Raw genomic sequence first — 57,114 nt, forward strand, 5'->3', positions numbered from 1 at the left:
CCGCCCTCCAGCGGCGGCCCGCCCGACCCGTGCTGGTCCGGCGCCGACTGCTCCTTCGCCCGCGCACCCCCGCCCTCCCGCGGCCGCGCGCTCTCGTAGTGCCAGCTCGCCGGATCGTAGGAACCCGTCTCCGGGTCGTACCCGCTGAACAACCCGTCCAGGTCCTCGGTGTCGGCGAAGTCCTCCCGCACCAGGAACGACGCGTTCGTGTACGCCCGCACGTACTCCCGGAACTCCAGCCCGTGGGACAGGATGTGGTTGATCACCCCGCCCAGGAACGCGATGTCCGACCCCGCCCGCAACGGCACGTGCCGGTCCGCCAGCGCGCTCGTCCGCGTGAACCGCGGGTCGATGTGGAACACCTTCGCGCCACGCGCCTTGGCCTCCACCACCCACTGGAACCCGACCGGATGGGCCTCGGCCATGTTCGAGCCCATGATGATCACGCAGTCGGAGTTGACGAGATCCTGCTGGTAGTCCGTCGCGCCACCGCGACCGAAGGAGGCTCCCAGACCGGGAACCGTGGCGGAGTGTCAAATACGGGCCTGGTTCTCGATCTGGATCGCGCCCAGCGCCGTGAACAGCTTCTTGATCAGGAAGTTCTCTTCGTTGTCCAGCGTCGCGCCGCCCAGGCTCGCCAGCCCCATCGTGCGGCGCAGCGGACGGCCGTGCTCGTCGTGGTCCTGCCAGCCCCGCCGCCGCGGGATCAGCACCCGCTCGGCCACCATGTCCATCGCCGCCGGCAGATCCAGCTCCCGCCACTCCGTGGCGTACGGCGCGCGGTAGAGCACCTTGTCCAGCCGCTGCGGGCCGGTCACCAGCTGCTTGCTGGCCGACCCCTTCGGGCACAACCGGCCGCGCGAGATCGGCGAGCCGGGATCGCCCTCGATCTGCACGACCCGCTCATCCTTGACGTACACCTTCTGCGCGCACCCCACCGCGCAGTACGGGCACACCGAGTTGACCACCCGGTCCGCCTCGGCGGTGCGGGGCATCAGGGAGCGCGACCGGGCGGACTGCGCCGCGCTGCCCCGGCCCAGCCGGTCGGCGCCGGTCAGCTGCCGGTAGACGGGCCACGACCGCAACCAGTCACCCACGCCCATCGCTCACCTCCGGCCCGTTCTCCAGCCCCGCGTTCCCGGCGCACGCGGCGGGCAAACCCCGCGCGATCAATCTTCGTGCGTCGCCCGCCCCGCGTCCAACCGGGAGTGGTACCGCTCGTGCGCCTCCCGCACCAGCTCGTCCGAGATCCACGCGATCGGCTCGACGTCCACCAGCAACGGCTCGTTGTCCGGCCCGAAGTCGACCTCCTTGCCGGTCAGCACCCACGGCCGCGCACCCTCCGCCTGCTGGTGCGCGTACTGCACGATCCGCCGCGCCAGCCAGTCCTCCACCGGCAACGACCACCAGCCCGGCGCGTTCAGCGGGTTCACCGACACCCCGGGCATCTCCAGCCCGCTCTCGTGATCGGTGCTCGGGTGCTCCGCGTCGGCCTCCGGCCCCGGCGAGTACCGCACGTACACCACGGCGCCGGGGATCAGCAGCTCCGCCAGGTCCGCCAGCCGGCGCAGGGTGGGCAACGAGTCTTCAACCGCCATACCGCACACATGCCCCGCCACGGCTCCGGTTAACCGTCCCCGGCGTAGCGGGTCATCACCGCCTGCCGTTACGCCCCTTGTCGACGGTGGGTTTTGACTGGTGTTCGCCGAGGTGACATGCGAGTCTGGCTGGTATGCCCGGGACCGACGATTTCGACGAGGCCCAACCCGTCGCCGGGTTACGCGAAACGCTGTCCCAGCTGCGATTGCGCGAACTGCTCCGGGAAGTGCAGGACCGCATCGAGCAACTGCTGCAGTCCCGCGACCAGATGGACGGGCTGCTCGAGGCGATGCTCGCGGTCGCCGGCGGTCTCGAGCTCGACGCGACCCTGCGGCGGATCGTGCACGCCGCCATCAACCTCGTCGATTGCCGTTACGGCGCACTGGGTGTGCTCAACCAGGACCGCGAGGGACTCGCCGAGTTCGTCTACGAAGGCATCGACGAGGCCACCCGCCGCGAGATCGGCGAACTGCCCACCGGGCACGGCCTGCTCGGCCTGCTCATCCAGCAACCGAAACCGATTCGCCTCGACGATCTGTCCCAGCACCTCGCCTCCTACGGTTTCCCGCCGCACCACCCACCCATGCGCACCTTCCTCGGCGTTCCGGTGCGGGTGCGCAACGACGTCTTCGGAAACCTCTACCTCACCGAAAAGAACAACGGCCAGCCGTTCACCGAGGACGACGAAGTCGTCGTGCAGGCACTGGCCGCCGCGGCCGGCATCGCCGTGGAAAACGCCCGCCTCTACGAGGAAGCCCAGCTGCGGCAGCGCTGGCAGGAAGCCACCAGCGAGATCCGCGCCGAACTGCTCGCCGCCGCCGACCCCACCGACGTGCTCTCCCTGATCGCCAACCGCGCGCTCGCCCTCGCCGGCGCCGACTACGCGTTCATCGCCCAGCCCGACGACCCCGACGTGCCACCCGCCGACGTCACCCACCTGACGGTCACCGTGTCGGCGGGTCTCGACTCCGACCCGCTGATCGGCCGCGAGATCCCCCTCCGGGGCTCCAGCTGCGGCGCGGCCTACACCGACGCCCAGCCCCGCCGCGTGGAGAACCTCACCTTCGACCTGAGCCACGAGTTCGGGCCCGCCCTGGTCCTGCCGCTGCGCGCGTCCCGCGACTACGTCTCCGGCGTGCTCGTCACCCTGCGCAAGGCCGGGCAGGACCCGTTCGACAGCACCCAGCTGCCGCTGGCCGCCGCGTTCGCCGACCAGGCCGCGCTCGCCCTGCAACTGGCCGAGGACCAGCGTTCCCTCAACGAGCTCAAGGTCGTCTCCGACCGCGACCGCATCGCCCGCGACCTGCACGACCACGTCATCCAGCGGCTGTTCGCCCACGGGCTGGCGCTGCAGAGCACCCACATGCGCACCCGCAACCCGGAGATCCAGCGGCGGCTGGCCGACATGATCGACGACGTGCAGAACATCGTCGCCGAGATCCGCACCGCGATCTTCGACCTGCACGGCGGCCTGCAGGGCACCACCCAGCTGCGCAAGCGGCTCAACGAGATCATCGCCGAGGTCACCGGCGACACCGGCCTGCGCACCACGGTCCGCATGTCCGGCCCGATCGGCGTCGTCGGCAGCGATCTGGCCGAACACGCCGAGGCCGTGCTGCGGGAGGCCCTGTCCAACGCGGTGCGCCACGCCCGCGCGAGCACCCTGGCGATCACCGTCTCGGTCGACGACGACCTGGTCATCGACGTCGTCGACAACGGCACCGGCATCCCCGGGAAGGTGGCCCGCAGCGGGCTGCGCAACCTCACCGAACGCGCCACCCAGGCCGGCGGGCGGTGCACGGTGACCGCCCTGGACAGCGGCGGCACCCGGCTGACCTGGTCCGCCCCGGTCACCTAGACGAGTAATGCGTAAGTCCGGGTGGTGGCCGGGGATGGGTGAAGGGTGTCCAAGATCAGTTTGTGACGACCGACCTGAACACCCTTCTCACCGCACTCTACGTCAAGATTGACGACCACCTCGCAGGCCGGCGCCGGACGGGCAGACCACCGAAGCTGACCGACGCCGAGCTGGTCACCCTGGCCATGGCTCAGGCGCTGCTGGGATTTACCTCCGAAGCCCGCTGGCTACGGTTCCTGCCCGTCCGGATGCCGGGCGCGTTCCAGTACCTGCCCGGCCAATCCGGCTACAACCGTCGCCTGCGCGCCGCATTGCCTCTGATCAAGCACGTGATGCGTTGGCTCGCAGCCGATACCGATCTGTGGACCGACACCACCTGGATCGTCGACTCCACCCCGGTCGAATGCGGCCGGTCCCGGCCGACGGTCCAGCGCTCGCAGCTGGCCGGCTGGGCCAAAATACGGCTACTGCCGCTCACACTCGCGCTGGTTCTGGGGCCTGCGCCTGCATCTGGCCTGCACCCCGGCCGGACTCCCGGTCGCCTGGGCCCTGGCCGACCCCAAGATCGACGAACGTCAGGTGCTCATGGCGATCTGCGACCACGAACCCCACCTGCTCATCGACCGCCCGGGCCTGCTCATCATCGCCGACAAAGGCTACGTCTCCCGCGAACTCGACCGCTACCTCACCGAACGGGGGGTCCGGCTTATCCGGCCCTCCTACCGCAACCGCCAGCCCCACCCCGGCGAACCGCTGCTCAAGTCCATCCGCCAGCTCATCGAGTCAGTCAACGACACCCTCAAAGGCCAACTGAACCTGGAACAACACGGCGGACGCACCATCGAAGGCGTCGGCGTCCGCATCGCCCAAAGACTACTCGCCCTCACCGCCGCCATCTGGCACAACCGCGCCACAAGCCAACCCATCACCCGATCCCTGACCGCCTACGACCACTGACCGAGTTACGCACTACTCGTCTAGGCGGCGCCCAGGGTCCTTCGGCCCTTACCGGCCGTCTCGGGGCCGGTAAGGCTGGGATCATGCACGCCTGGCGAGTGGTCCGCCCCGGGCCTCCCGGCACCCGCGAGTTCGAACTCCGCAACGAGGCGGTCCCCGACGTCGGCGACGGCGAGCTGCTGCTGCGCGTGCTCGCGTGCGGGGTGTGCCGCACCGATCTGCACGTCGTCGAGGGGGATCTGCCGGTGCACCGTGCCGGGGTGGTGCCCGGGCACGAGGTCGTCGGCGAGGTCGCGGCCCTCGGCACGCACGTCACCGGCTTCGCGGCCGGCGACCGGGTCGGCGCCGCCTGGCTCCGCGGCACCTGCGGCGCGTGCGCCTACTGCCGCCGCGGCGCCGAGAACCTCTGCCCGGACTCCCGCTACACCGGCTGGGACGCCGACGGCGGCTACGCCCGCTTCACCACCGTCCCCGCCGCCTACGCCCACCGGCTCCCCGGCGGCTACTCGGCCACCGAGCTCGCCCCGCTGCTGTGCGCCGGCATCGTCGGATACCGTGCCCTGCGCCGCGCCGATCTGCCCCGCGGCGGCCGCCTCGGCGTCTACGGCTTCGGCGCCAGCGCCCACCTGGCCACCCAGGTCGCGCTCGCCGAAGGGGCCACCGTGCACGTCATGACCCACAGCGCCCAGGCCCGGCAACTGGCCCTCGACCTCGGCGCGACCTCCGCCGGCGCCACCGAGGACCCGCCGCCGGAACCCCTCGACGCGGCCATCCTGTTCGCTCCCACCGGCGACCTCGTGCCGGCCGCGCTGGCGGCGCTGGACCGCGGCGGCACCCTCGCCGTCGCCGGCATCCACCTGACCGGCATCCCGCCGCTGACCTACCAGGACCACCTCTTCCAGGAACGCACCCTGCGCAGCGTCACCGCCAACACGCGCCGCGACGCGCGGGAGTTCCTCGGCTTCGCCGGCGAGCACCACCTGCGGATCGTCACCACCGCCTACGCCCTCGACCAGGCCGACCAGGCGCTGGCCGACCTGGGGGTCGCCCGCGTCACCGGCGCCGCGGTGCTGGTCCCCTGATGCCCCGTCCTTGCCAGAAAATCGGAGGAAGGACAGTAGGGTGACCTCCGGCGCGGATTTTTACAGAACCCGCGCCGTATAGGTCGTTATACAGTCTTCTGGTGCTGCCGTCGTTCCTGCTCGACGCGCTCCTGGAAGGCTTTCTCGGCGAAGTAGCGCCGCATCGCCGCCTCCGCCATCTCCTCGGTCGTGTGCCGGCCCGTGCGGGACGCCGCGGTCACCCGCGCCTCCCGGGCGGCGCGCCGGCTCTCCAGGTCGTTCATCGTCCACTCCTTCCCTGGCCGAGCGATTCCCATTCGCGCTCCCACGCGGCCGCGCGGACCCGGTCGAGCGCGACGTGCACCGCGAGCACGACGAGCGTCAGCACCAGCACCACGCCGAGCCACGCGAGCAGGCCGATGCTGAGCGCGATGCTCATCGCGTTGAACGTCGACAGCGGCGGCGGCACCGGCTCCCCCGCGCCGTCCACCCAGATCGGCACCCGGGCTCCCTGGTCGGTGCCGGCCGGGACGGTGACCGGTCCCGTGCGGTCGGTGCCGTCCGGCAGCCGCCACCGGGCCGGGACCTCCGCCACCTGCACGGCGGGCCCGCCGGCCACGAACGTGCCGGCGTCGGCCAGCACCAGCGCGGTCACCTGGGTCCGGTCGGCCTGCTGCGCCCGGGCCAGATCGGCGTGGCGGGCGTAGACGTCGGAGACGAGCACCCCGGCCACCGGCACGGCGACCACCGCCAGCAGGATCGCCAGCACGGTGAGGCGGGCCTCCCAGCGGTCCCACGGGCGCACCAGCGGGCCGCCCGGGTGGAGCAGCCGCCAGAGCCGGACGGGCCACGATTCGGCAGCGGTCATCATCGGCCCGCCTCCCGGCCCGCACGCACCGCCCCGGCTCCGCCGCACATCTCCCGAGTCCTTCCACCACCCAGCTCAAGGGTGACCCCCGAACGGCCGCAGGTAAAGGGGCGTTGTTCCCCTGGTACGAAGCCGGATACCCGGGGCGCGTGCGGGAGCGGGAGCGAGCGGCGCCAGGAGCCGCTGGTGTCCCGAGCCCGGACGCTCCACGGACCAACCGCCCCGCACCGAGCAAGTGGCCCCCGGCCACGCCCTCCCGCACACTGGGGTGGATGCGCGAGATCGGCACCGCCCCCAGACTGTCCGGCCGGGCCGCCGTTCTCGGCGCCATCGCGGTCCTGGCCGCGGCCACCACGCTCGCGAACCGCGTGCTGCCCGGCTGGGCCTATCCGCTCTGCGGGGTGGTGACGGCCGCTGTCCTCATCGGACTCGCGCGGCTGACCGGCCGCCGCTTCGCCGAGATGGGCCTGCGGCACTGGCGCCGCCCGGCGATCGCCGGTGGGCTCGGCTGCCTGGTCGTCGCGGCCGGGTTCGGCGTCGCGCTCACCGTGCCCGCGCTGCGGCCGCTGTTCCAGGACGGCCGGGTCGGGCAGCACCCACCCGCCGAGCTGGTGTGGCTGGCGCTGGTGCGCATCCCGCTGGGCACCGTGCTCCTCGAAGAGGTCGCCTTCCGCGGCGTGCTGCCCGCGCTCCTGGGCGGCGGCGAACGCTGGCGCTGGCGGCCCGTCCTGGGCGCGTCCGCGTTGTTCGGGCTGTGGCACCTGCTGCCGTCGCTGGCCCTGCGGCGCAACGCCGGCGTCGACGCGGCCGTGGGCGCGCTGCCCCTGCCGGTGCTGTCGGCGCTGGCGATGCTCGGCGCCGCGGTCGCCGGGGTCGTCCTCTGCGCGCTCCGCTACACCGGCCGCGGCGTGCTCGCCCCCGCGCTGGTGCACCTGGCGCTCAACTCCGGCGGGCTCGTCCTGGCCTGGTTCGCCGGGCGCGCCGGCTAGCCGGGAACGTTCGCCTCCAGCTCGTCGAGCCACGCCCGCGCGCTCGCGTCGCTCGGGGCGCGCCAGTCGCCGCGCGGGGACAGCGAACCGCCGGACCCGACCTTCGGCGCGTTGGGCATCGCGGAGCGCTTGAACTGGCTGGTCTGGATGAACCGCCACAGGAACTCGCGCAACCACTTCTTGATCGTCGGCAGGTCGTAGCTGTTGCGCTCGGACTCCGGCACCAGGTCCGGCCACCGCCCGGCGTGCACGTCGCCCCACGCGTGCTGCGCCAGGTAGGCGATGCGGCTGGGCCGGTAGCCGAACCGCAGCAGGTAGTACAGGTGGAAGTCCTGCAGCTCGTACGGCCCGACCTTCGCCTCCGAGCTCTGCGCCGGGCCGGAGTCCGGGCCCTCCCCCGGCACCAGCTCCGGCGAGATCTCCGTGGCCAGGATCGACCGCAGCACCTCGTCGGCGCCCTCGCCCAGCTGCTCGGTCGCCACCTCCCACGCGATCAGGTACCGGATCAGCGTCTTGGGCACCGAGGCGTTGACGTTGTAGTGCGACATCTGGTCGCCCACCCCGTAGGTCGCCCAGCCCAGCGCCTGCTCGCTCAGGTCACCGGTGCCGACCACGAGCGCGTTGTGGTGGTTGGCCAGCCGGAACAGGTGCGAGGTCCGCTCCCCCGCCTGCACGTTCTCGAACGTCACGTCGTACACCGGCGAACCGTCGGCGGCCGGGTGCCCGATGTCGGCCAGCATCTGCTTCGCCGAGGGCCGGATGTCGATCTCGTGCGCGGACGTGCCCAGCGCCTTCATCAGCTTGTGCGCGTTGGTCAGCGTGTGGGTGCTGGTCGCGAACCCGGGCATCGTGTAGGCCAGCACGTTCTCCCGCGGCAGCCCGAGCTTGTCCATGCTCTGCGCGGCGATGATCAGCGCCTGGGTCGAGTCGAGGCCACCGGACACGCCGATGACGACCTTCTCGATGCCGGTCGCCGCGAGCCGCTGCGTCAGCCCCTGCACCTGGATGTGGTGGACCTCGCGGCAGCGCTCGTTGCGGTCCGCGGTGTTCGCCGGCACGTAGGGGAACCGCTGGATCTCCCGCCGCAACCGCACCGGCCCCGGCGGCAGCTCCAGCTCGAAGTCCACGCGCCGGAAGGACTTGAGCCGCTCCCGGTGGTCGTGCGCGTTGTCGTTGAAGCTGGTCATGCGCAGCCGGTCGGCGGCCAGCCGCTCCAGGTCGACGTCGGCGGTCACCAGCTGGTTCGACTCGAACCGCTCGCCCTCGGCCAGCAGCGACCCGTTCTCCGCGATCACCGCCTGCCCGTCCCACGCCAGGTCCGTGGTGGACTCGCCCGGCCCGGCCGCGGAGTACAGGTAGGCGGCGATGTAGCGGGCCGAATGGTTGGTGCACAGCTCGCGCCGGTAGCCGGCCTTGCCGATGACGATGTTGCTCGCCGACAGGTTCAGCAGCACCGTCGCCCCGGCCAGCGCGCCGAACCCGCTCGGCGTCACCGGCACCCAGCCGTCCTCGCAGACCTCGACGTGGAACACCAGGCCCGGCACGTTCGGCGCGGCGAACAGCAGATCGCTGCCGATCGGCGCGTCCTGCCCGGCCACCCGCACCCGCTCCGACACCGCGTCCCGGGCCGCCACGAACTGCCGCTTCTCGTAGAACTCGCGGTAGCCCGGCAGGTAGCTCTTGGGCACCACGCCCAGCACCCGGCCGCGGTGCACCACGATGCCGCAGTTGAACAGCCGCCCCTCGAACCGCTGCGGCGCGCCGATCGCGAACACGCCCGGCAGGTCCGCCGACTCCTGCACGAACCGCGCCACGGCGTCGTCCACCGCGCCCTGCAGCGCGTTCTGGTGGAACAGGTCGTCCGCCGTGTAGGCGGAGAAGCCCAGCTCGGGGAACAAAGTGATGGCGACGCCGTCCCCGGCCGCGCGGCGGGCCAGCGCCAGATGGGCGTCGCAGTTGAACTCCGGATCCGCGACCCGGACCTCCGGGACCGCGGAGGCCACCCGCACGAACCCGTGCCGGTAGAGCGAGGTGAAGTCGTGGGCCTGCGCTGATGTCACACTGTCCCCGTTTCCGCGTGCGTGCCGTGCACCTTCGAGCCTAGATCTAGACTCCGACGATGCCCGACCCCACCACCGCCGTACGTGATCTCGCGGACTCCCACGTGGCGCGGCTGTGCGCCGCCGACCCCCAGCTGGGCACCATGCTGGGCGTCGCGCCCGGGGAGGACCGGCTCACCGACCTCTCCCCCGACGGCCAGCGGGAGCGGGACGAGCTGGCGGCCGCGACGCTGACCCGGCTGCACGGCCTGGAGCCGTCGGGCGACGACGAGCGCCGCTGCGCGCGGCTGCTGCGGGAGCGGCTGGAGACCGGGCTGGCGCTCAGCGCCGCCGGTGAGCACCTGCGGATGGTCCGCAACATCCTCGGCCCGTTGCAGAGCCTGCGGAACACGTTCCTGATGATGCCCACGGCCACCGCCGAGGACTGGGCGGTGATCGCCCGCCGGATGATGCGGGTGCCCGGTGCCCTGGCCGGGTACGTCTCGTCGCTGCGCGAGGGTGTGCGGCGCGGCCTGCTCGCCGCGCCCCGGCAGGCCGCAACGGCGATCGCCCAGCTCGACGCGTGGGAGGGCTGGTTCACCGGCTTCACCGCGGCGGCCGACGTGCCGCCCGCGCTGCGCGCCGATCTGGACCGGGCCGGCGCCGCCGCGCAGGACGCGCTGACCGGGCTGCGTGACTTCCTGGCCGGCGAGTACCTGCCGCACGCCGCCGGGACGCCGGACGGCGTCGGTGAGGACCGGTACCTGCTGCACGCCCGCCAGTGGACCGGCGCGCACCTCGACCTGGCCGAGATCACCGAGTGGGCGTGGGCGGAGTACCGCGCCCTGGCCGCGCAGGTGCGCGAGGAGGCCGGCCGCGTGCTGCCCGGCGCCCCGGTGCTGGAGGCCATGGCGTACCTGGACCGCGAGGGCCCGGCCGTGGAGGGTGCGGAGGAGGTCCGCGGCTGGCTGGCGGAGCTGACCGAGCGGGCGATGGACGACCTCGACGGCACGCACTTCGACCTGGCGCCGCCGGTGCGGGTGCTGGAGACGCGCCTGGCCCCGCCCGGCAGCGCGGCGGCGCCGTACTACACGCGTCCCGCACGGGACTTCTCCCGGCCCGGCCGCACCTGGCTGCCGACGCTGGGCCAGACGCGGTTTCCACTGTGGACGTTGATCAGCACCTGGTACCACGAGTCCGTACCGGGACACCACCTGCAGTTCGGCCACTGGACCACGCTGTCCGGCCGGTTGTCGCTGTTCCAGACCAGCGCCGGTGCGGTGAGCGCGACCACCGAGGGCTGGGCGCTCTACGCGGAGCGGCTGATGGACGAGCTGGGCTACCTCGACGACCCGGCCGCCCGCCTGGGGTATCTCGATTCGCAGATGATGCGGGTGATCCGGGTGATCGTGGACATCGGCATGCACCTGGGGCTGCCGGTGCCGGAGGAGGCCGGGCTCGGGGCGGGCCTGCGCTGGACCGCGGAGACCAGCCGGGCGTTCTTCGGCGCCCACACCACGCGCGAATCGGCGTTCCTGGACAGCGAGATCGTGCGCTACCTGGGCGTCCCGGGCCAGGCGATCAGCTACAAGCTGGGCGAGCGCGCGTGGCTGGCCGGCCGCGCGGCGGCCCGGGCACGCAACCCGGCGTTCGAGCTGAAGGCGTGGCACATGGCGGCGCTGTCGGTGGGGACGCTCGGGCTGGATGACTTGGAACCGGAACTGGCCGCGCTCTGACCGGCCCGGCGGCGGTGGGCGGCCAGTTCCGGGCTGCGCCCGGCCGGGTCGCGGGGCGGGACGGCCCGCCACGCCGCCAGCACCGCTCCAGCGCCGGGCGCCCGGCGTCCGCGCGGCCTACGGCGCCGGACGGGTCGCGTTCGAAGGCCTCGGCCTGGCGGCTCCCTCAGCCGAGGGGTTCGACGGGCTGGCGCAGGACCGTGCGGAGCTTGTCCGGAGCGGCCCGGCGCGGGTCGCCGAGGTAGATCTCGTGGTGCAGGCCGGAATGCCGCAACCCCTGCGCGGCCAGGTAGTCGCCCAACCGCGCCAGCACCGGGCCTTCCGCGTCGTACGGACCGACGTGCAGCACCTGGGCGCAGCGTCCCTCGTGCAGCGTGTGGAAGCGGACCCCGGCGATCGCGGGCAGCTTCTTCTTCGCCAGCGCGGCCTGCCGCGCCTCGCCGGCCAGCTGCTCGTCCACCCACGGCGGCTGGCTGATCAGCATCGTCCAGTGCCAGGAGTCCTTCTCCCGCCGCGTGAAGACGCCGTAGTCCTCGGCCCACCACAGCCCCTCCAGCGGGCCCACGACGAAGTCCTCGCCCCCGGCGCGGCGGACGGCGAACTTGATCGTGTAGGCCACCGCGTAGAGCGCCTCGACGGCCCGCGCGTACTCCGTGGACGTGTTGGGGTCGCCGCTGCCGTCGATGGCGACGAACCGCTGCGCGGGCACGTCGACGAGAGCCCAGTCGGTGTTCTTCGGCGCGTAGAGCGTTTTCAGCGCCCGTTTCGGGTCGTAGGCGGGCATGGTCAGCGGTCCCCTTCCAGGGTGGCGCGGTAGCCGCTCAGCCACCGCTGCTCGGCGGCGAGCTGGTGCAGCGAAAAGTCGAAGATCGCCCGTACGAACGCGGGCGCGTCCGGCTGGGCGTCGGCGGGGCGGCGGACGGCCTCCACGCGTTCGTCCAGCGCGGCGGCGCGGGCGGCCAGTGCCTCGCGCAGCCGGTCCGGCGGGATGAGCGGCTGGCTGGCCAGGCCGACCAGGACCGGCGGGAACACCGGCCGCGGCCGCGCGATGGCCGCTTCCGCCTCCGCCGCGCACACCTCCCGCCCCCGGTCGGTCGCCCCGAACACCTTGCGCGCCCTGGCCCGTCCGGTGCCGCCGGTCGCGACCTCGGTGATCAGCCCGCGGTCGCGGAGCCGGCCCAGGAGGTAGTAGATCGAGCTGAACCCGATCTCGGTCCACTCCCGCATGCCGCGCGCGGTGATGACCTCGTCCAGCTCGTAGCCGTGCCGGGGTTTCTCCACGAGGAGGCCGAGCAGGGTCAGCTCGGCCGGGGTCAGTGCAGGCGCCACGCAGTTACTCTAGCACTAGAACAACTACTCCACCACGACGCTCTTCGCGAGGTTGCGTGGCCTGTCGATGTCGCGGCCGAGCTTGCGCGCGGTGTGGTAGGCCAGCAGCTGCAGCGGGATCGTCAGCAGAACGGGGTCGAGCTCCGGTCCGGCGGAGGGAACCCGGACCACCTCCTCGGCGCCCGGCACCGCCAGTCCGGTGGTGGTGACCGCGACGACCGGGCCACCGCGCGCCCGGATCTGCTCGATCGTGCCGAGGTTCTTCGCGGCCAGCTCGTCGTCCGGGATCAGCACGACGCTCGGCAGGGCGGGATCGACCAGCGCGAGCGGACCGTGCTCGAGCTCCGAGGACTGGCAGGCCTCGGCGTGCACGTAGGAGATCTCCTTGAGCTTCTGGGCGCCCTCCCGCGCGACCGGCCAGCCACGCACCCGGCCGAGGAAGAACACGTGCTCGGCGTCGGCGACCCGGCCGTCCAGCGACGCGATCCGGTCCTCCTCCGCGAGCACCTGCCCGATCCGCTCCGGCAGCTCCGCCAGGGCGCGCGCGATCCGCCTGCCCTCGGCCGGCGACAGGTCCCGGACCCGGCCCAGCGTCAGCGCCAGCAACGCGAACGTCAGCGTCATGTTCGTGAACGCCTTCGTCGAGGCCACCGAGATCTCCGGCCCGGCGTGCAGGAACACCCCGCTGTCGCACTCCCGCGCGATCGCCGACCCGACCACGTTGACCGCACCGGCCACGTGCCCGCCCTTGCGCCGCAACTCCTCCACCGTGGCGAGGGTGTCGGCGGTCTCGCCGGACTGGCTGACCGCGATGTAGAGGCAGTCCGGGTCGACGACCGGGTGGCGGTAGCGGAACTCGGCGGCCGGTTCGGCGTCGGCGGGCACGCGGGCCAGCTCCTCGACGAGGCCGGCGCCGATCTGCCCGGCGTAGTAGGCCGATCCGCAGCCGAGGAACTTCACCCGGCGGATGCCGCGCAGCTCCCGCGCGGTGAGCCGCAGCCCGTCCAGCCGCGCGGTGCCCAGCCGCTCGTCGAGCCGCCCGCGCAGCACCCGCTGGGCGGCCTCGGGCTGCTCGGCGATCTCCTTGGCCATGAAGTCGGGGTACCCGCCCAGCTCGTAGTCGCCGGGCGCGTCCTCCACCACCGTGGGTGGCCGGTCGGCGCCGCTGGAGGTCACGTAGCCGTCGGCGCGGATCGTGGCCAGCTCGCCGTCCTCGAGGTAGATGACCTGCTGGGTGTGCCGGACGAGCGCGGCCAGGTCGGAGGCCACGAACATCTCGCGGTCGCCCAGGCCGAGCACGAGCGGGCTGCCGTGCCGGGCGGCGACCAGGACGTCCGGCCGCTCGGCGTCGAGCACCAGCAGGCCGTAGGTGCCCTCGACGTCGGCCAGCGCGGCGCGCACCGCCTCGGTGAGCGTGCCGCCGCGCGCGGCCGCGGCGGCGATCAGGTGGGCGAGGACCTCGCTGTCGGTGTCGGACACCAGCCGCACCCCGGACGCGCTCAACGTCGCGCGCAGCTCGGTGGCGTTCTCGATGATCCCGTTGTGCACCACCGCGATCCGCCGTCCCGTGTCGGTGTGCGGGTGGGCGTTGGTGGCCGTCGCGGGGCCGTGGGTGGCCCAGCGGGTGTGGGCGATGCCGGTGGTGCTGCCGGCCAGGTTCGCGGTGAGCCGGGTCAGTTCCGCGATGCGCACCGCGGCCTTGCGCACCAGCAGCCTGCCGTCGCGGGCGAGCGCGACGCCGGCGGAGTCGTAGCCGCGGTACTCCAGCCGCCGCAGGCCCTCCAGCAGGATCGGCAACGCGGGCCGCCGGCCCAGGTACCCCACGATTCCGCACATGGCGCGCCTTCCCTTCCGCGGGGGCGATGCTGTCGGAGTCGCCGGTGCGGCGACCACCGTTACCGGGGTTCCCGGCGCGGGCGCGTCGTGCCCGGGTCCGTTTTCCGCTGCGGCAGGATGGCGGGATGAGCGACGGGGAGGTCTTCGGCGCGGTCGGGCCGCGGCTGCGGGCGCTGCGCAGGCAGCGCCGGGTCACGCTGGCCCAGCTGGCGGAGGCGACCGGGATCTCGGTGAGCACGCTGTCCCGGCTGGAGTCCGGCGGTCGGCGGCCGACGCTGGAGCTGCTGCTGCCGCTGGCGCGGGTCCACCAGGTGACTCTCGACGAGCTGGTCGGCGCGCCGGACACCGGGGATCCGCGGGTGCACGCCAAGCCGGTGGTGCGGTCCGGGGTGACGATCCTGCCGCTGACCCGGCGGCCGGGCGGGCTGCAGGCGTTCAAGATGATCTACCCGCCCGGCAAGCCGTCGCGCGAACCGGACCAGAAGGTGCACGAGGGTTACGAATGGCTGTACGTGCTCTCCGGCCGGCTGCGGCTGGTGCTCGGCACGCACGACGTGCTCCTCACCCCCGGGGAGGCGGCGGAGTTCGACACGCGGACCCCGCACTGGTTCGGCAACCCCGGCCCGGAGCCGGCCGAGATCCTCAGCCTGTTCGGCCCGCAGGGCGAGCGGGTGCACGTCCGGGCCCGCCCGAAAGGCGAGGCCTAGGCAGTGTCCGGCGAGGATCGCGGGTGGGTTGGGGGATTCTGCTGGTCCTGTCAGACGACGCAGCTTCAACCAGGTCAAACAGTGGCGCTGCACCGCCACCCGATTCGACCGCTTTGAGGACACGCCCTAGCGGGCCGCGGGGTTCCCTTCCGCCCGGCGCGGCGTGGAGCAACGCAGGATCGTTCAACGCCGCGCCGTATAGGTCGTTATACGCCCGGGGTCAGCCCCGCACGGCGGCCGGGTCCATCCACATGATCTCCCAGTTGTGCCCGTCCGGGTCCTCGAAGACGCGCTGGTACATCTGCCCGTAGTCCATCGGGTCGCGGGTCTCCCGGCCCCCGGCCGCGACCGCCTTGTCCACCAGCGCGTCGACCGCCTCCCGGCTCTCCGCCGACAGGGCGAGCAGCACCTCGGTGGATTTGGCGGTGTCGATGATCTGCTTGTCGGTGAAGGTGCCGAAGAACTCGTTTCTCAGCAGCATCGCGTAGATCGTGTCGCTGAACACCAGGCAGGCCGCGTTCTCGTCGGTGAACTGCGGGTTGAACTCGTAGCCCAGGTCGGTCCAGAACTCCTTGACCCGGTCCAGGTCGGACACGGGCAGGTTCACGAAGATCATCTGTTTCGTCATGGCTTCTCCTATCTTGCGCTCATCCCCGATCCGGCTCCAGCGGGATCAGCGGCGCCGGGCCGGCCGGCTCCCCCGCCGGGGCCGGGTGGCAGGCGAAGTTCTTCGCCCGGGCGCCGCCGTCGACCACGAGGTCGCAGCCGGTGATCAGGCGCGCGTAGTCCGAGCACAGCCACGTCCGCGCCGACGGCCTCGACCACCCCGGCGCCCTCGTGGCCGCCGACCACGGGAAGCGCATCTGCGCGTCGCCCTTCTGGATGCGGTCGTCGGAGTGGCACAGGCCGGCCGCGTGGTGATGGTCATGACGGTCCCCGTTCGCTGACGTGGGGTGGCGGGACCCACCTTCACTTCGGGCCCCGGACCGCACCAGCGCCCTTCCCACGTCACACAAACCTTGCGCCCCGGCTCAGGCCGCGCCGGGGATTCGCTCCACAACGCCGGAACCGGGCATTCCGGGGTGCCGGTCAGCGGCCCCGCAGCGACGGGTCGGCCGGCGCGGGGCGGGTGTCGGCCTTCTCGGCCGGGGCGAGGCCGAGCACCTGCAGCGCGCGGCACACCGCGCCCGACGGCGCGCCTCACGCCTCGGAGCGGCGGGCTCGCCCCGCGAACGGGGATTCGCCCGCCGGACGGTGGCACCCGCCTCGCCGAACGTGGCACTCACGCGCCCGAACGTGGAACTCGCCCATCCCAGCGTGGAACTCGCGCGCCGTAGCGTGGGACTCGCGAGGCTGAGCGTGGGATCGCGCAACCGGTCAGGCGCGCGCGGGCGCCGGGACCTCCAGCCCCTGCAACGCGGTCACCAGCGGCGCCAGCTCCGGCAGCTCCTCCGCCGCCGCCAGGGCCTCCGTCAGCGCGCGGTCGTGCGTCGGGCGCGCGGCGTCCAGCAGCTCGCGCCCCGCGGCCGTCACCTCGGTGTAGATCCCCCGCCGGTCGGTCGGGCACAGGTACCGCTGCAGCAGCCCCCGGTCCTCCAGCCGGCTCACCAGGCGCGTCGTCGCGGACTGGCTCAGCACCACCGCGCTGGAGAGCTGGTTCATGCGCAGGTGGAAGCCGTCCTGGCGGGACAGCACCTCCAGCACCGTGTACTCGCTCACGGACAGCTCGTGCTCCCGCTGCAGCGCGCGCTCCAGCCGGTCCTCGATCCGCGCGTGCAGCGCCGCCAGGGTCCGCCAGCCGTGTGCGCGGGCTTCGACCGCGTCGTCGGGCAGTGACACGTTTCACCTCTTCCGCCGGGCTTCCCAGCCTACCCGCTGAGTCCTTGCCTGCTAGTGTAGCCGCCGTTGGCAATAACCCGCGTGTGCAACTATTGCCAAAGCTGGTAACGTCTCCGCGCGGGTAGTTGACGGAAGCTCTCCAAGACTCGAGGAATCACATGCCTGTCGCCCTCATCGCGCTGGCCATCGCCGCCTTCGGCATCGGCACGACGGAGTTCGTGATCATGGGCCTGCTGCCCGAGGTCGCCACCGACCTCGGCGTCTCGGTACCCACGGCCGGGCTCCTGATCTCCGGTTACGCCCTCGGCGTCGTGGTCGGCGCGCCCCTGCTCACCGCGCTCGGCTCGAAAGTGCCGCGCAAGACCGTCCTGACCGGCCTGATGGTGTTGTTCATCGCGGGCAACGTCGTCTCCGCGATCGCCCCCGGATACGGTCTGCTCATGACCGGCCGCGTGGTCGCCGCCCTCTCGCACGGCGCGTTCTTCGGCGTCGGCTCGGTCGTCGCCGCCTCGCTCGTGCCGAAGTCCCGCCAGGCGAGCGCCATCGCGATCATGTTCACCGGCCTGACCGTCGCCAACGTGCTCGGCGTGCCCGGCGGCACCGCGCTGGGCCAGCAGTTCGGCTGGCGCTCGACGTTCTGGGCGGTGGCCGGCCTCGGCGTGATCGCCCTGGTGGGCGTCGTCGCGCTCGTGCCCCGTCAGCCCGTCACCGAGGGCCAGACCCTGCGCAGCGAGCTCGCCGTGTTCCGGCGGCCGCAGGTGTGGCTCGCGCTGGCGATGACCGCGCTCGGCTTCGGCGGGGTGTTCGCCTCCTTCACCTACATCGCCCCGATGATGACCGACGTCGCCGGCTTCTCCCCCGGCGCGGTGACCTGGCTCCTCGTGCTGTTTGGCGGGGGCCTGGTGGTGGGCAACCTGCTCGGGGGCAAGGCCGCCGACCGCGCGCTGATGCCGAGCCTGTACGTCATCCTGGCCGCGCTGGCCGTGGTGCTCGTCGCGTTCGTCTTCACCGCGCACGCGCAGCTACCCGCCGCGGTCACGATCGCGTTGTTCGGCGCCGCCGGCTTCGCGACCGTGCCGCCGCTGCAGGCCCGCGTCATGGCCAAGGCCGGGGACGCGCCGGCACTGGCGTCGGCCGCGAACATCGCGGCCTTCAACCTCGGCAACGCGGGCGGCGCCTGGCTGGGCGGGCTCGCGATCGGCCACGGCCTCGGCTACACCGCCCCGAACTGGATCGGCGCGGTGCTGGCCGCCGCCGGGCTCGGCGTCGCGCTGGTCGCCGGCGCGCTCGACCGGCGCCCGGCCACCCGGACGCAGCCGGAGATCCCGGCCGTCCACCGATGAACGACAGCGAAAGGAAAGACATGACCGCCATTCCCACGGTCGAACTGAACAACGGCGTGCACATGCCGCAGGTGGGCTACGGGGTCTTCCAGGTCCCCGCCGACGAGACCACCCAGGCGGTCACCGCGGCACTGGAGGCCGGCTACCGCAGCATCGACACCGCGACCGCCTACGCCAACGAGGCCGCGGTCGGCAAGGCGCTGGCCCAGTCCGGCATCGCGCGCGAGGAGCTGTTCGTCACCACCAAGCTGTGGAACGCCGACCAGGGCTACGACGAAACGCTGCGCGCGTTCGACAAGAGCATGGCCGATCTGGGCCTGGAGTACCTGGACCTGTACCTGATCCACTGGCCGGTCCCCGAGGCCGACCGGTACGCCGACAGCTGGCGCGCGTTCGAGGCGCTCTACTCCGACAGCCGCATCCGCGCGATCGGCGTGTCCAACTTCCAGCCGCACCACCTGGACCGGCTGGCGCAGGAGAGCCGGATCGTGCCCGCGGTCAACCAGATCGAGCTGCACCCCTACCTGCAGCAGGCCGAGCTGCGCGACTACCACGCCCGGCACGGCATCGTGACCGAGGCGTGGAGCCCGCTGGCCAAGGGTGGCGAGCTGCTCGGCGAGCAGACGATCACCGCGCTGGCGGACAAGCACGGCCGCACCCCGGCGCAGATCGTGCTGCGCTGGCACCTGCAGCTGGGCAACGTCGTGATCCCGAAGTCGGTCACGCCGTCCCGGATCAAGGAGAACCTCGACGTGTTCGGCTTCGAGCTCGACGAGAGCGACCTCGCCGAGCTGGCGAAGCTGGAGAAGGGCCTGCGGACCGGGCCGGACCCGGACACCTTCAACGTGCGCTGAGTCCCGCGCCGGGCCGCCGCTACCGGCGGCCCGGCAGGTCCCGGCGCAGGCTGGTGGCCAGCACGGCCGCCTGGGTGCGGCGCTGCATCCCGAGCTTGTGCAGCAACCGCGACACGTAGTTCTTCACGGTCTTCTCGGCCAGGAACATGCGCTCGGCGATCTCGCGGTTGGTCAGCCCCTCGCCGATCAGGTCGAGCAGCTTGCGTTCCTGCTCCGACAGCCGGGCCACCGCGCCCGCCGGGGCGGCCTCGTCCCGGATGCGGGACATCAGCGCCGAGGCGGCCCGGTTGTCCAGCAGCGACTTCCCGGCCCCGACCTGGCGCACCGCGGACACCAGTTCCATGCCCCGCACGTCCTTCACGACGTACCCGCCGGCACCGGCGAGGATCGCGTCCAGCATGGCCTGCTCGTCGGTGTAGGACGTGAGGATCAGGCAGTGCAGCCCCGGCATCCGGGACCGCAGCTCCCGGCACAGCTCGATGCCGCTGCCGTCGGGCAGCCGCAGGTCCAGCACCGCCACGTCCGGCCGGACCGCCGGGATCCGGGCCAGCGCCTCGGTCACCGTCGCGGCCTCGCCCACCACGGTCAGCTCCGGGTCGGCGTCCACGAGGTCGGCGACACCGCGCCGGACCACCTCGTGGTCGTCGACCAGGAACACCGTGGTCATCGCCTCACGTCCTCACCGGTAGCGGCGGCGGTCCCGCAGCGGATCGGTCTCCAGCATCACGGCCTCGAACTTCTGCAGGCTCACGGTGAAGACCAGGATCACGATCGGTATCAGCAACATCAGCCACAACATTCGTGCCCCACCCCTGCCTAGTGTTCGTTGCTCATCGGCTACCCCGGCGGGTGGACCGCTAACCCGGGCCGTTACTCATCGGATACGTCGTTCGTGACCGGCCCACTCCTGCTCACGCAGCGCGTACTTCCGGATCTTGCCGGTGGAGGTCTTGGGCAGCGGGCCGAACACCACCCGCCTGGGTGCCTTGAACCGGGCGAGCCTGCCCCGGACGAACTCGGCGATGTCCCCGGCGGTCGCCGACGCCCCGTCCCGCAGCGTGACGTAGGCCACCGGCACCTCGCCCCAGTGGTCGTCCGGCGCGGCGATCACGGCGACCTCCAGCACGGCCGGGTGGTCGGCGATCGCCTGTTCGACCTCGACGCTGGCGATGTTCTCGCCGCCGGAGATGATCACGTCCTTGCCGCGGTCCCGCAGCTCGACGTAGCCGTCCGGGTGCATCACGCCCAGGTCGCCGGTGCGGAACCAGCCGTCCGGCGCGGCCAGCCGGGTGGCCTCCGGATCGCGGTGGTAGCCGAGCATGACGTTGTTGCCACGCACCGCGATCTCGCCCGTGGTGGCGCCGTCGGCGGGCACGTCCGAACCGTCCTCCGCGACGACCCGCGCCCGGCAGGACACCAGGTTGCCCACCCCCTGACGCGCCTTGAGCCGGGCCTGCGCGGGCGCGTCGAGCGCGTTCCACTCCGGGCGCCAGTCGCAGATCATGACCGGCCCGAACGTCTCGGTCAGTCCGTACAGGTGCGTGACGTCGAACCCGAGTTCGCCCATGCGGCGCAGGATCGCCGGGCTCGGCGGGGCACCCCCGGTGGCGACGCGCACCGGGTGCGCGACCGGCGCCGCCTCCGGCGCGTAGGCGAGCATGGACAGCACGGTCGGGGCGCCGTTGAGGTGCGTGACCCCCTCGTCGCGGATCAGCCGCCACACCCGGGTGGGCTCGACCTTGGGCAGGCACACGTGCGTGCCCGCGGCCGCGGTCACCGCCCACGGGAAGCACCAGCCGTTGCAGTGGAACATCGGCAGCGTCCACAGGTGCACCGCGGACGGGGACAGGCCGGTGTGCCCGACCATCGCCAGTGCCTGCAGGTAGGCGCCCCGATGGTGGTACATCACGCCTTTCGGGCGACCGGTCGTGCCCGAGGTGTAGTTGATCGACAACAGCCCGCGTTCGTCCCGCGGCGCCTCGGCCCGGGGCGTGGCGCCGGCCAGCCTCCGCTCGTAGTCCTCGCCCGCCCGGACGACCTCGACCGGCCGGCCGAGCCGGGTGAGCACCTCGGTGACGAGCTCGTCGAACACCGGGTCGTGCACCAGCACCGCGGCCTCGCAGTGCGCCAGGATCCCGGCGATCTCCCCGGCGGACAGGCGCGTGTTGAGCGCGACCAGCGGCACCCCGGCCCACGGCACGCCGAAGTGGGCCTCCAGCAGCACGTGCGTGTTCGGGGCGAGCACGGCGACCGGCCCGCCCCGCGCGAGCGGCGCGAGCACCCCGGCCAGCCGCCGGCACCGGTCGGCCAGCTCGGCGTAGGTGAACCGCCGCTCCCCGTCGACCACGCCGATCCGGTCACCGTGCGCCGCCTCGGCCCGGTCCAGGAACGAGACCGGCGACAGCGGCTCGAAGGACAGCTCCGTCACACGAGCGAGCGTATCCGCCGCGAGATCGTTTCCGCTGCCTTCGGAATCCGCGGTCGCACCGGTCCCTGACCGAGCGGGACGCAGCGTGCCGATGCCCGTCCGGCTCACCGAGGCACGGCTCGCCGTCTTCACCGGGACCTGGCAGCCGCGAGGCCCGGTCCGGTTCCGCGGTCCCGCCCGCTAGATCGGATCCAGCGGGCGATCTAGCGCCTCCCGGTCGAGAACGGGAGGAGGCCACCATGGAGGACGTCCTGAGGGTCCTGACCCTGATCGGGAGCACCCGGGAGGGCCGGGCCGGTCAGCGGGTCGGGCAGTGGTTCGCCCGCCAGGCCGGCGAGCGCGGCGACCTCGACCTGGCGGTGGTGGACCTGGCGGAGTTCGACTTCCCCGCCCGCTACCCGGCCCGGGCGACCCCGGCGATGACGGCGTTCACCACCGAGATCGACCGCGCCGACGCGTTCGTCGTCGTGACCCCGGAGTACAACCGCAGCTTCCCGGCCTCCCTGAAGCAGGCGATCGACTACGCCTACGACGAATGGCAGGCCAAACCGGTGGCGTTCGTGTCCTACGGGTGCCGCTGCGCCGGCCTGTACGCGGTGGAGCAGCTCCGCGTGGTCTTCACCGAGCTGCACACCGTGACCCTGCGCAACACCGTCAGCTTCAACCTCTTCGACACCGGGCCCGACGGCGGCCCGCGTGACGAGGCCGTCCGCCACGCGGTCGGCCCGATGCTCGACCAGCTCGTCTGGTGGGGCCACGCGCTGCGCGCCGCCCGCCGGGCCCGCCCCTACGTGGCGTGACAAGGAAGGAAGGACCATGAGCGATCTGGCGATCGAAACGTCCGGGCTGGTCAAGGTGTTCGGCAAGACCCGCGCCGTGGACGGCGTGGATCTGGCCGTGCCCGCCGGCACCGTGTACGGCGTGCTCGGACCCAACGGCGCGGGCAAGACCACCGCGGTGCGGATGCTGGCCACCCTGCTGCGGCCCGACGGCGGGCAGGCCCGCGTGTTCGGCCACGACGTGCTGCGCGAAGCCGACGCGGTGCGGCAGCGGGTGAGCCTCACCGGCCAGTACGCCTCCATCGACGAGGACCTGACCGGCATCGAGAACCTCGTGCTGCTGGGCCGCCTGCTCGGCCACCGCAAACCGGCCGCCCGCCGCCGCGCCGACCAGCTGCTGGAGGCGTTCGGGCTGACCGACGCGGGCGGCAGGCAGGTGAAGAACTACTCCGGCGGCATGCGGCGCCGCATCGACATCGCGGCGAGCATCCTGCGCACCCCGGACGTGCTGTTCCTGGACGAGCCGACCACCGGCCTGGACCCGCGCAGCCGCAACCAGGTGTGGGACATCGTGCGGATCATCGTCGCGCAGGGCACCACCGTCCTGCTGACCACCCAGTACCTCGACGAGGCCGACCACCTCGCCAACCGCATCGCGGTCATCGACCACGGCAAGGTCATCGCCGAGGGCACCCCCGGCGAGCTGAAGGCCTCGGTGGGCGCGGGCTCGATCCACGTCCGCCTGCGCGACGCCGCCCAGCGCGGCGAGGCCCAGCGGGTCATGGCCCGCGCGCTGGCGTCCACCGTGGAACTCGGCGGCGACCCGGTGTCGCTGACCGCGCGGATCGGCGGCGGCGAGTCCGGCCTGGGCGCCGCCGAGCACGCCGCCCGCGCGCTGTCCGACCTGGCGCAGGCCGGCATCACCGTCGACGACTTCTCCCTCGGCCAGCCCAGCCTCGACGAGGTGTTCCTGGCCCTGACCGACCACCCCGCGGAACAGGAGGCAGCGGCATGACCGCCACCACGACCGACCCGGCCCCGGCCTACACCCCGGCCGCCGAAAGCCTGCACGCCGTGCTGGACGCCGGCGAGCAACCGCCGCGCCCCAGCGCGCTGTCGGCGTCGCTGACGTTCGGCTGGCGGGCGATGCTCAAGATCAAGCACGTGCCCGAGCAGCTGTTCGACGTCACCGCGTTCCCGATCATGATGACGCTGATGTTCACCTACCTGTTCGGCGGCGCGCTGGCCGGGTCGACCACCCAGTACCTGCAGTTCCTGCTGCCCGGGATCCTGGTGATGAGCGTCGTGATGATCACGATGTACACCGGGCTGGGCGTGAACATCGACATCGAGAAGGGCGTGTTCGACCGGTTCCGGACGCTGCCGATCTGGCGGCCGGCGGCGCTGGTGGGCGCGCTGCTCGGGGACATGGCCCGCTACAGCATGGCCTCGGCGGTCATCCTCGCCGTCGGGCTGATCCTCGGGTTCCGCCCGGCCGGCGGCGTCGGCGGCGTGCTCGCCGGGGTCGGCCTGCTGATCGTGTTCTCGTTCGCGTTCTCCTGGATCTGGACGATGTTCGGGCTGATGCTGCGCACCGAGAAGTCGGTGATGAGCGTGAGCATGATGGTGCTGTTCCCGCTGACGTTCCTGTCCAGTGTGTTCGTCGACCCGGCCACCATGCCCGGCTGGCTGCAGGCGTTCGTCAACGTCAACCCGGTGACGATCCTGTCCGACGCGGTCCGCAGCCTGATGATGGGCGCGCCGGACGGCAGTGACATCACCTGGACGTTCATCGCCAGCGGCGCGCTGCTCGCGGTGTTCGGGACGCTCACGATGCGGCTCTACAACCGCAAGTGAGCCGGGCTACAGCCGCCAGGTGATGCCGGGCTCGCCCGGGTCGTAGCGGCAGCTCGCGCCGGTGGAGACGGTCGCCCGCAGATGCTCGGCGAGCTGGGGGTGGCGACCGTCCAGCCGGCGCAGCGTGTCGCGGATCCGGGCGGTGACGGTCTTGCGGGCGCGCTCGGCCTCGTCCCCGAGGCGCCGGGTGCGCCCGCCGAGACCGGCGGCGGCGCGCAGTTCCGCCAGCAGGGCCGCCCGCTCGGTGTCGAGCCGGGCGGCCTTGTCGTCGTCGCCGCGGGCGGCCGCCGCGTCGATCTCGTCGTCCAGGACGGCGAGACGGCGCCGGTAGGCCGCCTTCGCCGTGTCGTCGAGGACCTCGTCCCCGCCCAGGCGGCGCGCGGCCACCACGACCTCGCCGCCGGCCGGGTCGAGCAGCCGCACCGCCGGCACGTCGGTGCCCGGGTGGCTGAGCAGGAAGTGCAGGTCCCGCAGGCCCTTCGCGTCCGGCAGGTGCAGCGTGCGGCCGGCCAGCGCGAGCGTCCAGGTCGTGCCGGTGAAGCGGAACTCGCCGGTCGCGGCGGGCCGCTCGCCGCGGGCACGCAGGCGCCGCACGCGTTCGGGCACGTGCCGCAGGCCCAGCTCGGCCGCCTCGGCGGCGAGCGCGTCCAGCAGCGCGGCGGCCTCGGTGTCGTCACCCGGCGCGGCCCGGTCCAGCAGCAAGGTGGCCCGGGCCAGCCGCGCTTCGACCACCCACGGCCGGGCCCGCATCGCCTCGGCGGACCGCTCGGCCGCGTGGTAGCGGTCCAGCGCCTCGTCCCAGTGGCGTTCCGCGGCGGCCAGCCTGCCCAGCCACAACGTGACCGGCCCGCTGATCTCGAACCCGAACACCGACACCAGCCACTGCCCGTCGTAGGGCAGCAGTGCCTCCCGGGCCCGCGCGGCCATCACGGCGTCGCCGGTGGCGGCCGCGGTCTGCGCCTGCAGCCGCAGGAACATCGGCAGGTACGCGCGCGGGAACGGCGGCCGCTCCCCCAGCCCGGCCAGGTACTTCGCCGCCTGGGCCGCGTCGCCGCGCTGCGCCGCGGTGGTGGCCTCCAGCAGGCCCGGATACGGGTAGTCGCCCGGGCCGAGCGAGGCGTGGAACCCGGCGAGCTCGTCGAACCGGCCCTGCTGCAGCAGCAACGACCACCGGTGGTGGCGCAGCATCGGCAGGAAATGGCTGTGCCGCACCTGTTCCTCCGCCGTGACCACGGAGTCGAACAGGGCCTCGGCGTCGGCGAAGCGGCCCTGGAAGGCGGCCAGGATGCTCTGGTCGATCCGCGCGCCGAACTGCATCCGCCGCGAGTCGCCCTGCTCGGCGAGCGCGACGAACGCCCGCATCTGGTCGAAGTACCGCGGATCGCCCAGCTCCACCAGCGCGACCCAGCGCAGCGACGTGGCGTACTGCTCGGTCTCGGTGTCGCCGCTGCGGTGGGCGACCTCGGCCAGCTCCGCCATCAGGGCCTCGCGCTCGGCGGCGGTGCCCAGGCCCCAGATCGAGTCGTGCAGCGTGGACAGGCTGAAACCGAGCGCCTCGTCGTCGCCGTCCTCGCGGGCCAGCATGCCCAGCTGGACGATCACCTCCCGCGCCCGGTCCTCCAGCGGGCGCTCCGTCTCACCCGGCCCGATCAGCGCGCGGTGCGCCTCGGCGATCAGCCCGGCCTTGAGGTCCGCGCGCTCCGCGTCCTCGCCCCAGCGGTAGGCCGTCAGGGCGACGCGGCCCAGCAGCTCCGCGTCGCCCAGCGCCCGGGCCAGCGCGGTGGCCTCCTCGAACACCGCCCAGCCCTCGGCGGTCTCGTCGGAGTGGTGCAGCTCGCCGCCGAGCTCCAGCAGCACGAGCACGCGACGCCGCGGCTCGTCGGCGATCCCGGCCGCGCGCCGGAAGTGCCCGATCGCCTCCTCGAACGCCATCCGGCCGGAGGCGGCCCGTCCGGCGGCGACGAGCAGGCCCACCGCGCGCGACGGCGGCACCAGCGGGCCGGCGAGGTAGGCGTGCCGGGCGGCTTCGGCCGGGAGGATCCGCTCGGCCAGGGCGGGGTTGTCCGCCAGCGCGGTGACCACCGCGGCGTGGCGTTCGCGGACCTCGTCCTCGCCGAGGGAGTCGTAGAGCGTCTCGCGCACCAGGTCGTGGGCGAAAGCGAACCGGCCCCCGCCCCGCACGGTGACCAGCCGCGCGGCGACCGCCTGGTCGAGCAGCCGGTCGGCGGGCGCGGCGGGCATCGCGGCGACCGCGGCCAGCACCTGGCGGTGGAACTGCTGGCCGAGCACCGCGGCGGTGGTCAGCAGCGCGACGACCGGGTCGGGCAGCAGCGACAGGCGGCGGCGCACCGCGTCCCGCACGCCCGGCGCGATCGCCGTGACCGATCCGCCGCCGTGCCACAGCCGCGCGGCCTGCTCGACGAAGAACGGGTTGCCGCCGGTGCGGCGGTGCACCTCGGCCACGACGTCCGCGCCCGGGGTTTCGCCCACCGTCCGGGCGATCAGGTGGCCGACCTCCTCCGGTTCCAGGCCGGTGAGCGTGATCGTGCGGGCCTTGGCGACCAGCGAGGACAGCAGCGGGCGCAGCGGGTGGTCGGCCACCTCGACCTCGGCGTCGCGGTAGGTGCCGAGCAGCAGCAGCCGCTCGAACCAGGTGTGCCCGGCGGCGAACTCGAGCAGCTTGAGCGAGGCGGTGTCGGCCCAGTGCAGATCGTCCAGGGCGACGACGACCGGGCGGCTGTGCGAGGCGGTGACCAGGGCGCTGGTGACGGCGTCGTAGAGGCGGAACCCGTCGGGCGTCTCCCGCGGGTCCGCCTCGCCGAGCAGCACGGCCAGCCCGCCCCCGGCCTCCCGCTCGATCGCGGCCCACTCGCCGGCGGTGGCGGCGCGGCGGAGCCCGCGCAGCACCTGGACCCACGGCCAGTAACCGGGCGCGCTGCCGGAGTCCCAGCAGGCGCCGCCGAGGACGAGCGCCCCGCGCCGGCGCGCCTCGTCCGCCGCGCCGGTGATCAGGGTGGTCTTGCCGATCCCGGGCTCGCCGGTGACCAGCACGAGCCCGCCGTGGCTGTCCACCGCCCGCCCGATCTCGGCGCGCAGCAGGCTCACCGGGTGATCGCGGCCGATCAGCGCGGGTTCGAGGTGGGTGTCCATCGCCCCTGACGCTAGCGCGCCGGTGTCCGTATTGTCCGCCGGTTTCCCTCACCCCCGGCCCACCACCGCGCGCATAACGGTTCCGGGCTGTTCATCCGCGCCGCCTTTACACCGGGAGCCACCGCCACCACACTCCACGCAGTACTTGCGGATCCGCTGGGGAGGCGAGGATGCGCTGGCGTGAGCTGCTGCCCAGGGCGGGCGAGGTCCCGGGGCGGGGCAGGGCGGGGCTGACCGCCGTCGCCGCCCTGGTGCTGGGCGGTGCCGGGGCCGGGGTGTACCTGGCCTTCGCCCAGGACACCGGGATCGTGGGGCGCCAGCTCGGCGGGCGCGCGCAGCCACTGCCGTTCCCGCCCGGCACCGCGGCCACCCTGTGGTGGGACTTCGCGCTCGTCGCCGGCTACGGGCTCGCGATCGCGCTCGGCACCACCGCCGCGCTGTGGGTCTCCCAGCCGCACACCGCGACGCACGAAATCGCCCGCTTCGCGCGCATCGCCGGGCTGGTCGCGGTCGTCTCCGACGTCGTCGAGAACGCGCTCCTGCTGGCCGCCACCCGTGATCCGGACCCGGTCCTGCTGGACTTCGCCACCGCGGCCGCGGTCACCAAGTTCGCCGGCCTGCTCCCGGCGCTCCTGCTCGCCCTCTACGGCATCGCGCTCACCCTCATCCGGTGCGTCCGTCCGGTGCACCGCGACGTGCCCGGCGGCGTGTGCTCGGCCGCGCTGAAACCCGGCGACCCCGACGGCGCCTGCGACGCAGGCGAGGCGACCGCGAGCACCCGCTGGCGCAACGGCTACCGCCTGCCCCCGGGCGAACCCACCGGCGGCACCGGGTTCTGCCTGTCCGGTGGCGGGATCCGCTCGGCCAGCGTCGCGCTCGGCGCGCTGCAGCCGCTGCGGCAACGGCTGCTCGGCGCCCAGTACCTGGTGTCGGTGTCCGGCGGCGGCTACACCGCGGGCGCCCTCGTCCAGGCCCTCACCACGGCCACCGACCCGAAGCAGGCCCCGCCCGGCGAACCGGTCGCGACCCCGGAGACCGCGTTCGGCCCGGGCAGCGCCGAGGAGGACCACGTCCGGCGGCACGTCAGCTACCTGGCCAACACCCCGGCCGAACTGCTCACCGCGCTGGGGGTGCTGGCCCGGGGGCTGCTGCTGTCGCTGTTCCTCGTGTTCGCCCCGGCGGTGGTGCTGGGCGTGGTGACCGGCTGGCTGTACCGGCAGGTCCCGCTGACGGTGTTCCCCGCCGACGGCGGCTACCCCGCGCCCCGGCCGGGCGCGCTGCTCTCGCTCGGCCTGACGCTGGTGCTCGCCGCGGCGGTCTCCCTGGTGGCCCGCTGGATCCCGCCGGCCAGGCTGCTGCTGCGTCAGATCGCACGGCGCCTGTCCAGCCGGCTCGCACTGCTGGCCGCCCTCATCGCGCTGCTCGTGCTCGGCCTGCCCGCGCTGGCGTGGCTGGCCGACCGCCTGCTCACCCTGACCCCGCCCACGATCGCCCTGGGCAGCCCGTTCGTCGCGCTGCTGCTGACCTACGTGTCCACCCTGGCGACCATCGGGTGGCGCAACCGCAAGGTCGTGACCCAGGCCCGGGACTCGCTCGACGCGCTCACCGCGACCCTGCCGACCAGCCTCACCCAGCGGCTGCTGGTGATCGTCACCACCACCGTCCTCGCCCTGGCCTGGCTGCTGCTGTTCGCCGCGGTGATCACGCCGCTGGGCGAGCCGGACCTGCTGTGGGCCGCGCTGGGCCTGGTGGTCGTGCTGGTCGTGCTCGGCGGGCTGATCGACGAGACCTCGCTGAGCCTGCACCCGTTCTACCGGGAACGGCTGGCCTGCACCTTCGCCGTGCGCCGGGTGCGCCGCGGAGACGGGCAGGTCGTCGCCGCGCCCTATCCCAGCACCGAACGCAGTTCGCTGGCGACCTACGGCCGCGCGGCGGGCTTCCCGCGCGTGGTGTTCGCGGCCGCGGCGAACCTGACCGGCGAGGGCCGCACCTCCCCCGGACTCAACGCGGTCTCGTACACGATGAGCAGCGGCTGGGTCGGCGGCCCGGACGTCGGCTGGATCGAGACCGCGCACCTGCAGGAATCGGTGCCCGGCCGGTTCCAGCGCGACCTCACCGTGCAGGGCGCGGTCGCGATCAGCGGCGCGGCGTTCGCGTCGTCGATGGGCCGCGCCTCGCGCTGGTACCAGATCCTGCTCGCGCTCTCCGGCGCGCGGCTGGGCACCTGGCTGCCCAACCCGGACGTGCTGCTGCGCTGCCCGCCGCGCACCGACCGCGCCGCGTGGGCCTATCCGCCGCTGCCGCACGCCCGTCGCCTGCCCTACCTGCTGCGCGAGGTGCTGGGCATCCACTCGCACGCCGACCGGCTGCTGCACGTGACCGACGGCGGGCACTACGACAACCTGGGGCTGGTCGAGCTGTTCCGCCGCCGCTGCACGACGATCTACTGCATCGACGCCGGCGCGGACTCCCCGCCGTCGGCGAGCGGGCTGGCGTCCGCGCTCGCCCTGGCCACGCAGGAACTCGGCGTGCGGGTGCGGCTCGACGACCCGTGGCGGGCCGAGCCCGGCGGCGGCGAACCGCTCGAACCCGAGCACCCGCTGAGCGCCCTGAACAGCAGGTTGTCGGACAGCCCGGTGATCACCGGGACGATCCACTACCCGGCCGAGAGCGGGCAGGCCGGTGTGGGACGGCTGATCGTGGCGAAGGCGCTGCTGTGGCGGGACCTGCCGTACGAGCTGCTGTCCTACGCCGCGCACCACCCGGAGTTCCCCCGGGACGGCACGGGCGACCAGTTCTTCGACGACAGCAAGTTCGGGGCCTACCTCGAACTGGGGCGCCAGCTCGGCCGGTACGTGGTCAGCCACGAGCCGGCGGCGGCCGATCTGCCGGAGGTGCCGGAGGGCACGGGCGCGCCCGACGGAATCGCGCCACAGCCGGCCTGAAACCGGAACAGCGCACGACGAAACACCCGTATCCGAATCCGGATACGGGTGTTCTGGTGTTGCCGCTTGAGGAAGGACCGGGCGCGGACGGGAACTAGTACCAGTAGTTCCCGTCCGCACCCGCTCCACACCGGCCGGCTCTCAGCCGGAATCCGTCCCGGGCCATCCGGAGTGCGGTCGCACCGAGCGGAACAGGCGGCCGGACCGGGTTGAACCGAGCGTGGTTCAGTCTCAGTTGTCGGCCTCGGCGACGCACACGTCGGGGCTGTCGCCACCCTCCGTGCCGGTCACGCCGGAGACGATCGGCACCGAGAGGCCCCAGTCGTTCAGGGTCTCCTCGACCTGCACGGCGAGCACGTTGACGTTGTTGTCGCAGACGCCGACGTTGTTGTCGTTCAGCACGTCGTCGACGTTGACCAGGCCCAGCTGGCCGGTGTCGCCGCCGTCGTCCCACCCTCCGCCCTGGGTGGCGAAGGCCGGGGAACCGATCATCATGAAACCGGCCGCAGCAGCGGCAACAATTGCGGACTTCTTGAGCACCTTTTCAATCCCCATCAACTCGGTTTACAGTTCCGCCGCGACGAAAACCTCCGTCGCGAGCACGGCAGACATTATCAGCCGGGGCGACGCGTCGAAAGCAAATCCGGCGCGACTTCGCCATCACCCGGACGAACGACGATTGACCTCCCGGAAAACCGTCGCGGGGACCCACATGTGGCATGCGCTGCGATTATCGGGTTGCATCCGCCGGAGACGTTTTCACTGTGAGTGAGCATCCGCTGTGGCGGCCGGTTGTACGTCGTCTAAACCCCCCGATACGGTAGAGCAGTGGATACGAGCCGTAACTCGGGAGAACCGGGAAATTAGCCCGGTAGCGTGATCTCACGGCCGTCCACCTCGGCCTGGAGCGCCGGAAGGTGGGTCCGGACCGGGTTGTGGCGCACCACGCGACGGACGTGCGCGGCAACCCGGAGACCGGTAGAATCGCGGGCACGACAAAACACCCGCATCCGAATCGGACACGGGTGTTCGTCGTTATCTACCCGAAGAAGACCGGGTGCGGACGGGAACTAGTACCAGTAGTTCCCGTCCGCACCCGTTTCACACCGGCACCGGCCAGCTCTCACCCAGAAAACCGTCCCGGGCCATCCGGAGTGCAGTCAGACCGCACCGGGACAGGTGGCCGGCCCGGGGTCGTGACGACCCTGAACCCAGTGGGGTTCAGGCTCAGTTCTCGGCCTCGGCGATGCAGACGTCCGAGGTGTCGCCACCCTCGGTGTGGGTCGCGCCGGACAGGATCGGCACGGAGACGCCGAAGCCGTTCAGGGTGTCCTCCACCTGCACGGCGAGAACGTTGACGTTGTTGTCACAGACGCCGATGTTGTTGTCGTTGAGAACGTCGTCGACGTTGACCAGGCCCAGCTGGCCGGTGTCGCCGCCGTCGTCCCACCCTCCGCCCTGGGTGGCGAAGGCCGGGGAACCGATCATCATGAAACCGGCCGCAGCAGCGGCGACAATTGCGGACTTCTTGAGCACCTTTTTATTCCCCATCGACTCGATTACAGTTCCGCCGCGACGAAAACCTCCGTCACGAGCACGGCAGACGATAGCAGCCGATAAGGCCGGGCCGCAGCAATTCAGCGGACACCACACCATCACCCGGACGAACGACGTTTGCCCTCCCGGGAAACCTCGCCCGGGGCGATGGGGGTCATGCGCTGCGATTATCCGGTCATTTCTTACCCGGAAGTTCTCACGGTGCGTGACGATGCCGGAAGGTGCGCGGTTGTACGGCGTCTAAACCCCTCGATCCGGTGGATTACCGGACACAGTACGTAGGCAAGCTCTCGGCGGACAAATAGCTCGGTAGTGTGACGTCCCGGCGTGTCACGGGTTCGCGCGGTCACCGCCGAACCGCATCCGGAAGTCCCGCGCGACCAGACTGACCAGCGGACGACGCCCGGCCAGAAACGCAAGCGGCCCACCCGCGCCGACGCGCCACACCGAGCGGGCCACCCCGAGCCGGGCGGCCACGCGCACCCCGCTGCGCCTGGGCCCGCGCTGCAGGACGGAAAACGCCAGCGGCACCCGCACCGGCAACACGCGCCGAGCCCGAAACCCCGCCGCGGCAAGCAGATCCCCACGGGCAGGCGCCGCCCCGGCGGCCTCCGGATCTCCACCAGCGCCGGCTTCCGCGCTCGGCCGCCCGGCCACCGGTTCCCCGCCGGCCGGGGTCTCCCCGCTCGCCTCCGGCCCGGCGAGCAGGTCCCCACCGGCAGGGCCCTCCGCACCAGCACGCGCCGCCCCGGCGGACTCCGGGCGGGCCACCGGATCTCCACCGGCAGGGCCCTCCGCGCTCCCCTCCGGCCGAGCCACCGGGTCTCCACCGGCAGGCGCCTCCCCCGCCGCCGCGTCCCCACCCACACGCGCCTCCGCCGTGAACTCCGGTCCGTCGGTGAGCGTGAACTCCGCCAGTTCCTTCGGGATGTGCCACAGGGCGCGACCACCGGCCAGCGAGGCCGGGCTGCCCACCGGGATGTGCGGGATCGTCACGGTGAGCCCGCCGCGCACCACCACGGTGACCATCAGCTCCCGGTAGGACAGCACACCGGGCGGCCGGTAGTCGACCCACGCGGCGAGCACGAGCGCCCGCCCGGCCACCACCAGTGGCCGCACACCCGGTGGCAGCTCCGGCAGTTCCCGGACGGGCACCGCCCACGCGGAGACGTGCAGGTGGCCGCGCAGGTCCCACGGCTCGGGCGGGTAGTCGATCGATTCGGACATCGGGCGGACCTCACATCGGATCGGGACGACGGGACGGACGCGGCTCCCGCGCGGACGGGACCCGCGCGCGCACTCCGCCCGGACTGCCGGGGGGACGCCTGGAGTGCGGGGCACCCCCGCCCGGAGGGGGCGGCACGCCCGGAGTGCGGGCGGCACGCGGGGCGAGCGGGCACCCGCCTGGGGAGTGGGATGACACGCCCGGGTGGCGGGACGGTATGCCCGGCATGCGAGCGGCACGCCCGGCGCCCTGGAGAGGCGGAAGCACGCACCGGCTCAAACCGGTGTTACCGGCAGCCTCAGGGCGCCGGGCGCGGCCTCGGGCACCACCGGGTTCTTCGGCGCCACCGGGGTCAGCCGGGCGTACGGGGCGCCCAGCGGCGGGCGCGGATCGGGCTCGCCCTTGTTCGGCCACAGCGCCATCGCCCGTTCGGCCTGGGCGGTGATGGTCAGGGACGGGTTCACTCCCAGGTTCGCCGAGATCGCCGAACCGTCCACCACGTGCAGGCCCGGGTGGCCGTACAGCCGCTGGTAGGCGTCCACCACCCCGGTCTCCGGGGAGTCGCCGATCGCGCAGCCTCCGATGAAGTGCCCGGTCAGCGGGATGTTCGCGAAGTCGGTCCAGGCGCCCTGCGGCACCCCGTCGATCTTGGCCGCCACCCGCCGCGCGACCTCGTGCCCGGCCGGGATCCACGTCGGGTTCGGGGCACCGTCACCCTGGCGCGTCGTCATCCGGCGGCCGAACAGGCCCCGCCGCGTGTACGTGGTGACCGAGTTGTCCAGGCTCTGCATCACCAGCAGCCCCACCATCTGCTCCGACCACCGCCGCGGGTTCAGCAGGCGCGGCAGCTCGCGCCGGTGCCGGACGAGCTCCCGCAGGCCCAGCACCCACCGCCGCCGCCCGTCCGCGCCGTCCACCAGCACGGTGGCGAGCAGGCTCATCAGGTTGCTGCCCTTGCCGTACCGCACCGGCTCCACGTGCGTGACCTCGTCCGGGTGCATCGACGACGTGATCGCCACCCCGTCGGTGTAGTCGGCGTCCCTGTCACGGGATCGCACGGCCAGGATCGCCTCGGAGTTGGTCCGCGACAGGTACCCCAGCCGCCGCGAGATCCGCGGCAGCGAGCCGCGGTCGCGCAGCCGGTGCAGCAGCCGTTGCGTGCCCAGCGCCGACGCGGCGAACACGACCTGCTCGCACGTGAACGTCCGGCGCCGCCCGCGCGAGCCGGTCCGGACCGTCGTCACCCGGTAGCCGCCGCCGGGCCGCGGGCGGACGTCCACCACCGTCGTCAGCGGGTGCACCCGCGCCCCCGCCCGCTCGGCCAGGTGCAGGTAGTTCTTGACCAGCGTGTTCTTCGCGCCGTGCCGGCAGCCGGTCATGCACGATCCGCAGTGCGTGCAGGCGCGCCGGGCCGGGCCGGCGCCGCCGAAGAACGGGTCCGGCACCTCCTGCCCGGGCTTGCGGCCACCGGTCGCGAACAGCACCCCGACCGGCGTCGGCCGGACCGTGTGCCCGATGCCCATGTCCTCGGCCACCTCGCGCAGCACCCGGTCGGCGCGCGTGGTGCCCGGGTACTCGGTGACCCCGAGCATCCGCTTGGCCTGGTCGTAGTAGGGCGCCAGCTCGGCGCGCCAGTCGGTGATGTGCGCCCACTGCGCGTCCTCGTAGAACGGCCGCGGCGGCTCGTACAGCGTGTTGGCGTAGACCAGCGACCCGCCGCCGACTCCGCTGCCGCTGAGGACGAACGTATCCCGCAGCAGGGTCAGCCGCTGGATGCCGAAGCAGCCCAGCGCGGGCGCCCACAGGTACTTCCGCAGGCGCCACGAGGTCTTGGCGAACTCGTCGTCGGCGAACCGGCGGCCCGCCTCCAGCACCCCGACCCGGTAGCCCTTCTCCGTCAGGCGCAGCGCGCTCACGCTGCCCCCGAAACCCGAGCCGATCACCACCACGTCGTAGTCCAGCTCGCCGGTCATGCGCCGCCCCCTCCCGCCGTGATCGCGCGGTAGTCGCCCAGATCCAGGGCCCGGGTCCGCAACCGGTACTGGGTGACCGTGCCGGGCCAGTTGTTGACGATCCGGCCCGCCTCGTTGCGGTACCAGCTGGAGCAACGGGTCCACACCGACCGGCCGAGCTTGCGCTGCAGCACGGTGTCGAAGCGGGCGGCGACCTCGGGCTTGACGTCGAGCGCCACCCCCGGCCTGCCCGCCAGCGCCCGCACCGCCTGCACGATGTACCGGGCCTGCGATTCGAGCATGGCGACGATCGAGTTGCCACCCAGGTTGGTGTTCGGGCCGTAGACCAGGAAGAGATTCGGAAACCCCGGCACCGTCATACCGAGGTAGGCCCACGCGCCGTCGCGCCAGGTGCCGGCCAGGTCCGCGCCGCCGCGGCCGCGCACCGTCATCGGCGCCAGGAAGTCGGTGGCGCGGAACCCGGTGCCGTAGATCAGGGCGTCCGCCTCGTGCACCACGCCGTCGGCGGTGCGCACGCCCTCGGGCACGATCTCGACGATCTTCTCCGTCTCCACCGACACGTTCGGCCGGGTCAGGGCCGGGTAGTAGTCGTTGGAGAACAACGCGCGCTTGCACCCGGGGTCGTAGTCCGGGGTGAGCTTGGCGCGCAGCTCCGGGTCCGGCACCTGGCTCTCGCGGTGCCGGTTCGCCAGCCGTTCCAGGTACCGGCGCACCAGCGGGAGATCGACGAGCCCGAGCGAGAGGAACTCGCAGATCAGCCAGATGCGGAACCGCTCGATCTTCTGGGTGACCGGCAGGCGGCGGAACAGCGCGCGGTGCCACCGCCGGTACGCCACGTCGTTCTTGGGCACGATCCACGGCGCCGAGCGCTGGAACACCGTGACGTGCCCCGCGATCCGCTGCAGCCGGGGCACGAACTGGATCGCGCTCGCGCCGGTGCCGATCACGGCCACCCGCTTGCCGGCGAGGTCGGCCTGGTGGTCCCAGGCCGCGGAGTGGAAGGCCGGTCCGCGGAAGGACTCGCGGCCGGCGATGTCGGGCAGCGCCGGGCGGGACAGCTGCCCCACCGCGGGCACCAGGACGTCGGCCTCGAGCACCTCGCCGGCCTCGGTGCGCACCCGCCACCGGCCGGTGCTCTCGTCGAACTCGGCCCCGGCCACGCCGGTGCCGAACCGGATCCGGCCGGTCACCCCGTACTCGCGGGCGACGTCCTCGAGGTAGGTCTTGATGTCGGCCTGCAGGGAGAACCGCATCGGCCAGTCGGGGTTGGGCCGGTGGGAGAAGGAGTACAGCGGCGACGGGATGTCGCAGCCGGCGCCGGGGTAGGTGTTCTCCCGCCACACCCCGCCGATCTCGTCCGCTCGCTCCAGGATCGTGAAGTCACCGAAACCCGCGCGGACCAGTTCGGTCGCGACGGCCAGGCCGCCGAAACCGGCGCCGATGATCAGGACGGACGGCGGTCGGGGTGCGGTGCTGCGTGCCATGCTGCTCCTCGGCGGTGAGTGGGGCTACTCCACAGTAAGTGCTCGCGGTCACTTCCCCACAGAGACCACCGGCCAGAAAACCGAGATTTTCGGCCACCCCCGCCCGCGTGCCGCCGACCGGCGGAATCCATACTTCCGGCCATGGCTCAGCTCCTGCCGGTCGCCGTCCGTGACTGGGACTTCCCGCGCGGGGTCGCCAGCGTCGCGCTGCTCGTGCGGTTCGGGGCCGAGCGCGGGGTGCCCCGCGACGCCCTGCTGCGCGGCACCGGGCTGCCGCCGTCGCGCCTGGACGACCCGGCGGCGCAGGTCGACGCCCACCAGGAGCTGACGGTCGCGCGCAACCTCGTCCGGGAATTCGGCGACCCGCCGGGCCTGGGGCTGGAGGCCGGGGTGCGGTACCGGGTCACCACGTTCGGCGTGTTCGGGTTCGCCTGCATCAGCAGCCCGACCCTGCGGGACGCGATCACCTTCGCCCTGCGCTACCTCGACCTCAGCTTCATCTTCTGCCTCCCGGTGGTCGAGCTGGCCGACGACGAGCTGCGGTTCGAGCTGCGGGACGACGGCCTGCCGCACGACGTGCGCCGGTTCCTGCTGGAGCGCGACATCACTGCCATCCACACGGTGATGCACGACCTGCTGCCCGGTGGTCTGCACGTCCGGCGCCTGCAGTTCCGCTTTCCCGCGCCACCCGATCCGGCCCGCTACGCGGAGGTGTTCGGCTTCCGGCCGGCGTTCGGCGCGCCCGCGCACCACGTCGCCATCGACGCCGCGTCCCTGGGGCAGCCGCTGCCGCAGGCCAGCGCGCACACCGTCGCGTTGTGCGAGGCGCAGTGCCGCGAGCTGGTCAGCCGCCGCCGGGCCCGCTCCGGCATCGCGCACCAGGTGCGGGACAAGCTGATCCGCGTCGGCGGCACGCTCGCGATGGAAGACGTGGCGCGGGAGCTGAACATCAGCACGCGCACGCTGCGGCGGCGGCTGGAGGACGCGGGCACCAGTTTCCGCGGTCTGCTCGACGAGGTCCGGCAGGCGCTGGCCGAGGAGATGCTCGCGACCGGCGCGCTGTCCGTGGAGGACGTGGCGCTGCGGCTGGGGTACGCGGAGGCGTCCAGTTTCATCTACGCGTTCCGCCGCTGGACCGGCACCACCCCGGCGCGGTACCTGCGGGCCGGGAAACGGGCCTGACTTTTCGTCCGGTTTCGACGGTGCGACACGGCTGTCAGGTGTCAACCACGCGATTCCGGGGTAGATCAAGGGTCTCTTCAGCTGCGAGGAGGCCGCACATGTTGACGCTGCTCCAGCCCGCGCGCGAAGCGGGCGAAACGATCCGCACGGCGACCCGCGAGCACCTGTTGCTGGCGCTGCTGGACATCCCGCGACTACTGCGTCATCCGATCTGGCGGCCGGAGGATCCGGACGAGGGCGCCGGGCTGGGCGTGGTGCTGGTGCCCGGTTTCGGGTTCGGCGATCGCAGCCTGACCCTGGCCGGCGCGTGGCTGAAAGCGCGTGGCTACCGGCCGTCCGGGTCACGGATCGGTCTCAACGTCGGGTGCACCACGGAGCTGGTCGACCGGATCGAGGCGCGGCTGGAGCGGCACGCCGAGGACACCGGTGGCCGCGTCGTCCTCATCGGGCAGAGCCGCGGCGGCTGGCTGGCGCGGCTGGCCGCGATCCGCCGGCCGGATCTGGTGCGCGGACTGGTGATGCTGGGCAGCCCGGTGCTCGATCCGCTCGGCGCGCACCCGAAGGTGGTGCGCGTGGCCCGCCTCCTCGCCCGTCTGTCCACTTTGGGCGTTCCCGGCCTGATGGACCCGGACTGCTTCACCGGCTCGTGCTACGACGAGAACATGAAGTCGCTGGCCGCTCCCCTGCCGCCGGAAGTGCCCGCGCTGGCGGTGTACTCGCGCGCGGACACGATCGCGCCGTGGCAGCTGTGCCAGGACCCCTACGCCGAGTGCGTCGAGGTCCGCAGCACGCACACCGGGATGGGCCTGGACCCGGACTTCTACGTCGCCGCCGCGCCGCGCCTGGCGCGCTGGGCGCGGGCCGGCGACACCGCGGAGCTGTCGCGGGCGAGCTGAGCCGGTCCGGCAGGATCGGGGCATGACGGAATGGGCACGCGGGATCGGCACGGGGTGGGTCCTGGACGGGCCGGTGCCGGGTCCGGACACCGACGAGTTCGCCGACCCCGGCGAGATCACGGCGGCGCTGACCGCCGCGCCGGGTGATTCGCTGCTGGCGGTGCAGCACCCGCACCGCAGGCCGGGCGGCACCACGCTGCGGGAAGCGCTGCCCGCGGCGCGGGCGATGCTGGACCGGTTGCGGGAGCGGGACTACCGGCCGGTGCGCGACGTCGTGGCGCCCTACCGGATCGCCGGGCGCGACGGGACCGCGGCGGGGGTGCTGTGCCTGGTCGATCCGTCGGCGGTCGGGGCGCGGATCCGGCACGGCGAGGAGGTCCACGCCGGTGTGGTCGCGGAACGCGCCGCCGCCCTGCGAGCGCTGGGCTGCGCGACCAGCGCGGCGATGCTGGTGCCGGTCTCCGGCGCGGGCCTCACGTCCGCCGCGCTCGGCGCGATGCGCGGGAACCCCGCCGTGGACCTGACCGACCGCGCCGGCCGCTCGCACCGGTTGTGGCTGACGGGTCCCGGCGCCGAGCAGGACCGGCTGCTCGACGCGGTGCGCGCCGCTCCGCTGCTGGTGGCCGACGGCAACCACCGGGTCGCCGCGGCGGCCGAAGCGGGCACCCCGCTTCTGGCGCTGGTGACGGCGGGACCGGACCTGCGCATCGGCGCGATCCACCGCACGATCAGCGGCACCGGCCTGACGGCGCCCGATCTGGCGTCCGCGTGGCGCGCCGCGGGCCTGGCGGTCCGCGAGGTGTCCGAAGTGGACGCTCCGGCCCCGGGCACGGTCGCGGTCACCGCCCGCGGCGGCGCGCTGGTGGTCGGACTGCCAGGCGGGCCCGTCCACGCCGTGGTGGAGAACCTGCTGCTGGCGCGGGCGCTCGGCCTGGACCCGGAGGGCCCGCACGTGCACGCGCTACCCGGCGGGCACGCTCCCGGACCGGGGACGGACGCCGTACTGCGTCTGGCGGCCGTCCCGCTGTCCGAAGTGCTCGCCGCACACGCCCAGGGCCGCCGGATGCCGCGCAAGAGCACGTATTTCACCCCGAAACCGCGCAGCGGCCTGCTGCTGGCCGCGCTGGAGGCGTGACTCAGACCGGCACCGGCCCGTCCGCCCGCAGCGACCCGGCGCCGTGCACGCACCGGCCGCCCACGAAGGTCGCCAGCACGCCGATCTCGCTGATCCGCGCGCTGGGCACCGTCGTCGGGTCGTCGTCCAGCAGCACCATGTCCGCGCGCAGGCCCGCGGCGAGCCGGCCGCGTTCGTGTTCCTGGTGCGAGGCCCACGCCGGGTGCGCGGTGCAGGAACGCAGCGCTTCGGTGGCGTCCACCCGCTCGTCCGGGCTCAGCACGACCCCGGCGCTGGTGGTCCGCTCGACCATGGACCGCAGGCCGGCCAGCGGCGCGCCCACCCCGACGCAGGGCCGGTCGGAGCTGCCCGGCACCCGCAACCCGGCGTCCACAAAGGACTTGTGCCGGTACAGCCACGGCACCCGCGCCGGCCCGAGCGCCTCGGCCATCGTGTCGCCGATCTCGTACAGGAACCGCGCCTGCGGCACCGGGACCACGCCGAGCGCGACCAGCCGCGGCAGCTGGTCCGGGCGCACCATCGCGGCGTGCTCGATGCGGTGGCGCACGTCCGGGCGCGGCAGCACCCGCTGCGCCTCCTCGAACGCGTCCAGCGTCAGGTCGATCGCCCGGTCGCCGATCGCGTGCGCGGCCACCCGCCAGCCGCTGCGGTGCGCGGCGATGATCGCCTCCCGCAGCACCTTCGGATCGTCCTGCAGCACCCCGAGGCCGCCGTGCGAGCAGAACGGTTCGGTCAGGGCGGCGGTGCGGCTGCTCAGCGCGCCGTCGGTGAAGATCTTCATCGGCCCCAGCCGCAGGAACTCGTCGCCGAACCCGCTGCGCAGCCCCAGGTCCACGCCGACCGACCCGGTGTCGGCGGGGTTGCCGCCGAGCGGGTGCAGCACCTCGCTGGCCGGCATCAGCTCGACCCGCAACGGCAGCGCCCCGCGCTCCCGCGCCAGGTGGTAGGCCGACGCCTCGGCCGGGCTGTGCCCGATCCAGCCGCCGCCGATCCCGGCCTCGGTCACCGCGGTCAGCCCCTCGGTGACGTACACCTTCGCGGCGCGCTCGATCGCGGCCGCCAGCTCCTCCACCGGATACGGCTTGACCAGGGCGTCCACCAGCTGCTGGGCCTGCTCGGCGAGCAGCCCGGTCGGCGCGCCGTCGTCGTCGCGGGCCACGACGCCGCCCTCCGGCACGCGCGCCGACCCGTCGAGCACCCCGGCCTGGGCGAGGATCGCCGAGCTGACCGTGCACATGTGGGCGGAGCGGTGCTTGAGCCACACCGGCCGCCCGCCGCCGGCGCGGTCCAGCGCGGCGCGGTCCGGGTGCCCGCCCAGCACGAAGTCGTCGTACTTCGAGCCGATCACCCACGCGTCGGCGGGCAGCTCGGCGGCCCGGGCGGCGACCGTGTCGTACAGCTCGTCCAGCGTCCGGCACACGGACAGGTCGATCTCGGCCAGCGACAGGCCGTACCAGACCATGTGGTTGTGCGCGTCGGCGAACCCCGGCGTGAGCACCGCGCCGTCCCCGTCGACCACGGTGCGCGCGGGCAGCCTCGCGACCTCCTCGTCGACCCCGACGATCCGCCCGTGCAGCACGCCCACGGTGTGCGCGCGGGGACGCTCGTCGGACACGGTCAGCGCACGGACGTTGCGCACCAGCAGGTCGAGCACGGGGAATCCTCTCGGTTCGGCAGCCCTTCCCCCGCAGACTAGGGGGCCGGGCCGCCGGACCGCACGCACCAGCGCCGAGCCGTATAGGTCGTTATACGCAGGTCCGGGCCTCGCGGTAGGCGTCGACCGCAGCTCCTCGAGATCGTCCACAGGCAGGCCCATCGCGTCTCCGGCCTGGAACCCGCCGCGCAGGCCTTCGCCGAGGCCACCGGCACGCTGCCGGTCCTCTACATCCACGGGGCGGGCTGGGTGTTCGGCAACGCGCACACCCACGACCGGCTGATCCGCGAGATCGCCGCCGGCCCCGGCGCGGCGGTTGTCTTCCCGGACTACGACCGCTCCCCCGAGGCGCGCCACCCGGTCGCGCTCGAGCAGAACTACGCGGCGGCCCGGTGGATCGTGGCGCACGGCGCGGAGCACGACCTGGACGCGAGCCGCCTGGCGATCGCCGGTGACTCGGGGGGTGGGAACACGACCGCGGCCGTGACGATCCTGGCCAAGCAGCGCGGCGACGTGACCTTCCGCCGGCAGGTGCTGTTCTACCCGGTCACCGACGCGAGTTTCGACACCGGCTCCTACCGGCAGTTCGCCACCGGCTACTTCCTCGCGTGCGACGGCATGACTTGGGGACCCGGCCCCGCGCGGAGATCACCGCCTCACCGCTGCGGGCGAGCCTGGACGAGCTGGCCGGCACTGGTGATCACCGCCGAGGCCGACGTGCTCCGCGACGAGGGCGAGGCGTATGCGAACAAGCTGCGCCGGGCCGGTGTCCCCGTCACCGCCGTGCGCTATCAGAGCGTCATCCACGACTTCGTGATGCTCAACGCGCTGCGCGGGACCAACGCCGCGGAAGCCGCGATCGCCAGGCGGTCGCGGTGCTGAAGCAGGCCCTGCGGGACTGATCCCCGACGGGGCAGCCGCCCCGCCAGGCCGGGTGCTGGCTTCGCCACTGGCGCGGAGCAGGCGCTCAGCCGCTCCGGTCGGTCGCCGCGATGACCCGTGCCAGCGCGGCGTGCAGCTGCTCCAGCTCGGCGACCTCCATCCCGAGCGTCTCCACCACCCGGTACGGGATCTTCTCGGCTTCGGCGCGCAGGGCGCGGCCGGACTCGGTCAGGTCGACCGTCAGCGCCCGCTCGTCGGAGCGGTTGCGTTCCCGCGTCAGGTAGCCCAGCGCCTCCAGTCGCTTGAGCAGGGGCGACAGCGTGGCGGGTTCCTGGCGCAGGGTCTCGGACAGGTCCTTCACCGACCGCGGCGCGCGGTCCCACAGCGCGAGCAGCACCAGGTACTGCGGGTGCGTGAGGCCGTAGGGCTTGAGCAGCGGCCGGTAGATCCCGATGACGCTGCGGGAGGCCACGGACAGGGCGAAGCACACCTGCCGGTCCAGCGCCAGCGGGTCCTCGCCCAGGTCGATCGCGGTCATGTGGCCCAGCCTACTCCCGTCGCTGAGTGCGCTGATATTTAACGCACTAACTTTTAGGGTACTGTCGAAGGCGTGACCGAGCGCCGACGCCCCCATCCCCTCCAGTGGCTGTGGTACGCCCTCGGCGGCCGCCTCCCGGAGGCGCACCGCTCCTGGGTCCTGCACGACGTGACCGCCAAGACCTGGCTGTGGCGGCACGCGGCCCGGGCCTCGGTGCTGCTCCTGCCGCTGATGCTGGTCTGGCTGCTGCTGCCGGGCCCGCTCACGCTGCGGCTGAGCCTGGTGCTCATGGCGGGGCTCGTCGGGTTCTTCTACTCGCTGGTCTACGCCGAGGAAAGCGGCGAGAACCGGCTCCGCAAGCACGGCTACCCCTACGGCACCGGACGCCGGACCCGCGCCGCGGCGAGGGACGAGGCCGAGCGCGAGGTCAAGGAGCGCTACATCGCGCGCTACCGCTCACCGGAGTGAGCGGTAGCGCCCGTACCGCGCCGCGGTGAGCCGGCCGGCTCGCTCGCGGTCTAGACCTCGATCGCCCGGTGGGCGCGGCGCAGCTGCAGGCCGAACCAGAGCGCGCCGGCGCCGCGCAGCACCAGGGCGATGCCGAGCCAGATCGCGAGCGTGAGGATCGTCAGGTCCGGCCAGACCAGGGCCACCACGCCGATCAGCAGCGTGACCACGCCCAGGCCGAGCCACAGGCCCCACATCGGCAGGCGCCGCCGCCACGCCACGGCCGCCGCGATCTGCCCGGCACCGGCCACCACGAACCCGATGCCGACCACCACCGCCAGCGTGAGCAGGGTGATCCCCGGCCAGGCGAGCGCGATCATCCCGACCGCGATCCAGACGGCGCCGAGCAGGTAGGACGGCCAGCGCGTGCGGTGCCGCCCGGCGGTGAGGATCTCGTCGATGCCCTCGAACAGCAACGCGATCGCGACGATCACGGCCAGCGTCCCCACCGCGACGGCCAGGTTCACCAGCAGGAGCACCCCGAGCACCGCGGTGGCGGCGCCGAGCAGGGCGACCATCCACCACCGCCCGGTCACCCGCCGCAGCTCGCGGCCCACCCCGGCACCGGAGATCACCCGGAACGCCCCGTAGGGCTGATCGGCGGCCATGCCCGCTCCCTTCCCGCGATTCCCGGATCACGGTAAGCGCCGCCGGCACCGGCCGCACTTCGCGAACTCCCCGGGATACCAACGGAATCCGGGATTGATCACCGGTTGCGTCGTTCGGCGGCTTGTGGAACGCCGCACCCGCTGATTGCGTCGAACGGCGAACGAGTCATGGGGGTGGCACGTGTCGAATCCGCTGGTGGCGCAGGCCCAGTCGCAGACGACGGCGGTGACGGGGATCGGCATCGCCGAGTCGGCGACCGACCTGGCCAACGGGGTCAAGGACGGCTCCTGGGTCGAGGGCGGGCTGGGCGCGCTCGGGGTCGGCCTGGAAGTCCTGTCGATGGTGATCGACCCGCTCGGCACGCTCGCGCAGTACGGGGTGTCCTGGCTGATCGAACACGTCCGGCCGCTCAAGGAAGCACTGGACTGGCTCGCCGGTGATCCACCGGTGATCCAGTCCTTCTCCGACACCTGGGCCAACGTCGCAGCCGAGGTGACCGCGATCGCGCAGGACCTGACCCGCGAGGCGCACACCGGCACCGCCGGGTGGACGGGCGAGGGCGGGGACGCCTACCGCACCAACGTGGCCGCGCAGACCGATGCCATCGCGGGCGCGGCCACCCTGGCGGACGGGATCTCCACCGGGGTCATGATCATGGGCCAGGTCGTGGCGATGGTGCGCGAGATCGTCCGCGACCTGGTCGCGGAACTGGTCGGCAAGCTGATCACGTGGGCGCTGGAGGCCGTGTGCACCCTGGGGTTCGCGACCCCGCTCATCGCGGCGCAGGCGACCACGGCGATCAGCAGCGCCATCACCCGGATCAGCGACCTGATCCGCAAGCTGGTCAAGACCGTGGGCAACGCCGCGCCGAAGATCCGCCGGATCATCGACAAGCTGGGCGAGATCATCGGGAAGCTCGCGGCGCTGGGCCGGAAGTCCGGGGGCGACGGCCCGACGACACCGTCGGCGGCGCGCGGCGCGGACGGGGTGTCCACGCCCGGCCTCGACGGCACTCCGTCCGCTCCGTCCACTCCGGACACCCCGGCGAGCCCGGACGCTCCCGGCGGCACCCCCGGTTCGCTGCGCACGACGGTGAGCAACGCCAAGGACCGGATCCGCGAGCTCGCCGTCAGCGCGAAGGAGAAGATCGGCCGGGCACTGGGCGACCCGGTGGACATGGTCACCGGCGAGGTCCTGCTGACCCAGACCGACCTCGACCTCCCCGGGGTCCTGCCGCTGCGGCTGGAGCGCATCCACCTGTCGGACTACCGCTCCGGCCGGTGGTTCGGCCGGTCCTGGGCGTCCACACTGGACCAGCGGATCGAGGTCGACGCCGCCGGGGTGGTGTTCGCCGCCGCGGACGGGAAGCTGCTCGTCTACCCGCGCGGCGACGACGGCCTCGCCCGGTTGCCGTCGGAAGGCCCGCGGCACGTCCTGGCGGGCAGCCAGCGCGACGGGTACACCATCACCGACCCCGAAACCGGCCGCGTACTCAGCTTCGCCGTGGCCGACCCGCGCTCGCCCGGGACCATGCCGCTGTCCGCGATGTCCGACCGCAACGGCAACACCGTGGAGTTCCGGTACGACGAGACGGGCGCCCCCGTCGAGCTGCGGCACTCCGGCGGCTACCGGGTGGGCGTCACCACCGAGGCGGGACGCGTCGTCGCGCTGACGATGCTCGCCGCCGGCGCCGACGGGTCCGACGTCCCGGTGACGCGCTACGACCACGACGAGGACGGCAACCTCGCCGCCGTGATCAACTCCTCCGGCCTGGCCATGCGGTTCGCCTACGACGAGCAAAGCCGGATGACCCGGTGGGAGGACCGCCGGGGAACCTGGTACGAGTTCACCTACGACGGGGCCGGCCGTTGCGTGCGCGGCACCGGGGCCGACGGCATGCTCGACAGCACCTTCGCCTACGACGACGCCCGCCGCGTCACCCGCCACACCGACTCCCTCGGCCACACCACGACCTTCCACTACGACGCCCGCGGCCAGGTCGTCCGCCGCGTCGACCCGCTCGGTGGCACCACCACCAGCGAGTGGGACGACCGCGGACGGCTGCTCGCCGAAACCGACCCCACCGGCGCGACCACGCGTTACGTCACCGACGACGCCGGCGACCTGGTCGAGGTGGTGCAACCCGGCGGGGGCCGGATGCGCGCCGAGTACAACTCCCTGCACCAGCCCGTGGCCGTGATCGACGCCGCGGGCGCGATCTGGCGCTGGACCTACGACGAACGGGGGAACCCGGTCAGCAGCACCGGTCCCACCGGCGCCACCACCACCTACACCCACGACGATCGCGGCCACCTGCTGGCCGTCACCGACGCACTGGGACACACCCGGCGGTTCGAGACCAACGCGGCCGGCCTCCCGGTGACCGTCATCGACGAGGTGGGCGCCACCACGCGGCACACCTACGACGGGTTCGGCCGGGTCGTCAGCACCACCGACCCGCTGGGCGGGGTGACGCGGTTCGGGTGGACCGTGGAAGGCAGGCCCGCGTGGCGGTCCCTGCCCGACGGCTCGATCGAGCGGATGACCTACGACGGCGAGGGCGACACGGTCGAGCACGCCGACCTCACCGGCGCGGTGACGCGGATCGAGCACACGCACTTCGACCTCAAGTCCGCGGAGACCACCGCGCACGGCGCGCGCGTGGAGATCCGCTACGACACGGAGCTGCGCCCGGTGGCGGTGGTCAACCAGCAGGGCCTGGAATGGCGCTACGAGTACGACCCGGCGGGAAACCTGGTCCGCGAGACCGACTTCAACGGCCGCGTCCTGACCTACCGGCACGACGCCGCCGGCCGGGTGATCGAACGGGTCAACGCGGCGGGCGAGACGATCCGCTACACCTACGACGCACGCGGCGACGTCGTCGAACAGGTCGCCGGCGACGAGGTCACCACGTTCGCCTACGACCGGGCCGGGCGCATCGTGCGGGCGGCGAACTCCGCGGCCGAGGTGACCGTCTCCTACGACGCCGCCGGACGCGTCCTCGCCGAAACGTGCAACGGGCGGGTGGTGTCCTCGGTCTACGACGCGCTCGGCCGGCGCGTGCGCCGCACGACGCCCTCGGGCGGGCGGACGACGTGGCGCTACGACCCGGCGGGCCGCCCGCTGGCCCTGGAGACGGCGGGCAGCACGATCACCTTCGCGCACGACGCGGCCGGGCGGGAGACCGAGCGGCGCTGCGGAGCGGCGACCCTCAGCCAGACCTGGACCGAGACCCACCGGCTGCACACCCAGGTGCTCACCGCGGCGGGCGGCGGCCGGGGCCCGCGGGTCACGCAACGACGGGCCTTCACCTACCGCGCCGACGGCGGGATCACCGCGATCGTCGACCAGCTGACCGGCCCGCGCCAGTACTCGCTGGACGCGCTGGGCCGGGTCACCGAGGTGCGGGCGCCGGGCGGCACCGAGCGCTACACCTACGACCCCGCCGGCAACATCACCTTCGCCGCCTCCCCCGGCGACGGCCAGGACTCCGCCGGGCCGCGGGCCTACCGCGGCACCCGGCTGGACCGGGCCGGCGGCCTGCACCTCGAGTACGACGCCGAGGGGCGCGTCGTGCTGCGGAGACGGCGGACGCTGTCCGGGCGGGAGCGGACGTGGCGCTACGAGTGGGACGCCGAAAGCAGGCTCGCCGCGGTCGTCACCCCGGACGGCGTCCGGTGGCGCTACTCCTACGACCCGTTCGGGCGGCGGATCGCGAAGGAACGCCTGGCCGCCGACGGCGATAGCGTGCTCGAGCGCACCGTCTTCAGCTGGGACGGCGAGCGCCTGGCCGAACAGGTCACCACCGGGGACGGCCCGGCCCGCGCGACGACGTGGGACTGGCACCCCGAGAGCTGGCGCCCGCTGACCCAGGTGGAGCGGGCCGCGGCCGCGGACGCGCCCCAGGAGTGGGTGGACAGCCGCTTCTACGCCATCGTCACCGACCTGATCGGCACGCCGGCCGAGCTGGTCGATCCCGGCGGCACGGTCGCGCCGCAGACCCGCACCCCGCTCTGGGGCGGCGGCGACGGGCCCGCCACCCCGCTGCGGTTCCCCGGCCAGTACCACGATCCGGAAACCGGCCTGCACTACAACCTGCACCGCTACTACGACCCGGACACCGGCCGCTACCACAGCCCGGATCCGCTGCACCTGCTCGGCGGGCTGGGCATCCACTCCTACGTCCGGAACCCGCTGACCTGGCTGGACCCGCTCGGGCTGCACGGGTACGACGACTCGCACAAGACGATCGCCTTCACCGACCGCGTCAACACGCTGAGCGGCTGGGGCAGGCACGAACCGCACTTCACCCGCCCCACGTTCAACCAGATGCGGCAGTTCCACCAGCAGATCGGCCACCCCCTGGTCGCCGAGCCGAACGGCCGGGACCAGGGCGTGTTCGGCCGGTACTTCGCGATGCACGCCGAACGCCAAGCGGCCTACCTCGACCCGGACGCGCCGATCCGCGTGTCCTCCACGATGTGCGACGACTGCCAGGGGTTCTTCCGCGCCCTTGCGCAGCACCGCGGGATCGCCCAGCATGTCAGCGACCCGCACCACGATTTCACCTTCCACACCGACGGGACGACGAGTGCCAAACCTCGACACTGACACCCTGGCGCGCCTCGCCGACGCGCTGCCCGCCGACGGCGAGCTGCCCTACGCCGCCCGGCGCGCCCTCCACGCCGGGCTGGGCGAGGCGTTGCCGAGGCTGGAACTGCTGTGCGCGGAACGGGTCCAGCCGATCTGGGACGCGGCGTTCCCCGGCGACGACCGGCCGAGGCGCCTGCTCGGCGCCGCCCGGTCCGGGCCCGCGGACGGCAGCCTGAAGCAGGCCGTCCGGGACGTGCACACCCACCTGGACAACCTGTCGCTGCGCGGCGGGACCGCGGTGTCCGCCGGGCTCGCGGCCTGGGCCGTGGCGCGCAACCTGGTGTTCGGCAGGCCCGGCGAGCCCGGTGACGTCGACGGGGAGATCGACCTCGATCCCGACGACTGGTCGCCGTGCTTCTACGCCGCCTCCGCGGCCGCGGGCGGTCCGGTCTGGCTGGACGGCAGTGATCCCGTGGCCCGGCGCGGGTTCTGGCGCTGGTATCTGCTCGAGGCCGTCCCCCGGGCCGCGGGGGCCTGACCGGCGCTCAGGGCTCCAGGCGGCGGCGCAGGTGCTCCGGGATCAGCTCCAGCAGCTGGTCCGGCCGCAGCGGCAGGTCGAGCAGGCTCAGCTTCACGCGGCTGCGGCTCGCGTGCTCACCCGCCGCCAGGCGGACCACCTGCGCGGCCTCCGGGCGCAGCGACGTCGTCAGCACCTCGTCCGGCCCCAGCGAACCCGCCGCCGTGCCGTCGACCTCCACCCCCACCGGCGCGCTGCCGGACGCGACGTGCAGCAGGATCTCGTCCTGCGGGCCGAGCACGATCGTGCGGCTGATGCCGGCCATCGGCGCCACCGGGGTCACCGCGATCGCCTCGGCCGAGGGCGAGAGCACCGGCCCGCCCGCCGCGTAGTTGTACGCCGTCGATCCGGTCGGCGTGGCCAGGATCAGCGCGTCGCACTTGTAGTAGCCGTACTGGCGGCCGTTGACCACCAGATCCACCGACACCGCGCCCGCCCGCCCGGTGCGCGCCAGCACCACGTCGTTGAACCCCGCCAGCGCCGCCCCGCCCACGGACGCCACCAGGCAGCTGCGCGGTTCGATCGTGTACTCGCCGCGCACCAGCCGGTCCAGCGCGTCCGGCAGCTGCTCCGGCGCGATCTCCACCAGGAACCCCAGGTGCCCGTGGTTGACACCGAGCACCGGCACCGGCCGCGCCATCACCAGCCGCATCGCGCCGAGCATCGTGCCGTCCCCGCCGAGGCTGAGCACCGCGCCCACGCGCGCCACGAAGTCCGCTTCGGACACCGCCGGGATGCCGGGCACCCGGGCGGCGTCCGCCTCCCGCACGATCACCTCGACCCCGCGCGTCCACGCGTGCTCGGTGACCGTCCGCACCGACGACTCCACCGTCCTGGTCGGGTGGATCACCAGGCCCAGTGTCCGCGACTCCCCCGTCATCACCACACCGGGCACGATACGCGGCCCGAAGGGAGGAGATTGGTCCCGCCGCCCCACGGGTACCTCCTGGCCCGCGGACACGGCAGGCACGATCACCCAGGCCCGCGAACCCGGCGACCCGCCCCGCCCGCGACGGCGCCCGGCGGCCGCGAGAGCGTTGACCTGCCTGGGAATCCTGCTCGCCTCGGCCCTGCTGCCGGGTGCCGTGGCGCAGGCCGCGCCCGCCCCGCGCGTGCTGCTGAACCAGGACTTCCCGGACCCCGACGTGCTCAAGATCGGCTCCGGCTACCACGCCTTCGCCACCACCGGCCCGTCCGGCCGCATCCCGGTCGCCGCCGCCGCGGACGCCGACGGGCCGTGGCGGGTCGCCGGCGACGCGCTCGCCGCCGACCCGCCCTGGGCGGACCCGAAGGGCGGCTACTGGGCGCCGGACGTCACCCGCCGCGCCGACGGCACCTTCCTCATGTACTACGCGGCGGTGTCCACACGGGACCGGCACCGCTGCATCGGCACCGCCGTGGCGAACTCGGTGGCCGGCCCCTACCAGCCGACCGGGGACGGGCCGCTGATCTGCGACCCCGGCGACCAGGGCGACATCGACCCGCAGACCTTCCAGGCCCGCGACGGCACCCGCTACCTGCTCTACAAGGGCGAGCGCCCCGGCGGCGGCACCTCGGCGATCTTCGTGCAGAAGATGACCCAGGACGGCACCGCGACCGACGGTCCCCGCACCGAGATCCTGCGCGCGGACCGCCCGGAGGAGAACGGCGTCGTCGAGGCGCCGGTGATCACCCAGCGCGGCGGCCGGTTCGTGTTGTTCTACTCCGCCGACGACTTCCGCAACACCACCTACCAGACCCGCTACGCCACCGCGTCCGCGCTGACCGGCCCGTACACCAAGGCCGGCCGGCCGCTGCTGACCACCGAGTCGATCGGCCGCGCCACCGAGGGCCCGGGCGGGGCGGACGTCGTCGGCGGCCGCGTGTTCTTCCACGGCTGGCTGAACGGCCAGCGCGCCGAGCGCGGCCTGTTCAACCTGAACCTGGAGTTCGTCAAGGGCGTGCCGCAGGTGTCCTAACCGGACTCGCCGCCGAACCGCCGTTCCAGATCGGACACCTCGGGCAGCCCGACGAGGCCGGTGAACTCGCCGAACGAGGGCAGGCCCGGCAGCGCGGCCGCGGGTGTGCCGTCCGCGCGCACGGTCTCCAGCAGGGCCCGGACCCCGGCGGTCGCCGCGAGGAGCGTGCCGATCGGGTACAGCACGAGCGCGAACCCCAGCTCCGCGATCCGCGCCAGCGGCAGCGGCGGGGTGCGGCCGCCCTCGGCCCAGTTGAAGACCAGCGGGGCCACCCCGGACAGCTCCCGCGCGACGGTGGCCAGGTCCGCCTCGCTGGTCGGCGCCTCCACGAACAGCAGGTCCACCCCGGCCGCGGCGTAGGCGCGGGCCCGGCCGATCGCGTCGGCGAGCCCGTGCACGGCGGCGGCGTCGGTGCGCGCGATCAGCACGAAGTCCGGGTCCCGCCGGGCCGCCACGGCCGCCCGCAGCTTGCCCACCATCTCCTCGCGGGCGATGACGGCCTTGCCGCTGAGGTGCCCGCACTTCTTCGGGCTGACCTGGTCCTCCAGGTGGATGCCGGCCACCCCGGCCTGCTCGTAGGCCTGCACGGTGCGGATCACGTTGAGGGCGTTGCCGTAGCCGGTGTCGGCGTCGGCGATCACCGGCACGTCCACCGCGGCCGCGATCCGCCGGGCGTTGTCGATCATCTCCGTGCCGGTCAGCAGTCCGACGTCGGGCCGCCCGATCAGCGACGCGGTGGTGCCGAACCCGGTCATGTAGACCACGCCGAACCCGGCCTGCTCGATCAGGCGGGCCGTCAGCGCGTCGTAGGCGCCGGGCGCCACCAGTGGTCCCGGTGCCGCGAGCAGCTCCCGCAACCGCTTCCGCGGCTCCGGGCCGCGGCCCAGCAGGTCTCCCACCGCGTCCTCCTCGCATCCGGTCGGCCCGGCCTCCGTCACCTACGCTAGTCCGCAGGGTGGCAGGCTCGCCGAGTGGACAACGGCGCAACGTTCGTGCAACGTTCTAGCTCTGTGGGTGGTCGAGTGAGGGGTGGCTGGATGCGGACCGTGACGGGCCCGGCGGAGCGGATCGTCGTGGTGGGGGCCGGGCTGTCCGGGCTGGCGGCGGCGCTGCACCTGGCCGGGCGGGGGCGGCAGGTCACCGTGGTGGAGCGCGAGCCGGTGCCCGGCGGCCGGACCGGGCGCCTGGACCTGGGCGGCTACCGCATCGACACCGGCCCCACGGTGCTGACCATGCCCGATCTCGTCGACGAGACCCTCGCGGCCGTCGGCGACAGCCTCGCCGGCCGCCTGGACCTCGTCCCGGTCACGCCCGCCTACCGCGCCCGCTTCGCCGACGGCAGCAGCCTCGACGTGCACAGCGACCCCGAGGCCATGACCGAGGCGGTACGCGCGTTCGCCGGACCGTCCGAAGCGGACGGCTACCGGCGCCTGCGCGAGTGGCTCACCCGGCTCTACCGCACCGAGTTCGACCGGTTCGTCGCCGCCAACTTCGACTCGCCGCTGGCCCTGGTCACCCCGCACCTGGCCCGGCTGGTCGCGATGGGCGCGTTCGGGCCGCTGGACCGCAAGATCGGCCGCTTCCTGCGCGACGAGCGGCTGCGCCGGGTGTTCTCCTTCCAGTCGCTCTACGCCGGGCAGTCGCCCCAGCACGCGCTGGCCGTGTACGCGGTGATCGCCTACATGGACACCGTCGCCGGGGTGTTCTTCCCGCGCGGCGGACTGCGCGCCCTGCCCGACGCCCTGGCCGCGGCCGCCGCGGACGCCGGGGTGGAGTTCCGCTACGGCACGGAGGTCACGGCGCTGGCGCGGTCCGGCACGCGGGTGACCGCGGTGGAGACCACCGGCGGCAGCCTGCCCGCCGACGCCGTCGTGCTCACCACCGAACTGCCGGCCGCCTACGCGCTGCTCGGCCGGACCCCGCGCCGGCCGGTACCGCTGCGGCCCGCCCCGTCCGCGGTCGTCGTGCACGTCGGCACGCGGCAGCGGTGCGACACCGCGCACCACACCATCCTGTTCGGCGCGGCGTGGCGGCGGACGTTCTCCGAGCTGATCACGCAAGGACGGCTGATGACCGACCCCTCCCTGCTGGTGACCCGGCCGACGGCCACCGACCCCGCGCTCGCCCCGGACGGGCGCGACCTGCTCTACGTGCTCGCGCCCGCGCCCAACCTGCGGCGCGGCCCGGTGGACTGGGACCGCGTCGGCGACGCCTACGCCGACGAGGTCCTCGGGCACGTCGCCGACCGGCTGCTGCCCGGTCTGGGCGGCAGCATCGAAGCCCGGCACGTCGTCACCCCGGCCGACTGGGCCCGGCAGGGCATGATCGCCGGGACACCGTTCGCGCTCGCGCACACCGTCGCGCAGACCGGTCCGTTCCGGCCGCGCAACCTGGTGCGGGGCACCGAGAACGTCGTGCTGGCCGGCGGCAGCACCGCGCCCGGGGTGGGCGTGCCGACCGCGCTGGTGTCCGGGCGCCTGGCCGCCGACCGCATCACCGGCGCCCGCGTGCCCGCGGCCGGCGCCGTCCCGGTGGCGGCGCGATGACCGGGGCCCTGGACGCCGCCGGGATCACCGAACCGCGCCTGCGCGCGGCCTACGTCCGCTGCCGCCGCCTCAACGCCGAGCACGGCCGCACCTACTACCTGGCCACCCGGCTGCTCACCAAGGCGCAGCGCCCGGCCGTGCACGCGCTGTACGGGTTCGCCCGCTTCGCCGACGACATCGTCGACACCGCCGCCCCGGGCAGCGATCCGGCCGCCCGGCTGGAAGCGCTTTCCACGGCGCTGTTCGCCGGGCTGGACAGCGGCCACAGCGACGACCCGATCCTGGCGGCCGTGGTGGACACCGCGGCGCGCTACGGCATCCGGCGCGACCTGTTCACCGCGTTCCTGGACTCGATGCGGATGGACCTCACCGTCACCGGCTACGCCGACCGCGCCGCGCTGGAGAAGTACGTGTACGGGTCGGCCGAGGTCATCGGGCTGCAGATGCTGCCCGTGCTGGGGACCGTGGGCGAGCCCGGGGAAGCCGCGCCGTACGCGGCGGCGCTGGGCAAGGCGTTCCAGCTGACCAACTTCCTGCGCGACGTCGCCGAGGACCTCGACCGCGGCCGCGTCTACCTGCCCGCCGACGAGCTCGCCGCGTTCCGCCTCGACCGCGACCTGCTGCTGTGGTGCCGCCGGCACGGGCGCACCGACCCGAAGGTGCGGGCGGCGCTGGCCGCCCAGCACGCCGCCACCCGGGAGATCTACGCCTACGCCCGCGCGGGCATCGAGCGGCTGCACCCGGTGTCCCGGCCGTGCATCGCGACCGCGCTGGTGCTGTACTCGGAGATCCTGGACCGGATCGAAGCAGCCGGCTTCGCCGTGTTCGCCCACCGCGCCCGGGTCGGCCGCGCCCGGCGGGTGCGGCTGGCGGTCACCGGGCTGGCGGGGGCGATGTGGGCGCGGCGGGGACGGCGCGCGGCCGACCTGACCGCGGCCGCGACGGAAAGGTGGGCGTGAATGGACCGTTACCAGTACCTGCTCGTCCTGGCCGGGTGCCTGCTCATCACCCTGCCGCTGGAGTTCCTGGGCGCCCGCGTCTACCGGCGCCCGGCCGTCCTGGCACGCGCGGTGCTGCCGGTGGCGCTGGTGTTCCTGATCTGGGACGCCATCGCGATCGCCCGCGACGTGTGGTGGTACAACCCGGCCTACGTCACCGGGGTGCGGCTGCCGTTCGCCGTCCCGCTGGAGGAAGTGCTGTTCTTCCTGGTCATCCCGGTGTGCGGGGTGCTGACCTACGGGTGCGTGCAGGCGATGCTCGGCCGGTTGCGCACGCTGCGGAAGGTGCGCCGGTGACCGGGCTGGGGTACACGCTGCCCGCGGTGCTCGCGGTCATCGTGGTGTGCGTGTGGGAGCTGGCGTACCTGCGCACCGGGCTGTTCCGCAAGCCCGCCTACTGGATCTCGATGGCGATCGTGGTCGGCTTCCAGATCCCGGTCGACGGCTGGCTCACCAAGCTGAGCGCGCCGATCGTGCTCTACGCGCCGGAGCACACCAGCGGTCTGCGGTTCCCGTGGGACATCCCCGTCGAGGACTTCCTGTTCGGGTTCGCGCTGGTCACCGCCGTGCTGCTGCGGTGGGAGCGGCGCACCGCCAGGCAGGAGCGGGCATGAGCGTGGACCGCACCGGCCTGGCCCGGCACGAGGTGCCCGGCGCGTTCGACACCGGCGCCGCCGCCTACGACCGGCTGGTCGGCGCGAACCCCGGCTACCACGCGCACCTGCGGTTGTCGGCCCGCCGGATGCGCCTGCCCGGCGGCGGCCGCGGGCTGCGGCTGCTCGACGCGGGCTGCGGCACCGGAGCCTCCACCGCCGCGCTGCTGGCGGTCGCGCCGCACGCCGAGATCGTCGCCTTCGACGCCTCCGCGGAGATGCTCGCCCAGGCGCGGCGGAAGTCCTGGCCCGCCACCGTCCACTTCGTCCACACTCCGGTCGAAGAGCTGGCGCCGGCCGGGATCACCGGGCCGTTCGACGCGATCTTCGCCGCGTACCTGATCCGCAACCTCGCCGACCCGGACGGGCAGCTGCGCGCGTTGCGGGCCCTGCTCAGACCCGGCGGGACGTTCGCCGCGCACGAGTACTCGGTGCGGGATTCGCTCGCCGCCCGTCTGATGTGGCACGCGGTGTGCTGGAGCATCATCATCCCCGCCGGGCGGCTGGCGACCGGCGACGCCACGCTGTACCGGCACCTGTGGCGCAGCGTCTCGTCCTTCGACGGCGCCGCGCGGTTCCGGCAGCGACTCGCGGGCGCCGGGTTCACCGCCGTGCACAGCGAGACGATGACCGGCTGGCAGCGCGGCGTCGTGCACACCTTCCTGGCCACCAACCCCGAGGAGACCGCGTGACCGACCGCCGCGCCGTCCGGCACCGCGCCCCGGCGGACGCGGCGGACGCCCGCGCCCTGCCGCACCGGCCGTCGGTGGTCGTGGTGGGCGGCGGGATCGCCGGGCTCACCGCGGCCACCGGGCTGGCCGAGCGCGGCATCGCCGTCACCGTCGTCGAGCGGGAGAACGAGCTGGGCGGGCGCGTGTCGGCCTGGACCGACCGGCTCGCCGACGGCAGCACCGTGTCGATGAGCCGGGGTTTTCACGCGTTCTTCCGCCAGTACTACAACCTGCGGGCGCTGCTGCGGCGCGCCGACCCCGGCCTGACGCGGCTGCGACCGGTCGCCGACTACCCGCTCGTCGACGCCGCGGGCCGCCGGGACACCTTCCGCGGCCTGCCGCGCACACCGCCGTGGAACGCGCTCGCCTTCGCACTGCGCAGCCCCACCTTCCGCCTGGGGGACCTGTTCCGGCTCAACGCCCGTGCCGCCGCGCCGCTGGCCGCGGTGTCCGTGCCGGGCACCTACGAGCGGCTCGACGAGGTGGATGCGGCGACGTTCCTGGAGCGCGTCAACTTCCCGCCCGCCGCGCGGCACCTGGCGTTCGAGGTGTTCTCCCGCAGCTTCTTCGCGCCGCCGTCGGAGATGTCGGCCGCCGAGCTGGCGACGATGTTCCACCTGTACTTCCTCGGCTCGTCCGAAGGGCTCGTGTTCGACGTGCCGGACTCCGCCTTCGACACGGCGCTGTGGGAGCCGCTGCGGGAGTACCTGGTGCGGCTGGGCGTGCGGTTCCGCACCGGCACCGAGGCCGCCGGGGTCACGCGGGACGGCGCGCGGTGGGCGGTCGACGGTGCCGCGGCCGACGGGGTCGTGCTCGCCACCGACGTCGCCGGGCTGCGGTCGATCGTGTCGGCCTCACCCGATCTGGCCGACGAGGAGTGGCGGTCGCGCGTGCTCGGGCTGCGGACCGCGCCGCCGTTCCTGGTGCACCGGCTGTGGCTGGACCGCCCGGTCGCGCCGGACCGGCCCGCGTTCCTCGCCACCGGCGGGCTCGATCCGCTGGACAACATCAGCGTCCTGGACCGCTACGAGCGTGAGGCCGCTTCCTGGGCGGCCCGGCGCGGCGGGTCCGTCGTGGAACTGCACGCCTACGCCTGCACCGGCGAGGTCACGGTGCTGCGCAAACAGCTGGTGGACCGGCTGCACCAGCTCTACCCGGAGACCGCGGAGGCGCGGGTCGCCGGTGAGCTGGTCCAGTGGCGGCGCGACTGCCCGCTGTTCGGCGTCGGCGACTTCGCCC

Annotated in this window: 50 protein-coding genes (1 of these 50 only partly in view); 26 read left to right on the forward strand and 24 right to left on the reverse strand. The window is 73.4% G+C overall.

Features of this window, described 5'->3' with window-relative positions:
* Both D0D15_RS36970 and D0D15_RS10280 read right to left on the reverse strand, forming a co-directional pair.
* A partial coding sequence (locus D0D15_RS36970) for a molybdopterin-dependent oxidoreductase (RefSeq protein WP_244214945.1) occupies positions 1–1,103 on the reverse strand: 1,103 nt, incomplete at its 3' end.
* Positions 1,104–1,169: 66 nt separating this feature from the next.
* Positions 1,170–1,598 (reverse strand): DUF6098 family protein, encoded by a 429-nt coding sequence (locus D0D15_RS10280; RefSeq protein WP_094003059.1) that lies wholly within the window; start codon positions 1,596–1,598, stop codon positions 1,170–1,172.
* A 134-nt stretch (positions 1,599–1,732) separates the two neighbouring features.
* Between D0D15_RS10280 and D0D15_RS10285 the strand changes: the two genes are divergently transcribed.
* The 3 genes from D0D15_RS10285 to D0D15_RS10295 all read left to right on the forward strand — a co-directional run bounded on the left by D0D15_RS10285 (position 1,733) and on the right by D0D15_RS10295 (position 5,496).
* Entirely contained in the window at positions 1,733–3,457 is a 1,725-nt protein-coding gene (locus tag D0D15_RS10285) for a GAF domain-containing sensor histidine kinase (protein ID WP_198958098.1), read from the forward strand.
* Between the two features lie 357 nt (positions 3,458–3,814).
* A complete protein-coding gene (locus D0D15_RS10290; RefSeq protein WP_341867299.1) occupies positions 3,815–4,414 on the forward strand; it encodes a transposase in 600 nt (199 codons plus the stop codon).
* 83 nt (positions 4,415–4,497) lie between these two features.
* Positions 4,498–5,496 carry a zinc-binding alcohol dehydrogenase family protein gene (locus D0D15_RS10295; RefSeq protein WP_162830541.1) on the forward strand — a complete coding sequence of 333 codons (999 nt, stop codon included), beginning with the start codon at positions 4,498–4,500 and terminating at the stop codon, positions 5,494–5,496.
* Positions 5,497–5,582: 86 nt separating this feature from the next.
* On the opposite strand, the gene D0D15_RS36275 is transcribed toward D0D15_RS10295, so the two are convergent.
* Together D0D15_RS36275 and D0D15_RS10300 are read right to left on the reverse strand one after the other, a co-directional pair.
* Positions 5,583–5,759 carry a hypothetical protein gene (locus D0D15_RS36275; RefSeq protein WP_167481486.1) on the reverse strand — a complete coding sequence of 59 codons (177 nt, stop codon included), beginning with the start codon at positions 5,757–5,759 and terminating at the stop codon, positions 5,583–5,585.
* Complete coding sequence (locus tag D0D15_RS10300) at positions 5,756–6,346, reverse strand: Rv1733c family protein (protein ID WP_094003061.1); 591 nt, start codon at positions 6,344–6,346, stop codon at positions 5,756–5,758. The genes D0D15_RS36275 and D0D15_RS10300 overlap by 4 nt, the downstream gene beginning before the upstream one ends.
* A gap of 269 nt (positions 6,347–6,615) precedes the next feature.
* Between D0D15_RS10300 and D0D15_RS10305 the strand changes: the two genes are divergently transcribed.
* A complete protein-coding gene (locus D0D15_RS10305; protein ID WP_094003062.1) occupies positions 6,616–7,332 on the forward strand; it encodes a CPBP family intramembrane glutamic endopeptidase in 717 nt (238 codons plus the stop codon).
* Here D0D15_RS10305 and D0D15_RS10310 read toward each other — a convergent pair.
* Positions 7,329–9,392, reverse strand: coding sequence for an NAD(+) synthase (locus tag D0D15_RS10310; protein WP_094003063.1), 2,064 nt, complete (start codon positions 9,390–9,392; stop codon positions 7,329–7,331). The two genes, D0D15_RS10305 and D0D15_RS10310, sit on opposite strands and share 4 nt — an antisense overlap.
* A gap of 59 nt (positions 9,393–9,451) precedes the next feature.
* On the opposite strand from D0D15_RS10310, the gene D0D15_RS10315 reads away from it, so the two are divergent.
* A complete protein-coding gene (locus D0D15_RS10315; protein ID WP_094003064.1) occupies positions 9,452–11,107 on the forward strand; it encodes a DUF885 domain-containing protein in 1,656 nt (551 codons plus the stop codon).
* Positions 11,108–11,273: 166 nt separating this feature from the next.
* Here D0D15_RS10315 and D0D15_RS10320 read toward each other — a convergent pair whose 3' ends face one another.
* From D0D15_RS10320 to glmS, 3 genes are read right to left on the reverse strand one after another with little or no spacing between them, the layout of a single operon-like run.
* Positions 11,274–11,891: a GyrI-like domain-containing protein gene (locus tag D0D15_RS10320; RefSeq protein ID WP_094003065.1), complete on the reverse strand. Its 618-nt coding sequence runs from the start codon at positions 11,889–11,891 to the stop codon at positions 11,274–11,276.
* A 2-nt stretch (positions 11,892–11,893) separates the two neighbouring features.
* Positions 11,894–12,436: a PadR family transcriptional regulator gene (locus D0D15_RS10325; RefSeq protein WP_244214946.1), complete on the reverse strand. Its 543-nt coding sequence runs from the start codon at positions 12,434–12,436 to the stop codon at positions 11,894–11,896.
* Positions 12,437–12,460: 24 nt separating this feature from the next.
* Entirely contained in the window at positions 12,461–14,272 is a 1,812-nt protein-coding gene (glmS, locus tag D0D15_RS10330) for a glutamine--fructose-6-phosphate transaminase (isomerizing) (protein WP_115944391.1), read from the reverse strand.
* A 125-nt stretch (positions 14,273–14,397) separates the two neighbouring features.
* On the opposite strand from glmS, the gene D0D15_RS10335 reads away from it, so the two are divergent.
* Positions 14,398–14,979, forward strand: coding sequence for a helix-turn-helix domain-containing protein (locus D0D15_RS10335; protein ID WP_094003067.1), 582 nt, complete (start codon positions 14,398–14,400; stop codon positions 14,977–14,979).
* A 220-nt stretch (positions 14,980–15,199) separates the two neighbouring features.
* On the opposite strand, the gene D0D15_RS10340 is transcribed toward D0D15_RS10335, so the two are convergent.
* The 3 genes from D0D15_RS10340 to D0D15_RS10355 form a co-directional block, all read right to left on the reverse strand.
* Entirely contained in the window at positions 15,200–15,607 is a 408-nt protein-coding gene (locus D0D15_RS10340; protein ID WP_167481487.1) for a VOC family protein, read from the reverse strand.
* Between the two features lie 19 nt (positions 15,608–15,626).
* Positions 15,627–15,842, reverse strand: a complete 216-nt coding sequence (locus D0D15_RS37760; protein WP_369806728.1) for a hypothetical protein — start codon at positions 15,840–15,842, stop codon at positions 15,627–15,629.
* A gap of 514 nt (positions 15,843–16,356) precedes the next feature.
* On the reverse strand, positions 16,357–16,818 hold the full coding sequence (locus D0D15_RS10355; protein ID WP_094003068.1) for a MarR family winged helix-turn-helix transcriptional regulator: 462 nt from the start codon (positions 16,816–16,818) through the stop codon (positions 16,357–16,359).
* A 158-nt stretch (positions 16,819–16,976) separates the two neighbouring features.
* Here D0D15_RS10355 and D0D15_RS10360 point away from each other — a divergent pair, with 158 nt between their 5' ends.
* Positions 16,977–18,161: an MFS transporter gene (locus D0D15_RS10360; RefSeq protein ID WP_115944392.1), complete on the forward strand. Its 1,185-nt coding sequence runs from the start codon at positions 16,977–16,979 to the stop codon at positions 18,159–18,161.
* 20 nt (positions 18,162–18,181) lie between these two features.
* A complete protein-coding gene (locus D0D15_RS10365) occupies positions 18,182–19,015 on the forward strand; it encodes an aldo/keto reductase (protein ID WP_094003070.1) in 834 nt (277 codons plus the stop codon).
* Between the two features lie 19 nt (positions 19,016–19,034).
* On the opposite strand, the gene D0D15_RS10370 is transcribed toward D0D15_RS10365, so the two are convergent.
* Together D0D15_RS10370 and D0D15_RS10375 are read right to left on the reverse strand one after the other, a co-directional pair.
* Positions 19,035–19,682: a response regulator gene (locus tag D0D15_RS10370; RefSeq protein WP_094003071.1), complete on the reverse strand. Its 648-nt coding sequence runs from the start codon at positions 19,680–19,682 to the stop codon at positions 19,035–19,037.
* Between the two features lie 207 nt (positions 19,683–19,889).
* Entirely contained in the window at positions 19,890–21,443 is a 1,554-nt protein-coding gene (locus D0D15_RS10375; RefSeq protein WP_094003072.1) for an AMP-binding protein, read from the reverse strand.
* Positions 21,444–21,682: 239 nt separating this feature from the next.
* Between D0D15_RS10375 and D0D15_RS10380 the strand changes: the two genes are divergently transcribed.
* Genes D0D15_RS10380 through D0D15_RS10390 form a run of 3 tightly spaced genes read left to right on the forward strand, consistent with a single transcriptional unit; the run spans position 21,683 to position 24,079 of the window.
* Positions 21,683–22,243, forward strand: coding sequence for an NADPH-dependent FMN reductase (locus D0D15_RS10380; RefSeq protein ID WP_094003073.1), 561 nt, complete (start codon positions 21,683–21,685; stop codon positions 22,241–22,243).
* A 16-nt stretch (positions 22,244–22,259) separates the two neighbouring features.
* Positions 22,260–23,237, forward strand: coding sequence for an ATP-binding cassette domain-containing protein (locus D0D15_RS10385; RefSeq protein WP_094003074.1), 978 nt, complete (start codon positions 22,260–22,262; stop codon positions 23,235–23,237).
* Positions 23,234–24,079, forward strand: a complete 846-nt coding sequence (locus D0D15_RS10390; RefSeq protein WP_094003075.1) for an ABC transporter permease — start codon at positions 23,234–23,236, stop codon at positions 24,077–24,079. The genes D0D15_RS10385 and D0D15_RS10390 overlap by 4 nt, the downstream gene beginning before the upstream one ends.
* A 6-nt stretch (positions 24,080–24,085) precedes the next feature.
* Here D0D15_RS10390 and D0D15_RS10395 read toward each other — a convergent pair whose 3' ends face one another.
* Positions 24,086–27,229, reverse strand: coding sequence for an ATP-binding protein (locus D0D15_RS10395; protein ID WP_094003076.1), 3,144 nt, complete (start codon positions 27,227–27,229; stop codon positions 24,086–24,088).
* Positions 27,230–27,399: 170 nt separating this feature from the next.
* On the opposite strand from D0D15_RS10395, the gene D0D15_RS10400 reads away from it, so the two are divergent.
* Complete coding sequence (locus D0D15_RS10400) at positions 27,400–30,174, forward strand: hypothetical protein (RefSeq protein WP_094003077.1); 2,775 nt, start codon at positions 27,400–27,402, stop codon at positions 30,172–30,174.
* 231 nt (positions 30,175–30,405) lie between these two features.
* Here D0D15_RS10400 and D0D15_RS10405 read toward each other — a convergent pair whose 3' ends face one another.
* The 5 genes from D0D15_RS10405 to D0D15_RS10430 all read right to left on the reverse strand — a co-directional run bounded on the left by D0D15_RS10405 (position 30,406) and on the right by D0D15_RS10430 (position 36,413).
* The gene (locus D0D15_RS10405; RefSeq protein ID WP_167481489.1) at positions 30,406–30,714 is read right to left on the reverse strand and encodes a hypothetical protein; all 309 of its coding nucleotides are present in this window, start codon (positions 30,712–30,714) and stop codon (positions 30,406–30,408) included.
* 687 nt (positions 30,715–31,401) lie between these two features.
* Entirely contained in the window at positions 31,402–31,710 is a 309-nt protein-coding gene (locus D0D15_RS10410) for a hypothetical protein (protein WP_167481490.1), read from the reverse strand.
* Between the two features lie 351 nt (positions 31,711–32,061).
* Positions 32,062–32,958 (reverse strand): acetoacetate decarboxylase family protein, encoded by an 897-nt coding sequence (locus D0D15_RS36975; protein ID WP_244214947.1) that lies wholly within the window; start codon positions 32,956–32,958, stop codon positions 32,062–32,064.
* A gap of 273 nt (positions 32,959–33,231) precedes the next feature.
* On the reverse strand, positions 33,232–34,929 hold the full coding sequence (locus D0D15_RS10425; RefSeq protein ID WP_167481488.1) for an FAD-dependent oxidoreductase: 1,698 nt from the start codon (positions 34,927–34,929) through the stop codon (positions 33,232–33,234).
* Positions 34,926–36,413 carry a flavin-containing monooxygenase gene (locus D0D15_RS10430; RefSeq protein WP_094003080.1) on the reverse strand — a complete coding sequence of 496 codons (1,488 nt, stop codon included), beginning with the start codon at positions 36,411–36,413 and terminating at the stop codon, positions 34,926–34,928. Before D0D15_RS10430 ends, D0D15_RS10425 begins: the two co-directional genes overlap by 4 nt.
* Before the next feature lie 141 nt (positions 36,414–36,554).
* Between D0D15_RS10430 and D0D15_RS10435 the strand changes: the two genes are divergently transcribed.
* The 3 genes from D0D15_RS10435 (at position 36,555) to D0D15_RS10445 (ending at position 39,626) form a co-directional block, all read left to right on the forward strand.
* The gene (locus tag D0D15_RS10435; RefSeq protein WP_094003081.1) at positions 36,555–37,595 is read left to right on the forward strand and encodes an AraC family transcriptional regulator; all 1,041 of its coding nucleotides are present in this window, start codon (positions 36,555–36,557) and stop codon (positions 37,593–37,595) included.
* A gap of 98 nt (positions 37,596–37,693) precedes the next feature.
* Entirely contained in the window at positions 37,694–38,491 is a 798-nt protein-coding gene (locus tag D0D15_RS10440; protein ID WP_094003082.1) for an alpha/beta fold hydrolase, read from the forward strand.
* Between the two features lie 22 nt (positions 38,492–38,513).
* On the forward strand, positions 38,514–39,626 hold the full coding sequence (locus D0D15_RS10445) for a DUF1015 family protein (protein WP_094003083.1): 1,113 nt from the start codon (positions 38,514–38,516) through the stop codon (positions 39,624–39,626).
* A 1-nt stretch (position 39,627) separates the two neighbouring features.
* Here D0D15_RS10445 and D0D15_RS10450 read toward each other — a convergent pair whose 3' ends face one another.
* A complete protein-coding gene (locus tag D0D15_RS10450; protein WP_094003084.1) occupies positions 39,628–41,280 on the reverse strand; it encodes an amidohydrolase in 1,653 nt (550 codons plus the stop codon).
* A 249-nt stretch (positions 41,281–41,529) separates the two neighbouring features.
* On the opposite strand from D0D15_RS10450, the gene D0D15_RS10455 reads away from it, so the two are divergent.
* A complete protein-coding gene (locus tag D0D15_RS10455; RefSeq protein WP_158224379.1) occupies positions 41,530–42,162 on the forward strand; it encodes an alpha/beta hydrolase in 633 nt (210 codons plus the stop codon).
* Between the two features lie 85 nt (positions 42,163–42,247).
* Here D0D15_RS10455 and D0D15_RS10460 read toward each other — a convergent pair whose 3' ends face one another.
* Positions 42,248–42,700 carry a MarR family winged helix-turn-helix transcriptional regulator gene (locus D0D15_RS10460; protein WP_094003086.1) on the reverse strand — a complete coding sequence of 151 codons (453 nt, stop codon included), beginning with the start codon at positions 42,698–42,700 and terminating at the stop codon, positions 42,248–42,250.
* Positions 42,701–42,772: 72 nt separating this feature from the next.
* Here D0D15_RS10460 and D0D15_RS10465 point away from each other — a divergent pair, with 72 nt between their 5' ends.
* The gene (locus tag D0D15_RS10465) at positions 42,773–43,168 is read left to right on the forward strand and encodes a DUF5313 family protein (RefSeq protein WP_094003087.1); all 396 of its coding nucleotides are present in this window, start codon (positions 42,773–42,775) and stop codon (positions 43,166–43,168) included.
* A gap of 50 nt (positions 43,169–43,218) precedes the next feature.
* Here D0D15_RS10465 and D0D15_RS10470 read toward each other — a convergent pair whose 3' ends face one another.
* Positions 43,219–43,815 carry an HdeD family acid-resistance protein gene (locus D0D15_RS10470; RefSeq protein ID WP_094003088.1) on the reverse strand — a complete coding sequence of 199 codons (597 nt, stop codon included), beginning with the start codon at positions 43,813–43,815 and terminating at the stop codon, positions 43,219–43,221.
* A 181-nt stretch (positions 43,816–43,996) separates the two neighbouring features.
* Here D0D15_RS10470 and D0D15_RS10475 point away from each other — a divergent pair, with 181 nt between their 5' ends.
* Together D0D15_RS10475 and D0D15_RS10480 are read left to right on the forward strand one after the other, a co-directional pair.
* Positions 43,997–48,430 (forward strand): DUF6531 domain-containing protein, encoded by a 4,434-nt coding sequence (locus D0D15_RS10475; RefSeq protein ID WP_094003089.1) that lies wholly within the window; start codon positions 43,997–43,999, stop codon positions 48,428–48,430.
* Positions 48,411–48,950 (forward strand): Imm5 family immunity protein, encoded by a 540-nt coding sequence (locus D0D15_RS10480; RefSeq protein WP_158224380.1) that lies wholly within the window; start codon positions 48,411–48,413, stop codon positions 48,948–48,950. The genes D0D15_RS10475 and D0D15_RS10480 overlap by 20 nt, the downstream gene beginning before the upstream one ends.
* A gap of 7 nt (positions 48,951–48,957) precedes the next feature.
* Here the strand turns inward: D0D15_RS10480 and D0D15_RS10485 are convergent, their stop codons facing one another.
* A complete protein-coding gene (locus tag D0D15_RS10485; RefSeq protein ID WP_094003145.1) occupies positions 48,958–49,869 on the reverse strand; it encodes an NAD(+)/NADH kinase in 912 nt (303 codons plus the stop codon).
* A 157-nt stretch (positions 49,870–50,026) separates the two neighbouring features.
* On the opposite strand from D0D15_RS10485, the gene D0D15_RS10490 reads away from it, so the two are divergent.
* Complete coding sequence (locus D0D15_RS10490) at positions 50,027–50,947, forward strand: glycoside hydrolase family 43 protein (RefSeq protein WP_244214948.1); 921 nt, start codon at positions 50,027–50,029, stop codon at positions 50,945–50,947.
* Here the strand turns inward: D0D15_RS10490 and D0D15_RS10495 are convergent.
* Complete coding sequence (locus tag D0D15_RS10495; RefSeq protein ID WP_244214949.1) at positions 50,944–51,846, reverse strand: isocitrate lyase/PEP mutase family protein; 903 nt, start codon at positions 51,844–51,846, stop codon at positions 50,944–50,946. The genes D0D15_RS10490 and D0D15_RS10495 overlap by 4 nt on opposite strands.
* Before the next feature lie 138 nt (positions 51,847–51,984).
* Here D0D15_RS10495 and crtI point away from each other — a divergent pair, with 138 nt between their 5' ends.
* The 6 genes in view from crtI to D0D15_RS10525 are tightly spaced (each overlapping or abutting the next) and all read left to right on the forward strand, a layout consistent with a single transcriptional unit that may run on beyond the window.
* Positions 51,985–53,493, forward strand: coding sequence for a phytoene desaturase family protein (gene crtI / locus D0D15_RS10500; protein WP_094003093.1), 1,509 nt, complete (start codon positions 51,985–51,987; stop codon positions 53,491–53,493).
* Positions 53,490–54,452, forward strand: coding sequence for a phytoene/squalene synthase family protein (locus D0D15_RS10505; RefSeq protein ID WP_115944394.1), 963 nt, complete (start codon positions 53,490–53,492; stop codon positions 54,450–54,452). Before crtI ends, D0D15_RS10505 begins: the two co-directional genes overlap by 4 nt.
* Positions 54,453–54,788, forward strand: coding sequence for a lycopene cyclase domain-containing protein (locus D0D15_RS10510; RefSeq protein WP_094003095.1), 336 nt, complete (start codon positions 54,453–54,455; stop codon positions 54,786–54,788).
* A complete protein-coding gene (locus D0D15_RS10515) occupies positions 54,785–55,105 on the forward strand; it encodes a lycopene cyclase domain-containing protein (protein WP_094003096.1) in 321 nt (106 codons plus the stop codon). The genes D0D15_RS10510 and D0D15_RS10515 overlap by 4 nt, the downstream gene beginning before the upstream one ends.
* Positions 55,102–55,836, forward strand: a complete 735-nt coding sequence (locus D0D15_RS10520; RefSeq protein ID WP_094003097.1) for a class I SAM-dependent methyltransferase — start codon at positions 55,102–55,104, stop codon at positions 55,834–55,836. Before D0D15_RS10515 ends, D0D15_RS10520 begins: the two co-directional genes overlap by 4 nt.
* A protein-coding gene (locus tag D0D15_RS10525) for an FAD-dependent oxidoreductase (protein ID WP_115944395.1) crosses the window boundary here: on the forward strand, positions 55,833–57,114 show its 5' portion. The gene runs 221 nt beyond the window's last position; the window shows 1,282 of its 1,503 coding nt (coding positions 1–1,282); it begins with the start codon at positions 55,833–55,835; the stop codon falls past the right edge of the window. The genes D0D15_RS10520 and D0D15_RS10525 overlap by 4 nt, the downstream gene beginning before the upstream one ends.

The sequence above is a fragment of the Amycolatopsis thermalba genome, assembly GCF_003385215.1.
In the GTDB taxonomy this organism is placed as follows: Bacteria; Actinomycetota; Actinomycetes; order Mycobacteriales; family Pseudonocardiaceae; genus Amycolatopsis_E; species Amycolatopsis_E thermalba.

Bases quoted from the DNA above. Each gene is read 5' to 3' on its own strand.
- D0D15_RS10280 (WP_094003059.1), bottom strand. From the start codon at position 1,598: ATGGCGGTTGAAGACTCGTTGCCCACCCTGCGCCGGCTGGCGGACCTG.
- D0D15_RS10285 (WP_198958098.1), top strand. From the start codon at position 1,733: ATGCCCGGGACCGACGATTTCGACGAGGCCCAACCCGTCGCCGGGTTA.
- D0D15_RS10295 (WP_162830541.1), top strand. From the start codon at position 4,498: ATGCACGCCTGGCGAGTGGTCCGCCCCGGGCCTCCCGGCACCCGCGAG.
- D0D15_RS36275 (WP_167481486.1), bottom strand. From the start codon at position 5,759: ATGAACGACCTGGAGAGCCGGCGCGCCGCCCGGGAGGCGCGGGTGACC.
- D0D15_RS10300 (WP_094003061.1), bottom strand. From the start codon at position 6,346: ATGATGACCGCTGCCGAATCGTGGCCCGTCCGGCTCTGGCGGCTGCTC.
- D0D15_RS10305 (WP_094003062.1), top strand. From the start codon at position 6,616: ATGCGCGAGATCGGCACCGCCCCCAGACTGTCCGGCCGGGCCGCCGTT.
- D0D15_RS10315 (WP_094003064.1), top strand. From the start codon at position 9,452: ATGCCCGACCCCACCACCGCCGTACGTGATCTCGCGGACTCCCACGTG.
- D0D15_RS10320 (WP_094003065.1), bottom strand. From the start codon at position 11,891: ATGCCCGCCTACGACCCGAAACGGGCGCTGAAAACGCTCTACGCGCCG.
- glmS (WP_115944391.1), bottom strand. From the start codon at position 14,272: ATGTGCGGAATCGTGGGGTACCTGGGCCGGCGGCCCGCGTTGCCGATC.
- D0D15_RS10335 (WP_094003067.1), top strand. From the start codon at position 14,398: ATGAGCGACGGGGAGGTCTTCGGCGCGGTCGGGCCGCGGCTGCGGGCG.
- D0D15_RS10340 (WP_167481487.1), bottom strand. From the start codon at position 15,607: ATGACGAAACAGATGATCTTCGTGAACCTGCCCGTGTCCGACCTGGAC.
- D0D15_RS37760 (WP_369806728.1), bottom strand. From the start codon at position 15,842: ATGCGCTTCCCGTGGTCGGCGGCCACGAGGGCGCCGGGGTGGTCGAGG.
- D0D15_RS10360 (WP_115944392.1), top strand. From the start codon at position 16,977: ATGCCTGTCGCCCTCATCGCGCTGGCCATCGCCGCCTTCGGCATCGGC.
- D0D15_RS10365 (WP_094003070.1), top strand. From the start codon at position 18,182: ATGACCGCCATTCCCACGGTCGAACTGAACAACGGCGTGCACATGCCG.
- D0D15_RS10370 (WP_094003071.1), bottom strand. From the start codon at position 19,682: ATGACCACGGTGTTCCTGGTCGACGACCACGAGGTGGTCCGGCGCGGT.
- D0D15_RS10380 (WP_094003073.1), top strand. From the start codon at position 21,683: ATGGAGGACGTCCTGAGGGTCCTGACCCTGATCGGGAGCACCCGGGAG.
- D0D15_RS10385 (WP_094003074.1), top strand. From the start codon at position 22,260: ATGAGCGATCTGGCGATCGAAACGTCCGGGCTGGTCAAGGTGTTCGGC.
- D0D15_RS10390 (WP_094003075.1), top strand. From the start codon at position 23,234: ATGACCGCCACCACGACCGACCCGGCCCCGGCCTACACCCCGGCCGCC.
- D0D15_RS10395 (WP_094003076.1), bottom strand. From the start codon at position 27,229: ATGGACACCCACCTCGAACCCGCGCTGATCGGCCGCGATCACCCGGTG.
- D0D15_RS10400 (WP_094003077.1), top strand. From the start codon at position 27,400: ATGCGCTGGCGTGAGCTGCTGCCCAGGGCGGGCGAGGTCCCGGGGCGG.
- D0D15_RS36975 (WP_244214947.1), bottom strand. From the start codon at position 32,958: ATGTCCGAATCGATCGACTACCCGCCCGAGCCGTGGGACCTGCGCGGC.
- D0D15_RS10425 (WP_167481488.1), bottom strand. From the start codon at position 34,929: ATGACCGGCGAGCTGGACTACGACGTGGTGGTGATCGGCTCGGGTTTC.
- D0D15_RS10430 (WP_094003080.1), bottom strand. From the start codon at position 36,413: ATGGCACGCAGCACCGCACCCCGACCGCCGTCCGTCCTGATCATCGGC.
- D0D15_RS10435 (WP_094003081.1), top strand. From the start codon at position 36,555: ATGGCTCAGCTCCTGCCGGTCGCCGTCCGTGACTGGGACTTCCCGCGC.
- D0D15_RS10440 (WP_094003082.1), top strand. From the start codon at position 37,694: ATGTTGACGCTGCTCCAGCCCGCGCGCGAAGCGGGCGAAACGATCCGC.
- D0D15_RS10445 (WP_094003083.1), top strand. From the start codon at position 38,514: ATGACGGAATGGGCACGCGGGATCGGCACGGGGTGGGTCCTGGACGGG.
- D0D15_RS10460 (WP_094003086.1), bottom strand. From the start codon at position 42,700: ATGACCGCGATCGACCTGGGCGAGGACCCGCTGGCGCTGGACCGGCAG.
- D0D15_RS10470 (WP_094003088.1), bottom strand. From the start codon at position 43,815: ATGGCCGCCGATCAGCCCTACGGGGCGTTCCGGGTGATCTCCGGTGCC.
- D0D15_RS10485 (WP_094003145.1), bottom strand. From the start codon at position 49,869: ATGACGGGGGAGTCGCGGACACTGGGCCTGGTGATCCACCCGACCAGG.
- crtI (WP_094003093.1), top strand. From the start codon at position 51,985: ATGCGGACCGTGACGGGCCCGGCGGAGCGGATCGTCGTGGTGGGGGCC.
- D0D15_RS10505 (WP_115944394.1), top strand. From the start codon at position 53,490: ATGACCGGGGCCCTGGACGCCGCCGGGATCACCGAACCGCGCCTGCGC.
- D0D15_RS10510 (WP_094003095.1), top strand. From the start codon at position 54,453: ATGGACCGTTACCAGTACCTGCTCGTCCTGGCCGGGTGCCTGCTCATC.
- D0D15_RS10520 (WP_094003097.1), top strand. From the start codon at position 55,102: ATGAGCGTGGACCGCACCGGCCTGGCCCGGCACGAGGTGCCCGGCGCG.